The sequence below is a fragment of the Ureaplasma ceti genome, from assembly GCF_040369755.1.
Lineage (GTDB): Bacteria > Bacillota_I > Bacilli_A > Mycoplasmatales > Mycoplasmoidaceae > Ureaplasma > Ureaplasma ceti.
This window is the reverse complement of sequence record NZ_BAABQM010000003.1, coordinates 1-57,671: the sequence shown is the minus strand read 5'-3', so window position 1 is coordinate 57,671 and position 57,671 is coordinate 1. Positions and strand designations below refer to the sequence as shown.

Annotated in this window: 54 protein-coding genes, 2 tRNA genes and 1 rRNA gene (1 of these 57 running past the window's edge); 50 read left to right on the top strand and 7 right to left on the bottom strand. The window is 32.0% G+C overall.

The annotated features are described in order from the left end of the window. Positions 1-787 carry the 5' portion of a flavodoxin-dependent (E)-4-hydroxy-3-methylbut-2-enyl-diphosphate synthase gene (gene ispG / locus ABWU82_RS02570; RefSeq protein ID WP_353289938.1) on the bottom strand. 290 nt of this gene lie to the left of the window's left edge, so the window shows 787 of its 1,077 coding nt (coding positions 1-787); it begins with the start codon at positions 785-787; the stop codon falls past the left edge of the window. A 130-nt stretch (positions 788-917) separates the two neighbouring features. Here ispG and rpmG point away from each other — a divergent pair, with 130 nt between their 5' ends. The 8 genes from rpmG to ABWU82_RS02530 all read left to right on the top strand — a co-directional run bounded on the left by rpmG (position 918) and on the right by ABWU82_RS02530 (position 7,670). Then, complete coding sequence (rpmG, locus tag ABWU82_RS02565) at positions 918-1,082, top strand: 50S ribosomal protein L33 (RefSeq protein ID WP_353289937.1); 165 nt, start codon at positions 918-920, stop codon at positions 1,080-1,082. Positions 1,083-1,088: 6 nt separating this feature from the next. Then, positions 1,089-2,147: a M24 family metallopeptidase gene (locus ABWU82_RS02560; RefSeq protein ID WP_353289936.1), complete on the top strand. Its 1,059-nt coding sequence runs from the start codon at positions 1,089-1,091 to the stop codon at positions 2,145-2,147. Between the two features lie 15 nt (positions 2,148-2,162). After that, complete coding sequence (locus tag ABWU82_RS02555; RefSeq protein WP_353289935.1) at positions 2,163-2,561, top strand: cytidine deaminase family protein; 399 nt, start codon at positions 2,163-2,165, stop codon at positions 2,559-2,561. A gap of 19 nt (positions 2,562-2,580) precedes the next feature. After that, positions 2,581-4,233, top strand: a complete 1,653-nt coding sequence (locus ABWU82_RS02550; RefSeq protein ID WP_353289934.1) for a phospho-sugar mutase — start codon at positions 2,581-2,583, stop codon at positions 4,231-4,233. A gap of 3 nt (positions 4,234-4,236) precedes the next feature. Beyond that, the gene (locus ABWU82_RS02545; RefSeq protein WP_353289933.1) at positions 4,237-4,644 is read left to right on the top strand and encodes a hypothetical protein; all 408 of its coding nucleotides are present in this window, start codon (positions 4,237-4,239) and stop codon (positions 4,642-4,644) included. Positions 4,645-4,965: 321 nt separating this feature from the next. Then, entirely contained in the window at positions 4,966-6,423 is a 1,458-nt protein-coding gene (locus ABWU82_RS02540; protein WP_353289932.1) for a putative cysteine peptidase, read from the top strand. A gap of 45 nt (positions 6,424-6,468) precedes the next feature. Next, positions 6,469-7,014, top strand: coding sequence for a hypothetical protein (locus ABWU82_RS02535; RefSeq protein ID WP_353289931.1), 546 nt, complete (start codon positions 6,469-6,471; stop codon positions 7,012-7,014). A gap of 80 nt (positions 7,015-7,094) precedes the next feature. Then, the gene (locus ABWU82_RS02530) at positions 7,095-7,670 is read left to right on the top strand and encodes a hypothetical protein (RefSeq protein ID WP_353289930.1); all 576 of its coding nucleotides are present in this window, start codon (positions 7,095-7,097) and stop codon (positions 7,668-7,670) included. A 133-nt stretch (positions 7,671-7,803) separates the two neighbouring features. On the opposite strand, the gene rlmH is transcribed toward ABWU82_RS02530, so the two are convergent. Further along, on the bottom strand, positions 7,804-8,286 hold the full coding sequence (gene rlmH, locus ABWU82_RS02525; protein ID WP_353289929.1) for a 23S rRNA (pseudouridine(1915)-N(3))-methyltransferase RlmH: 483 nt from the start codon (positions 8,284-8,286) through the stop codon (positions 7,804-7,806). 66 nt (positions 8,287-8,352) lie between these two features. On the opposite strand from rlmH, the gene ABWU82_RS02520 reads away from it, so the two are divergent. From ABWU82_RS02520 to ABWU82_RS02435, 18 genes are all read left to right on the top strand, one after another. Then, positions 8,353-9,120, top strand: coding sequence for a triose-phosphate isomerase family protein (locus ABWU82_RS02520; protein ID WP_353289928.1), 768 nt, complete (start codon positions 8,353-8,355; stop codon positions 9,118-9,120). Positions 9,121-9,143: 23 nt separating this feature from the next. After that, entirely contained in the window at positions 9,144-10,652 is a 1,509-nt protein-coding gene (gene gpmI / locus ABWU82_RS02515) for a 2,3-bisphosphoglycerate-independent phosphoglycerate mutase (protein WP_353289927.1), read from the top strand. Positions 10,653-10,799: 147 nt separating this feature from the next. Continuing rightward, the gene (locus ABWU82_RS02510; protein ID WP_353289926.1) at positions 10,800-11,900 is read left to right on the top strand and encodes a hypothetical protein; all 1,101 of its coding nucleotides are present in this window, start codon (positions 10,800-10,802) and stop codon (positions 11,898-11,900) included. A 73-nt stretch (positions 11,901-11,973) separates the two neighbouring features. Next, a complete protein-coding gene (gene eno, locus ABWU82_RS02505) occupies positions 11,974-13,287 on the top strand; it encodes a phosphopyruvate hydratase (protein WP_353289925.1) in 1,314 nt (437 codons plus the stop codon). Continuing rightward, positions 13,287-14,186, top strand: coding sequence for a 6-phosphofructokinase (locus tag ABWU82_RS02500; RefSeq protein ID WP_353289924.1), 900 nt, complete (start codon positions 13,287-13,289; stop codon positions 14,184-14,186). The genes eno and ABWU82_RS02500 overlap by 1 nt, the downstream gene beginning before the upstream one ends. A gap of 14 nt (positions 14,187-14,200) precedes the next feature. Beyond that, the gene (gene pyk, locus ABWU82_RS02495) at positions 14,201-15,616 is read left to right on the top strand and encodes a pyruvate kinase (RefSeq protein WP_353289923.1); all 1,416 of its coding nucleotides are present in this window, start codon (positions 14,201-14,203) and stop codon (positions 15,614-15,616) included. Between the two features lie 130 nt (positions 15,617-15,746). After that, a complete protein-coding gene (rpoB, locus tag ABWU82_RS02490) occupies positions 15,747-19,976 on the top strand; it encodes a DNA-directed RNA polymerase subunit beta (protein ID WP_353289922.1) in 4,230 nt (1,409 codons plus the stop codon). Between the two features lie 22 nt (positions 19,977-19,998). Further along, on the top strand, positions 19,999-23,859 hold the full coding sequence (gene rpoC, locus ABWU82_RS02485; RefSeq protein WP_353289921.1) for a DNA-directed RNA polymerase subunit beta': 3,861 nt from the start codon (positions 19,999-20,001) through the stop codon (positions 23,857-23,859). 180 nt (positions 23,860-24,039) lie between these two features. After that, complete coding sequence (rplM, locus tag ABWU82_RS02480) at positions 24,040-24,483, top strand: 50S ribosomal protein L13 (RefSeq protein ID WP_353289920.1); 444 nt, start codon at positions 24,040-24,042, stop codon at positions 24,481-24,483. 24 nt (positions 24,484-24,507) lie between these two features. Continuing rightward, a complete protein-coding gene (rpsI, locus tag ABWU82_RS02475; RefSeq protein ID WP_353289919.1) occupies positions 24,508-24,903 on the top strand; it encodes a 30S ribosomal protein S9 in 396 nt (131 codons plus the stop codon). 593 nt (positions 24,904-25,496) lie between these two features. Next, positions 25,497-25,573: transfer RNA gene (locus ABWU82_RS02470), tRNA-Ile, on the top strand. Positions 25,574-25,579: 6 nt separating this feature from the next. Continuing rightward, positions 25,580-25,655, top strand: a tRNA-Ala gene (locus ABWU82_RS02465). A gap of 102 nt (positions 25,656-25,757) precedes the next feature. Next, positions 25,758-27,101: a DEAD/DEAH box helicase gene (locus ABWU82_RS02460; RefSeq protein ID WP_353289918.1), complete on the top strand. Its 1,344-nt coding sequence runs from the start codon at positions 25,758-25,760 to the stop codon at positions 27,099-27,101. 109 nt (positions 27,102-27,210) lie between these two features. Continuing rightward, entirely contained in the window at positions 27,211-27,480 is a 270-nt protein-coding gene (gene rpsO, locus ABWU82_RS02455; protein WP_353289917.1) for a 30S ribosomal protein S15, read from the top strand. A 47-nt stretch (positions 27,481-27,527) separates the two neighbouring features. Further along, positions 27,528-29,231, top strand: a complete 1,704-nt coding sequence (locus ABWU82_RS02450) for a hypothetical protein (protein ID WP_353289916.1) — start codon at positions 27,528-27,530, stop codon at positions 29,229-29,231. A 104-nt stretch (positions 29,232-29,335) separates the two neighbouring features. Next, a complete protein-coding gene (locus ABWU82_RS02445) occupies positions 29,336-29,815 on the top strand; it encodes a hypothetical protein (RefSeq protein ID WP_353289915.1) in 480 nt (159 codons plus the stop codon). 10 nt (positions 29,816-29,825) lie between these two features. Further along, on the top strand, positions 29,826-30,545 hold the full coding sequence (locus tag ABWU82_RS02440; RefSeq protein WP_353289914.1) for a glycosyltransferase family protein: 720 nt from the start codon (positions 29,826-29,828) through the stop codon (positions 30,543-30,545). A 27-nt stretch (positions 30,546-30,572) separates the two neighbouring features. Then, on the top strand, positions 30,573-31,289 hold the full coding sequence (locus ABWU82_RS02435) for a YebC/PmpR family DNA-binding transcriptional regulator (protein ID WP_353289913.1): 717 nt from the start codon (positions 30,573-30,575) through the stop codon (positions 31,287-31,289). A 219-nt stretch (positions 31,290-31,508) separates the two neighbouring features. On the opposite strand, the gene rpmB is transcribed toward ABWU82_RS02435, so the two are convergent. Then, positions 31,509-31,706, bottom strand: a complete 198-nt coding sequence (gene rpmB, locus ABWU82_RS02430; protein ID WP_353289912.1) for a 50S ribosomal protein L28 — start codon at positions 31,704-31,706, stop codon at positions 31,509-31,511. A gap of 162 nt (positions 31,707-31,868) precedes the next feature. On the opposite strand from rpmB, the gene ABWU82_RS02425 reads away from it, so the two are divergent. Genes ABWU82_RS02425 through rnc form a run of 4 tightly spaced genes read left to right on the top strand, consistent with a single transcriptional unit; the run spans position 31,869 to position 35,649 of the window. Further along, positions 31,869-32,132: a hypothetical protein gene (locus tag ABWU82_RS02425; RefSeq protein WP_353289911.1), complete on the top strand. Its 264-nt coding sequence runs from the start codon at positions 31,869-31,871 to the stop codon at positions 32,130-32,132. 25 nt (positions 32,133-32,157) lie between these two features. Continuing rightward, entirely contained in the window at positions 32,158-33,894 is a 1,737-nt protein-coding gene (locus tag ABWU82_RS02420) for a DAK2 domain-containing protein (protein ID WP_353289910.1), read from the top strand. A gap of 25 nt (positions 33,895-33,919) precedes the next feature. Next, entirely contained in the window at positions 33,920-34,930 is a 1,011-nt protein-coding gene (gene plsX / locus ABWU82_RS02415; RefSeq protein WP_353289909.1) for a phosphate acyltransferase PlsX, read from the top strand. 14 nt (positions 34,931-34,944) lie between these two features. Next, entirely contained in the window at positions 34,945-35,649 is a 705-nt protein-coding gene (gene rnc / locus ABWU82_RS02410; protein ID WP_353289908.1) for a ribonuclease III, read from the top strand. Between the two features lie 53 nt (positions 35,650-35,702). Here the strand turns inward: rnc and ABWU82_RS02405 are convergent, their stop codons facing one another. Beyond that, positions 35,703-36,356 carry a hypothetical protein gene (locus tag ABWU82_RS02405; RefSeq protein ID WP_353289907.1) on the bottom strand — a complete coding sequence of 218 codons (654 nt, stop codon included), beginning with the start codon at positions 36,354-36,356 and terminating at the stop codon, positions 35,703-35,705. 105 nt (positions 36,357-36,461) lie between these two features. Between ABWU82_RS02405 and truB the strand changes: the two genes are divergently transcribed. The 4 genes from truB to ruvB all read left to right on the top strand — a co-directional run bounded on the left by truB (position 36,462) and on the right by ruvB (position 39,577). Continuing rightward, a complete protein-coding gene (truB, locus tag ABWU82_RS02400; RefSeq protein WP_353289906.1) occupies positions 36,462-37,136 on the top strand; it encodes a tRNA pseudouridine(55) synthase TruB in 675 nt (224 codons plus the stop codon). Then, positions 37,117-37,983 carry a riboflavin biosynthesis protein RibF gene (gene ribF, locus ABWU82_RS02395; protein WP_353289905.1) on the top strand — a complete coding sequence of 289 codons (867 nt, stop codon included), beginning with the start codon at positions 37,117-37,119 and terminating at the stop codon, positions 37,981-37,983. Before truB ends, ribF begins: the two co-directional genes overlap by 20 nt. An 81-nt stretch (positions 37,984-38,064) precedes the next feature. Then, positions 38,065-38,667 (top strand): Holliday junction ATP-dependent DNA helicase RuvA, encoded by a 603-nt coding sequence (locus ABWU82_RS02390; protein ID WP_353289904.1) that lies wholly within the window; start codon positions 38,065-38,067, stop codon positions 38,665-38,667. Next, on the top strand, positions 38,639-39,577 hold the full coding sequence (gene ruvB, locus ABWU82_RS02385; RefSeq protein WP_353289903.1) for a Holliday junction branch migration DNA helicase RuvB: 939 nt from the start codon (positions 38,639-38,641) through the stop codon (positions 39,575-39,577). Before ABWU82_RS02390 ends, ruvB begins: the two co-directional genes overlap by 29 nt. Here ruvB and dinB read toward each other — a convergent pair. Together dinB and ABWU82_RS02375 are read right to left on the bottom strand one after the other, a co-directional pair. Further along, positions 39,560-40,603, bottom strand: coding sequence for a DNA polymerase IV (gene dinB / locus ABWU82_RS02380; protein WP_353289902.1), 1,044 nt, complete (start codon positions 40,601-40,603; stop codon positions 39,560-39,562). The two genes, ruvB and dinB, sit on opposite strands and share 18 nt — an antisense overlap. Then, complete coding sequence (locus tag ABWU82_RS02375; RefSeq protein ID WP_353289901.1) at positions 40,594-41,337, bottom strand: TlyA family RNA methyltransferase; 744 nt, start codon at positions 41,335-41,337, stop codon at positions 40,594-40,596. The genes dinB and ABWU82_RS02375 overlap by 10 nt, the downstream gene beginning before the upstream one ends. A 68-nt stretch (positions 41,338-41,405) precedes the next feature. On the opposite strand from ABWU82_RS02375, the gene ABWU82_RS02370 reads away from it, so the two are divergent. The 5 genes from ABWU82_RS02370 to ABWU82_RS02350 all read left to right on the top strand — a co-directional run bounded on the left by ABWU82_RS02370 (position 41,406) and on the right by ABWU82_RS02350 (position 46,170). Then, complete coding sequence (locus tag ABWU82_RS02370; RefSeq protein WP_353289900.1) at positions 41,406-42,788, top strand: hypothetical protein; 1,383 nt, start codon at positions 41,406-41,408, stop codon at positions 42,786-42,788. Between the two features lie 82 nt (positions 42,789-42,870). Continuing rightward, on the top strand, positions 42,871-43,674 hold the full coding sequence (locus ABWU82_RS02365) for a tRNA 2-thiocytidine biosynthesis TtcA family protein (protein ID WP_353289899.1): 804 nt from the start codon (positions 42,871-42,873) through the stop codon (positions 43,672-43,674). Positions 43,675-43,799: 125 nt separating this feature from the next. Further along, positions 43,800-45,032, top strand: a complete 1,233-nt coding sequence (locus ABWU82_RS02360; protein ID WP_353289898.1) for a phosphoglycerate kinase — start codon at positions 43,800-43,802, stop codon at positions 45,030-45,032. 47 nt (positions 45,033-45,079) lie between these two features. Continuing rightward, positions 45,080-45,787 carry a purine-nucleoside phosphorylase gene (gene deoD, locus ABWU82_RS02355; protein WP_353289897.1) on the top strand — a complete coding sequence of 236 codons (708 nt, stop codon included), beginning with the start codon at positions 45,080-45,082 and terminating at the stop codon, positions 45,785-45,787. 68 nt (positions 45,788-45,855) lie between these two features. Further along, positions 45,856-46,170, top strand: a complete 315-nt coding sequence (locus tag ABWU82_RS02350) for an HU family DNA-binding protein (RefSeq protein WP_353289896.1) — start codon at positions 45,856-45,858, stop codon at positions 46,168-46,170. 34 nt (positions 46,171-46,204) lie between these two features. Here ABWU82_RS02350 and ABWU82_RS02345 read toward each other — a convergent pair whose 3' ends face one another. Beyond that, positions 46,205-46,678 (bottom strand): Holliday junction resolvase RecU, encoded by a 474-nt coding sequence (locus ABWU82_RS02345; protein WP_353289895.1) that lies wholly within the window; start codon positions 46,676-46,678, stop codon positions 46,205-46,207. A gap of 137 nt (positions 46,679-46,815) precedes the next feature. Between ABWU82_RS02345 and efp the strand changes: the two genes are divergently transcribed. From efp to ABWU82_RS02290, 11 genes are all read left to right on the top strand, one after another. Then, positions 46,816-47,382 carry an elongation factor P gene (gene efp / locus ABWU82_RS02340; RefSeq protein ID WP_353289894.1) on the top strand — a complete coding sequence of 189 codons (567 nt, stop codon included), beginning with the start codon at positions 46,816-46,818 and terminating at the stop codon, positions 47,380-47,382. A gap of 2 nt (positions 47,383-47,384) precedes the next feature. Further along, positions 47,385-47,705 carry a hypothetical protein gene (locus ABWU82_RS02335; protein WP_353289893.1) on the top strand — a complete coding sequence of 107 codons (321 nt, stop codon included), beginning with the start codon at positions 47,385-47,387 and terminating at the stop codon, positions 47,703-47,705. After that, the gene (locus ABWU82_RS02330) at positions 47,698-48,129 is read left to right on the top strand and encodes a transcription antitermination factor NusB (RefSeq protein WP_353289892.1); all 432 of its coding nucleotides are present in this window, start codon (positions 47,698-47,700) and stop codon (positions 48,127-48,129) included. Before ABWU82_RS02335 ends, ABWU82_RS02330 begins: the two co-directional genes overlap by 8 nt. Next, positions 48,129-48,866 (top strand): RsmE family RNA methyltransferase, encoded by a 738-nt coding sequence (locus ABWU82_RS02325; protein ID WP_353289891.1) that lies wholly within the window; start codon positions 48,129-48,131, stop codon positions 48,864-48,866. The genes ABWU82_RS02330 and ABWU82_RS02325 overlap by 1 nt, the downstream gene beginning before the upstream one ends. A 1-nt stretch (position 48,867) precedes the next feature. Continuing rightward, positions 48,868-49,464 (top strand): hypothetical protein, encoded by a 597-nt coding sequence (locus ABWU82_RS02320; protein WP_353289890.1) that lies wholly within the window; start codon positions 48,868-48,870, stop codon positions 49,462-49,464. Further along, positions 49,451-50,770, top strand: coding sequence for a tRNA (N(6)-L-threonylcarbamoyladenosine(37)-C(2))-methylthiotransferase MtaB (mtaB, locus tag ABWU82_RS02315; protein WP_353289889.1), 1,320 nt, complete (start codon positions 49,451-49,453; stop codon positions 50,768-50,770). The genes ABWU82_RS02320 and mtaB overlap by 14 nt, the downstream gene beginning before the upstream one ends. A gap of 373 nt (positions 50,771-51,143) precedes the next feature. Further along, positions 51,144-53,414 carry a hypothetical protein gene (locus ABWU82_RS02310; RefSeq protein WP_353289888.1) on the top strand — a complete coding sequence of 757 codons (2,271 nt, stop codon included), beginning with the start codon at positions 51,144-51,146 and terminating at the stop codon, positions 53,412-53,414. Positions 53,415-53,462: 48 nt separating this feature from the next. Then, entirely contained in the window at positions 53,463-54,632 is a 1,170-nt protein-coding gene (locus ABWU82_RS02305; protein WP_353289887.1) for an iron chelate uptake ABC transporter family permease subunit, read from the top strand. Between the two features lie 4 nt (positions 54,633-54,636). Next, positions 54,637-55,986: an iron ABC transporter permease gene (locus tag ABWU82_RS02300; RefSeq protein WP_353289886.1), complete on the top strand. Its 1,350-nt coding sequence runs from the start codon at positions 54,637-54,639 to the stop codon at positions 55,984-55,986. 3 nt (positions 55,987-55,989) lie between these two features. Next, positions 55,990-57,366, top strand: coding sequence for an ABC transporter ATP-binding protein (locus tag ABWU82_RS02295; protein WP_353289885.1), 1,377 nt, complete (start codon positions 55,990-55,992; stop codon positions 57,364-57,366). Between the two features lie 217 nt (positions 57,367-57,583). Continuing rightward, positions 57,584-57,671 (top strand): 16S ribosomal RNA (locus tag ABWU82_RS02290); the annotation flags it as partial.

Sequence of the window (57,671 nt, the reverse complement as noted above, 5' to 3'; positions counted from 1 at the left end):
CAATGTCCACCATATCATTTCTAATTTTTAGGCTGTTCAACAATTTCTTAGCAACTTCTACTTCTTTTACAGGATCATCGGTTAAAGAAATCCGAATAGTGTCACCAATACCATCTAGTAATAATGGAGTTAAACCTACAACAGACTTTATTGTACCGTCTAATAAAACACCAGCTTCAGTCACACCTAAGTGTAATGGATAGTCAAAGGTTTCACTAGCTAATTTGTAGGCTGCAATCATTAACAATGGATCACTTGCTTTTAAAGAAACAACAATGTTGTCGAATCCTTCACTGTTTAATAAGTTAATGTAGCGTTCGGCAGCTTTGACCATACCGACAGCACTTACTCCATATTCTTTTAGAATATCTTGGGGTAAAGAACCACTATTAACACCAACTCTAATAACAGTGTTATGTTCTAACGCTTTTTCGACAATTAACTTTAGTTTCTTAGGGTCGTCTAAATTACCGGGATTTAAACGAATTTTGGGAATTCCGGCTTCAATAGCCTGAATAGCAAATTCAAAATTAAAATGAATGTCGGCCACTAAAGTTAGTGGACTTCTTTTTTGAAGTTCGATTAAAGCATCGGCATCGGCTTTATCGAAGACTGCAACTCTTACATAATCACAGCCGTTATCTTTTAAACGAACGATTTGATTTAAGGTATTTTCAATTTCGTGTGTTTTTGTAGTAGTCATAGATTGGACTAGAACCCGGTTTTGTCCACCCAGTACTATATCACCAAAACGCACTTGTTTTGTGTTTTTTCTAGTTATTTTCATTACAAATCCGAAATATCTTACATATTTGTTATAATTATAAAAGTATTTTAAGAATTTTTAAGTAACATTCTTATATAATCAAAAATACATACTTTTTATACATGCATAACGATAGTAGAGGTGAAATTACATGGCAATTAAAAGAGGAATTAGAATGCAATGTTCTGAATGCAAGAACATTAACTATTTGACTAAGAAAAATGCAAAAAACAATCCAGATAAATTAAGTTTAAGTAAATACTGCAACAATTGTCAAAAAGCTACTGTCCACAACGAAATTAAAGCTAAGAAATAATCAATAATGAACAAAAGAGAATTACTAGCTGAATTTTTAACTAAATCAGGTGTGGATGGCTGTGCATTTTTAAGTGACGTTAATCGTTACTGATACACAGGCTTTATGTCAACGGCTGGCTATATCTTTGTGAATAAAAACGGTCGTTCAATTATGTTAATTGACGGCCGTTATTTTTTCGCAGCTAAAGACGCCGTAAAAAATATTGATGAAGTAAGACTATTGGACGGTAACTTACTTGGCAAAATTGAAGAAATTCTAAAAGAATTAGAAATTACTTCATTAGCATTATCTGCAGAATACACAAACCTTGAACAATTAATTATGTTCAAGAAAATTAATGGATTGAAGATTTCAGATTTCAAATCTGGTTTACTAAGACAAGTAAAAGAAGAATCTGAATTAGACAGTCTTAGAAAAGCGGCTGATATTGCTGCTTTAACTATTGAATGAATTAAAACACAAAACATTGTCGGTTTAACAGAAAAACAAGTAGCGACAATGATTACCATTCATATGTTGGAAATGGGTGCTGAAAAGAACTCATTTGAACCGATTGTTGCCAGTGGGGTGAACGGTGCAGTGCCTCACCACCATTGTTCTGACAAGAAAATTGAAGATGGAGACATGGTAACAACCGATATTGGATGTATTGTTGACGGTTATTGTTCAGATATTACTAGAACTTTTGTCGCTGGCGATATTACAAAAGCTAATCCAAAAATGATTGAAATTTACAATGTAGTCTTAAAAGCTCAAAAATTAGGAATTGAAAAATCTGAAATGGGCTTAACTGGGGCTGACATTGATAAAATCGTTCGTGATGTTATTGATGAAGCGGGTTACGGTGAATACTTCACACACTCAACTGGTCACGGTGTGGGTATTGAAGTACACGAATTCCCTTGAATTTCAAAAAATTACAATGGCGAAATTAAAGATTTTTCTGTCTTCACAATTGAACCAGGAATTTATGTTCCAGGTTTAGGTGGAGTTAGAATCGAAGATACTATTTGCTTAGTAAACAACAAAGTAGAAGTATTAACAAGAAAAGCAGAAAAATAAGAGGCTAAACAAATTATGAATAAACATCAGTCAATGTTTTTACAACTAAAAGAATTACAAAAAAATTCTGTTGCTACTTTTTCTAATTATAAAGTAGCAGCAATTATAGAAACAGATGCTGGTGAATTCAAAGGGGTTAATGTTGAACCTAGTGTGATGAACTTAGGCGTATGCGCCGAAAGAAACGCACTATTTTCAGCATTAACTTTTGGTTCTAAGGTACTTAAAAATGTCTATCTATTAACAGACTCTGTTGGTAGTTTTGGCTCTCCTTGTGGGGCGTGTAGACAATTACTATTAGACTATGCCAATGAAGACACTAACATCATTATGTTTAATCTTGATGGTGAATATCAAGAAGTGAAACTTTACGATTTAGTACCAATGATGTGGACTAAATCAGAATTAAATTAGGATAGAGGAGAAACAATCAATGAATAAGATTTTTGATTTATGGAAAAATCATCATAGAGTTTCTAAAGAATTAAAACAAGAAATGGAATTGATGAACGAAGAAGAAGTAAGTGTGGCTTTCAATGAAGCTGAATTAGGTTTTGGTACTGCAGGATACAGAGCTAAAATGGGTCCTGGTAACCACTACTTAAACGAATTAACTTACCAACAATTAACGGAAGGTTATGCAAGATTTTTAGTAAATAAATTTGGTAGCAAAGCTAAAGCATTAGTTGTCCACGACAACAGAAGAAACGCTAAATTATTTACTAATATCGCTGCTAATACGTTAACTTCATACGGTATTGAAGTATTTTTAACTGAAAATAACGAATTATTACCGACTCCAATTGCATCTTACTTGATTCCTCATCTAGGTTGCCACGGAGCAATTAACATTACTGCTTCACACAACCCAAAAGAATATAATGGATTTAAATGTTACGACGAAACTGGTTGTCAAATGCTACCAGAAGACTCTAAAAAAGTGATCGAATTTATGCCCACTTGAGCAGAAATTTTAGATAAAAATATCGTCGCTGAACCTTCATTAATCCATGAACTAGACTCAAGTTTAATTGAAAAATACTTTGTAGAAGTACAAGAATATTTAGACATTAAACCAACTGATAAACCAATCAAAGTGGTTTACACTTCAATGCACGGTACTGCCTCAAAATATATGCCCGACTTCATTAGAAGTTTAGGTCATGAATGTATCGTCGTTGAATCACAAACATATCCTGATGAAAACTTCACTAATACACCAATTTGTAATCCTGAAGACCCTCGTGCTTTAGAACAAGCTGTTAACCTAGCAAACCAAGAAAATGTTAATTTAATTTTTGCGACTGACCCTGATGCTGATAGATTAGGCGTTGCTGTTAAAAAAGACGGTCAATGAATCTTCTTAAATGGTAACCAAGCTGGTATCATTGAAACTTACTACAGAATTAAACCATTATCTGAAAAGTATTCTGGTACTCCAGTTGTTATTAGTACTTACATTTCTACTAACCTAATTGATAGAATTGCAAAGGCTTACAACGGTAAAGTCATTAGAACAGCTACTGGTTTTAAATGAGTAGGCGACCAAATTAATAAATTAACTAAGAATGATGTTTATGTTAATGGTTTTGAAGAAGCTATTGGAGCTTTACCAACCGCTTTAAACAGAGATAAAGACTCATTCCAAACTGCAGCTTTAATTTTAAAAATCGTGTCTGAATATGCAGAAAAAGGCATGGATTTAATCGATATTTTAGAAAAAGAAATCTACCCAACTTACGGACACTGATATGGAGTGACAACTTCATTAATCATCCCAGGTTTAGACTGAAAAGTAAAAGCAACAAAGATGATGAACCAATTAAAAACGTTTGATCAACCACAAATCTTGAACCGTAAAGTGACAAAAGTGGTTTACAACGAAGCTGGTAGTTGCTTAGAATATCATTTTGAAAATGATTCATGAGTAAAATTTAGATTATCAGGTACTGAACCGAAATTTAAAATTTACACAAACTTATACGATGACAATTCTTTAGGGGTTTATGACCCAAACATTTCTTTACAATTAGAACAAGAATCTAAAGCAATTGTGCAATTTATTTCTAACTTCTTAGGAATCTAAGATATGACTAAAAAAGACGCTGTTTTATCGATTTTATATAGATTGATTAAATATACAAAGTTGATTAGCGCCATTTCATGTTTATCACTTGTAGCGATTGTCTTATTCCCAATTTTTTATACAATTAGAGATCATGTCAAACCTGCTGAAGGGTTATACATTGCTTTCTGTGTGATTTGAGTGTTAACTTATGTCACTTGTATTGCGATTGGCGCCTTCTTTTACATTAGGCATATCCAAAACATGGAACTAATTTTAAAGAATTACTTAAAGACACTAACGATTATCACGATTGTGTTCCCATATTTTGTCAGTGTATTCTTATACTTTAGAATTAAACATTTAACCGAAAAAGTGAATAACAATGTGATTGTGGTAGAACCACAACAACCAGACATTAAACATGAATAATAAAAGCTAGCGCTTTTTATGAAGTGCAAAAATAAGATACTCTTTCAAGAAATAAGGAGTATCTTTTTTGTTGCTTTAGTTGTTTTATTTGAGAGATTTTACGGTTTGAAAATGTCTTAAATAAGGATTAAATATTAATATGTTAATTTGCTTATACTATTAACAATTCATTTATAAAAATAGCAATAAAATTATTTTGTAAACTAGATGTTTACTGTACTTGACTAATATAATATTTGTCATTTATAAATTAAAGATTCATATTTATTTGTGAATATCTATCTTATAAATAACATAAAAATAAGGAATATTTAAAATATTATGAAAAATAAAACCAAAATTATTTTAGGTTCTCTAGGTATGTTAGCGATTACTACTCTAGGGACGATAAGTGTTTTAAATTGTACAAATCATGTAACTGTACAAAAAAATAAAATTAAAGAATTATCTAACGTAATTAGAGCGGAAAATAAAGATAATTATAATTTTTTAGTAAAAAGTGCTATTTTAAACATTAATAGAATTACTAATAAGAAAAATCTAGTTCTTTTCACTAAAGTAATTAATGATATTCATAAACGAAAATTACTGTTAATAGATTTTGTTGAAGCTACAACAATTATTGATTTAAAAACAAGTTTAACCTTAGAAATTAAATTTAAAGGACTTCCATTTTTTTGTAAAAATGAAAATTTAATTTATGGTGGTCGTTTAGGTATTTTAAAAATTTTAGAAAATAACAGATATTCTACTATTGATTCTAAAATTACTAAAATATATAATACACAAGACTTATTAAAGAATGCATTAGAAATTAGAAATGATATTAAGCCTTCTATTATTCTCAATGAATACCAAAAAAGAAAAAATATTATTGATGGTGAACTTAATAAAAGTTTAATGTTGCCTACAAATTTAACTTGTGCTCCATTTGTTCCCTCTAATCATTCTCATATTTACTACAATAGATATGGTAAATTTAATATTACTTATCAAGTACCTTACTCTTGATGATTTGCTTCTAGAGATTCTTGACAAGATGTTGGTTATGTTGATACGCATTACTTGGGCTACAACTATACAGAAGGATTATGCGAATATGTTGCTTTGGCCAATATAATGCTTTACGAACAATTATTTATAGATTCTTCTTTATTCACTAATTCAGAGTTTAATAAATATTTTAATGAAAATACAAATCCAAATTCAATTGAAAATACAAGTCCATATTTTAAACAATATGCTAAATCTAACCCTAGTAAAGGGCTTGTTTATGATTTATGAAAAAATGCGAATTATTCTTTAAATTTAACTAATGGTGGATGGCTAAAGGAATCGTTATTGAAATTTTTAAGACAGGAAGATAATTCAGAAGCAATACATACATGAGAATGTAATTATAAATATGGCGGATATTGAAGAGCTTGAAATAGTGTTACTCACGGTATACCTTGCATTTTAGGTTCAGCACCATATAGTGCTCAATCACCGCATGGTTGACCATATCATGCATATACTGTATATGGTTATGATAATCCGACTAACTGTTTTTTGGTGACAATGGACTTTGGACAACCAGATGCAACTTCAGTTTTATACAGCTATTATGTAGGAGCTTTAGGTTCTTATTGAGTAGAACTGCACCCTAAAAACAACTTTAATTCTCCTTCAAAAAATCTAAAAAAAGTATTTTATTGAAATGGAAATTGGTATACAGGACCAGGAATTAATAACATTATTTTAAAAGAAGGAATTGCATATGATGATGCTGAAAATTAAATTAAATAAAAACTATAATAAGCATTTGTCATATAAAAATAAATTATGAAAATAAATAAAAAAACCAAATATTGATTGATTGGCGGAATTGCCGCAGCAGCTACAATGATTACAATTCCTTTGTTAACTACTTCTTGTAGCATGGTCGGTGATTTAGCCCCAGCTGAATATGGTCCTTATAAAACAATTCCGACCACTATGACTGCTGATGTATTAGTACATAAATTTAAAAATCAAACGGTGGAAGCAAAATATGTGCCGTGTGTACAATATTGAAGCTTTGAGTATTCTTTAGCACACGAAAAAACTTTAAAAGGCATTTTATTGGGTTATATTAATGATAATTTAGGCTTTAAATCTTCAAGAAAAAACCATTTTTATTGAAGTCCAAGTTGGTTAAAAAACTTAAAATTGGAAATAGCACCAATTAAGGAAAAACAAGAGTATAAATTAACATTATCATTAATGTCTGGGCCTAATTTAAGTATCACAACCGCTCATGATCCACTATATCTTGTAGGATTTCAAAATAACGAAGTTTCTAGCGAAACTCAGAATCAGAATAACCAGTATTTAAGTTTATACAAATAAATACAAATTAATAATATTATTTCAAACCAAGTAATTGCTCATCATTTTAAAAATAGTCAAATATATCAGGAAAATTTGCTGTGCAACTAACTAAAAGAACAAAATATTGATTAATTGGTGGAACAGCAGCTGCTGTCACAATGATTACGATCCCTTTATTAACTACGTCTTGTGGGATGACACAAGATTTACCGCCCTGAAGATTGGGTCCGTGAAAGAATGTTCCAAGTAACATTACGGCTGATAAAATTGTGCAACAATTTTCTAATAAAAATATAAAAATACAAGCTGTGGATACTGTTTCAAACTGAAGTTTTGCGTACTCTTTAAATAATCAGAAAACATTAGCAGATTGCTTGCAAGAGTACATTAATTTTCAGTTATATACTTTTAATGAACACAATAAAACCTTTCAATGGACGATGAGTTGACAAAAAAATTTAGAAATTAAATTAACGCCAATTAAAGAAAAACAAGAGTATAAATTAACGTTATCATTGATGTCTGGACCTCATTTAAAAGTCACAACTGCTAAAGATTACTTATATATAACAGGTTTTCAAAATAACAAGGTTTCAAACCAAAATAACTTAGAAAAAGTGAAATATTTTAGTTTATATGTTCAGTCATCATTAACGAAAAATATCCTTCATTAATAAAAATGAATATAAAAAAGAACGCCCCACGAAATAAAGGGGCGTCCTTTTTACATGTATAGATATCTAAATTCTGAAATCATAATTTCAGATTAATCATTAACTGGTTTTAACGTTTCAATCGGTCCTTCTTTTATTTGTGATACTTTTGGTTGTTTAAAATTTTAAATCCACGATAAATTTGTTCAAGTAAGATTACCCGCATTAATTGGTGAGGGAATGTCATTTTACTAAAACTAATTTTTTCGTCACATAATTGGTAGAAACGGTCATCTAAACCGTTACTACCACCGATTACAAAGACTAAATTAACTTTAGATGAACCAATTCACTTATCTAATTTATGAGCAAATTCTACACTTTCATATTGTTTACCATCGATAAATAATCCAATAGTATAGCTAGAAGAAAAATCAATTTTTTCTACAAAACGTTTGTATTCTTTGTCTTTAATTTTATCGATAGCACCTTGAGATAAATTTTTAGGCTCAGGCTCTTCTTTTAATTCAATAATTTCTAATTTAAAAAATTGTTGGATTCTTTTAGAATAATCAGCAATGGCTTTTTTTAAGTAGTCTTCTTTAATGTTTCCAACGCACGCAATTTTAATTGTCATATACTAAACCTCGCTACTTTTTTAAATTATAATTAAATAAAATTTTCTAAAGGAATTATTGTAATTATGAAGAAATATTTAATCGCAAATTTTAAAACTCATAAATCTAACAAAGAAATTACTGAATACTTTTCTGGGCTAAACGGTTTTTTAAGTGAACACGCCTCTGTTAAAGATAATTTAGACATTGTTTTAATGATCAATCACTTACACTTATTACACGCTAAATCATTAGCACAAGAATTTGAAGTGGGTAGTCAATCTGGCGACGCAAACGGTCACGGTTCTTTTACTTCTAGTGTTTCAATTCAAGAAATTTCAGAAGAAGATGTGAGATACATTATTTTAGGTCACGCCGAAGAATTAGCCTTCTTTCATGAACACGCTAAATCAATTAACAACAAAATTCGTATGGCATTAGACAACCACATGAAAGTAGTGTTATGTTTTGGTGAATCGGTAAGAGATGAATTTGAAGATACTGTTGCTCACTTAGAAAAACAATTAAAAGAATTGTTAGAAGGTTTAACTTCAGAACAAGTGAAACAAATTGTGTTAGCTTACGAACCAAGATGAGCTATCGGCACTGCTGAAGCTATTGGCCAAGATATAGCTAACGAAATTATTTACGCAATGAAAAAATTTATTGCTCGTGAATACGAAGCTAAAGTACAAATTTTATACGGTGGTAGCGTAAAACTAGAAACTCTTGAAGGCTTTATGGTAGCACCACATATTGATGGTGTCTTAATTGGTCGTGAATCATTGGATTTAAATAAATTCCAAAACATGATTAAAGTAGCTAACGGATCAATGTTAGAAATTAAAAAATAATAGAAGAATGTGTGGATAACTACATGAAAAAAACAGTATTAGTGATTTTAGATGGCTTTGGTTTAGGTGAAGATAATTTAGAAACCAACGCTATTGCAAAAGCTAAGACTCCATTTTTAGATGCTGTCAAAGAAAAATACCATTACGCAAAGTTATTAGCTTCTGAAGAAGCGGTAGGAATTGCTAAAGGTCAATTTGGTAACTCTGAAATTGGACATATGACAATTGGAGCTGGACAAGTCATTTATGGTGTAGGCGAATACGCTACCAAATTAATTGATGACAACCAGTTTGAAGAATATTTACTACAACAAGCTTGAGTTCAACAAGTCTTAAAGGAAAAAGACACTAAAGTCTTACATCTTTGCGGATTATATTCTTCTGGTGGCGTTCACTCGAATAAAAAACATTTAGATGCGATAATTCAATTATTTGAAAAATACGGTGTCAGAATGTCGTTAAATTTATTCTCTGATGGTCGAGATACGAGTAAGTTCGTCTTTTATGATGATGTAAAAGAATTGTTAAGTTGAATTAAACCAACTACATGAATTTCTTCAGTTTCTGGTAGATACTTCGGTATGGACCGCGACCAAAGATGAGAAAGAACTAATTTGGCGTTTGATGCAATTACAGATAAATTAAATCAAACACAAACGGTTTTAGAATACATTCAAGCACAATACAATTCTGGTAAAGATGACGAATTCATCGAACCAGCTTCTTTCCATAAAGATGGTTACCAAATTCAAACTGGTGATACATTATGTTTCTTCAATTTTAGAGCAGATAGAATGAGACAAATGTTCCATAAGTTTAAAGAAACTAATTTATACGACAAACAATTATGTCAGTTTGAAGATTTAAACGTAATTAGCATTTGTGAATACAGCAACACAACACCAGACCACGTTATGTTTGAAAAAGTGATTGTACAAAATACATTAGGTAGTGTTTTAATTGATCACAAGGTAAAACAACTGAGAGTTGCTGAAACAGAAAAATTTGCTCATGTGACATTCTTCTTTGATGGCGGTAGAGAAATAGTTAACGATTTGCAAAAGCATATTTTAGTACCTTCTCCAGCTGTTAGTACATACGATTTGCAACCAGCTATGTCAGCAGAATTAATCACAGACACAATCATTAAGTCAGTAGATGAATTTGAAGTTTGCGTAGTAAACTACGCTAATGCTGATATGGTTGGACATACAGGCAACTTCGAAGCAACAGTAGAAGCGATTGAAGTATTAGATAAAGAACTGGCAAAATTGTATAATACAATAGTGGAAAAATACGACGGTAATATGCTAATTACTGCAGACCATGGGAATGCCGACTGTATGTCTCGTGATCACGTCGTTGTAAAAACACATACTGTAGCTCCAGTGCCATTTATTGTAATGTCTAACGGTTTTGATTTAGTCGAAACAAATGGTTCTTTACAAGATGTTACACCAACAATTTTATACATGTTGGGCATTGAGAGACCTACAACAATGACGGGAAGGGTTTTAGTAAAAAAGAAATAAGTTATGACATCCAAAATATTAGATTCGACAATCGAATACAAACAGAAATTACGCGAAAGGTTTAAACTAAGAGATTACGCCACATCACTAGCTCACCTTTCTTTATTGTTTACCATCATTGCTATTTGTTGAATTTTCATTAACTTTATGATTCCAGCTAATGGGGCCATTAGTTTTAATGATTATGTTAACAGTACAGGATTCTACGCTGTTAAATACAGCTCCGATTTTAGCAGTTATTCTATTAGCTTAACTTCATCAGGAATCGGTATTATTATTTGATCATTTATTTGCTTAATCGTGTACGCCTTAACCGGTGCTTCACACGCTTTAAGAGGCAAATATAATCGTCAATTAACAAAAGAAACTGGCGAAAAGAAGAGTATGAAAGAAAGAGCTCCCGGTTTAGTGGTAATGGTAACTTTCTTATTCTTCTTAAGTGTGACTTTTATTTTATTTGTGTTTATGTTAGTAATTCCTAACGTGGCGGAAATTGCTAAAATGCACCATGCACAACAAGAAATTCAAACTGCTTTAGCAGCTAGTTCTGATAGTAATGTGCAACCCTTAATTGATTTATGTAATAAGTACAAAATTGCACATACAGACAATACTTACGGGGTTTTAAGAAGTGCTTTAACTAGCTACAACCCTTTAAAAACTGTGTGATTCACACCGTTCTATAATTGAGAACCAACACAATTTGCAGTAAGAAAAACTTCAATCGATGCTGGTATTGTGTTATTCTCATTAGCTTTAATCTTCTTAACATTAGCTTGATTAATTTCATTAAAAATGAAGAAAAACTTAAAGAAAGTTAGTGCTGAAGAAAAAGTTTCAATGAAAGACTTGATTGCACAATATAAAGCTGCAAAACAAGAAAGAAAAGTCTTGAAACAAAACAAGAAAGAATTATTAGCTAAAGAAAACGAATTGTTAAAGAACCTTTATGAAATTGATAAAGATTTAAACACTAATAATTCTGATAACTTAACACCAATCCAAAAAATTAACCAACAAGAATTGGAAGAAAAGTTAGCTAAGAACAACGAATTAAAGAAGCAATTAGAAGAATTAGCCCAAAGAAAAGCAGAGTTAAAGAAACAAAGCATCAGCAACAGTAAAATTAAATCTGCTTTAAATAAAGCACAAGAAAATAACTCAAGAGTTCAAAGAAACAAAAAGCAAGAAATTGCTGTTCCAGACCAAGAGTTAGAAGAAATTTTCAAAAGTTTAGATATTGATTAAAGAAATGAGACTATGGTTTATAAAATTAAACTATAGTCTTTTTTTATTAAACATTATTTAAGGAGGAAAAAAGATGTTCGAAAATAAATTACAAACAGTAATTAAACAAGTAAAAGCTTACCAAATTTATGACTCAAGAGGCTACCCCACTGTAGCGTGCGAAGTGCAATTAACTAGTGGTCATAAAGGTTTAGCTTGTGTCCCATCAGGGGCTTCTACTGGCGAAAAAGAAGCTGTAGAATTAAGAGACCAACAAACTGCTTGAATGGGTAAAGGGGTTAACCAAGCTGTTGCAAACGTAAACCAAATTATTGCACCTAAATTAATTGGCTTTGACCCTTTTAAACAAAACGAAATTGACCAATTAATGATTGAATTGGACGGAACAGATAATAAAGCTCGCTTAGGAGCAAACGCAATTTTAGCTGTATCATTAGCGGTCTGCAGAGCAGCAGCTAGTGCTTGCGGTGTAGAACTTTACAAATACTTAAGAACTAATTTATATAACCTAACAACAAATGCATACGACGCAGTTTTACCATTAACTAATGTTATTAACGGTGGTCAACACGCTAACAACAACTTGGACTTCCAAGAATTTATGTTAGTACCATTAAAACCAACTTCTTGAAACGAAACTTTAAAAATTACTTCTGAATGTTTCTTAAGTTTACAAAAAATCTTAAAAGACAACCATAAATCTATCGCTAAGGGTGATGAAGGCGGTTTCAGTATTGATTTTGATAATCTAGATGAAGTCTTTGAATTATTATTACAAGCAATTCAAAAAGCTAATTACATCCCTGGTGTAGATGTAGGTATTGCTTTAGATGTTGCTGCTAGCGAATTCTACGATAACGGTGTTTACAATTTACATTACGGTAACGAATTGAAAAAATTAAGTTCTGACGAATTAATCGTTATTTATGATGAATTATTAAAGAAATACCCAATTATCTCTATTGAAGATCCATTTGATGAAAATGACTGAGCTGCTTACAGTAAATTTACTGAATTATACGGTCACAAAATTCAAGTAGTCGGCGATGATATTTACTGTACAAACAAATTGTTGTTGCAAAAAGGTATTGACTTAAAAGCAAGTAATGCTATTTTAATTAAATTAAATCAAATCGGTACTTTAACTGAATGTTTAGAAACAATTAAACTAGCACACGACAATGGCTTGAGAACTGTTATTTCTCACCGTTCAGGTGAAACTGAAGATACATTTATTGCGGATTTAGCAATTGCTGTAAACGCTCAACAAATCAAAACTGGTAGCATGTCAAGAAGTGAAAGATTGGCTAAATATAACAGAATTACTTACATTAATGAATTGGATGAAACACTAGTTATTCCAAACTGAGAAGAATTATTAAAATAATGAAAATTGGAATTTTAACTTCAGGTGGCGATGCCCCTGGCATGAACGCGTGCATTGTTGCATTAGTACAAAATTTAAAATTACAAAACCACGAAATCTTTTTTGTTAATCGTGGTTTTCAAGGGTTATTAGATAATGATATTGAATTAGCTAACCTTAAAGACCAATATTTGGCTCCGTATTATTTTTTGGCTGGTAGCTTAATTTGTTCTAGTCGTGCATTAACATTCGCTCAAGATGTAGATATGGCGGTTGCAAACGTGCGTCAACATCAATTAGATTTGATTATTGTAATTGGTGGTAGCGGTAGCTATTTAGGTGCTAAATTGCTAGCAGAAAAACAAGTGGCTACTTTATTTATTCCAGCAAGTATCGATAATGATGTCGATATGTCTGACACTTCATTAGGTTTTAGCTCCGCTTGCCAAGAAGTGGTAAATGACTACGTAAAGATGATGAGCACCACTGTTACTCATAAAGGTATTTGCTTTATGGAAGTGATGGGTAGATATTGTAAAGATTTAGCAGAAACTAGTGGATTAGCAGTAAATGCAGACTTAACTATCACTAGCGGTATGAGTCACATCGATTATGCTCAAGTTGCACAAGATTTAATTAAAATTTATCAAACCAAAGGTAGTGCAATGGTTGTGGTATCAGAACACACTGTTTCTGAAGAAAACCAAAACTATTTATTACATACGTTAGAACAAGAATTGCACCTTAAACCGAGATGGTTTGTCTTAGGACACCTACAACGGGGAGCTACTCCTAACTATATTGATTTAAAGTTAGCCAATGAGTTAGCACAAAAAGCAGCACAAGCTATTAATAATCTACAAATAAACATAGCAGTAGTTGTGGACAATCACAAAATTACAATTAAACCAATTTTATAAAGTGAGGTGAAAAAATGAATTTATTCAACAAAACTAAATTAGTAATTACATTAGGTCCTAGCACCGATAAATTATGAACTTATAATCGTGAAACTTTAACTATTCAAGATTACGCTCAAGCAAAAGCAAACTTTTTAGCAATGAGTGAAGAAGGGGTAAATGTTATGAGATTTAACTTATCTCACGAAACGTTACCGGTTCACGAACAAAGATTAAATTTAATTAGAGAAATGAACCGCTATGCGGTTACTCCAGTAGCTGTTTTATTTGACACTAAAGGCCCAGAAATCCGGGTAAACCAAATTCAAACGACTAATTTAGAAATGAACTTAATTAAGTTTAATGATGAAGTAACCATTACATGTTTTAATCCTGACACATTAGGAAACGGTAAACAATTTAATGTTTCAGACTCAACTAAAACTTATAACATGGCCCAAGACTTAAAACTAAAGCAAAAAATTTATTTAGATGATGGTAAGTTAGTTTTAGAAGTTAAAAAATTAGATGTAAATCAAGGGATCATCAAAGCGGTTTCTTTATCACAAGATTATTACATTAAATCAAACAAGAGAATTAATTTAGTAGGTACTAATTACTCATTACCATTTATGAGTGATTACGACAGAAAATGTATTGAATGAACCGCTCAAGTCAATGCAGAATTTTTAGCTCTATCATTTGTATCTAAAGTAAGCGAAGTGGAAGAAGTCAAACAATTATTAAAAGCGACTAATCCAGATTGCACAACTAAAGTGATTGCTAAAATTGAATCTTATGAAGCAATTACTAATTTAGAAGAGATTGTGCAAGCTACCGATGGCATCATGGTTGCTAGAGGCGATCTAGCTTTAGAAATTGGGTTTGAACACGTTCCTTACTACGAAGAACAAATTTTATATTTAACAAATAAATATAATAAGTTTGCAATCGTAGCAACCCAAATGTTAGATTCAATGGAAACTAATAATTTACCAACGAGAGCAGAAGTAACTGACTGTTATTTTGCTGTCAAACTATTAGCGGATGCCACAATGACATCTGGTGAAACAGCTTCTTCTCAAGACCCAATGAATGTCATTAAAACAATGAAATTCTTGACTAATACAGCAGAAACTTATAACCGGGCACATACCCAAAAAATTTATACAGATTTTAAAATTCCTGCATTCTATGAACCGTTAATGAATAAGTTATTCCAACTAATTAAGAACCAAGAAATGGTTATTTTGAAAAATTTCTCTGATAAAGAATTGCAAATTATTAGTAAATTAAATTGCAATTGTCGTTTCTTAATTTTAGATAAGCTAGAAAACTTAAAATTAAACCAAAATCTCTACCGGGACGTAACTTTAGTGAACGAAGAGGTTTGAAAAAAACATAAAAATTTTGACAAAAATATTGCAATTATTGATCAAAAAGCGATCTAGTGTGGTATAGAAAAATTCGAGAAAAAAACGCGTATGTTGTATAATTAATAAAGTATTATTTATATGCGCGTTTTTTTGCGTCTAAATGACTAAAAATACGTTAAAAATTCTCTATAAATTCGAGGTTAAAATGAAAAAAAATAATCAGTTTGAAAATCACAAATACTCTAGCAAAGTAATGCGTCGTGATTACTCAAAAATTAAAACCAATTTTGAATCACCAGATTTATTAGCAACTCAAAGAGACTCATTTGCAAGATTCTTAGAAGAAGACTTAAAGTCAGTTGTAACAAGCATCTTCCCAATCGATTCTCCTCAACAAAAATACCAAATTAGAGTTAATGATATTAAACTAGGTGAACCACACCGTACTGAAGAAGAATGTCGTGACGAATCTAAGACTTACGATGCTTCATTACACGTTGACTTAGAATTGGTTAATAACGAAACAGGTGAAGTAAAGAAAGCCAAAGTAACTAAAGACGGCGTAAAAGGGATTTTCTTCGGTAACATTCCTTTAATGACTGATAAAGGTACTTTCGTAATTAACGGTATCGAAAAATTTGTTATTGCACAAATTATTAGATCGCCTGGAATGTACGTTTTAAACAAATCACAAATTAAATTAAATAACTCAAGAAAAAAAGTATTGCAAGGTAACATTTGCGAACTTTTACCATACAAAGGAACATTAATGTTAATCAACGTTCCCGAAAGTAAAGCTGCTGATAGTGATAAAGTAGTACAAATTACTGCAAGAAACGCATCTGGTGAATCAGCTGCTGTATTCTTAACTACATCATTATTAAAAGCCTACGGTTTAACTAATAACGAAATTAGAGAAATTTATAGCGAAGAACCTAACATTCTTGCCACATTAGAAAATGAAAAATACAACGCTAATGACGTATTAGACTTCCCTGACATCATCAACATTCGTAGTGAATTACAAGAAGAAAGACACAACGGCGAAGTCAGAGAATTTATTCTTAATAAAGGTGCTCCAATTGAAAGAAAACTTAGAAGATTATTATTGGAATACATCGAATTAGAAGAAGAAAATCAACAATTAAAAGAAGAAGAAAACACAGAACAATTAACTATTAATAATGAATTAATCAGTAATTTATTAGACAAAATTGTGACTGAAAAAGCCGCTAAAGATGTGGCTAACGAATTAGGCTTAAACAGTAAAACTTTAGAAAACCAAGTTTCTGAAGCAAACATGTGTTTCCAAGCTTTAGTAGTAATCCACTTATTCAACCAACGTTACTACGATTTAAGTTCAGCTGGTAGATACAAATTCGACCGTAAATTACGTTTAACTGAACGTTTATACCAAAGAGTATTAGCTGAAGACTTATACGATATTAACGGTAAGAAGTTATTAAGCAAAGGTGACTTATTAGGTAAAGAACAAATCGATATCATTAAAGCTCACTCAAAAGCTAAGACTTTAAAGAACTTCCACGAATTAACTATTAAAAACGCTTTCACAGATTTCGAAGAAATTAGTGATGCAGAAAAATTACAATCTTCAGTTTTAAGCTACGAAAGAATTTTAGTTCGTGCTGATAACGAAAAAGAAGATTCAGTAACATCAATCGTTGGTTTAGGTGCTGCTGAACGTACTAACACATTAACAATTTCAGATATCGTTGCATCTATTTCATACGCATACAACTTAATGTCTGACATTGGTGACTTCGATGACATTGACCACTTAGGTAACAAACGTCTAAAATTAATTCACGAACAATTAAAGAACCGTTTACAAGTGGGAATGTTAAGAATCGAAAAGAGTATCCGTGAAAAATTAGCAATTGCTGACGGTAACAACAACGAAACAACAGACGAAGACGGTCAAAAGAAAATGTCAATTACAGTGAAATCTGTAATTAACACAAAACCATTCCAAATTATCTTAAAAGACTTCTTCAACTCATACCAATTAATTCAATTTATTGACCAACAAAACCCATTATCAGAATTAACTAACAAACGTAGAATTAGTGCCATGGGTCCTGGTGGTATTTCAAGAGAAGACCCTAACTTAGACATCCGTGACGTTCACTACTCACACTATGGTAGAATCTGTCCAATTGAAACTCCTGAAGGTATGAACATTGGGTTAATTATGTCATTAGCTTCATTCAGTAGAGTAGATGAAAATGGTTTCATCATGACTCCTTACAGAGTAGTTAAAAATGAAGTTGTAACAGACGAAATTAAATGATTAACTCCATTACAAGATGACGAATACATCATCGGTGAATCTAACGTTGAATTAGACGAAAATAACAAGATCTTAAACGAAAGAGTTATTGCTAGATACCGTGGTTCATCTGACTTATACGAACCTAAGAGATTAGACTTTATTGATGTATTACCTAAACAAGTAGTATCAGTTGCTGCTTCATCAATTCCATTCTTAGAAAACGATGACGCCAACCGTGCTTTAATGGGTGCGAACATGCAACGTCAAGCTGTTCCATTAGTAAAACCTTACGCTCCTTGAGTTGGTACTGGTAGTGAATACAAAATCGCTCACGACTCAGGTATGGCATATGTTGCAAAAACTTCAGGTACAGTTACAGCTGTTGATGGTAAACAAATTACTGTAACAGACGAAGATGGCAACAAACAAACAAGAAAATTAATTAAATTTAGAAAATCAAACCAAAACACATGTATTAACCAAACTCCTATCGTGGAACTTGGTCAAAAAATTGCTAAAGGTGATACTTTATCAAATGGTCCAGCTATGCAAAACGGTGAATTAGCGTTAGGTAGAAACATGTTAGTAGGTTTCACAACTTGAAACGGTTTCAACTTTGAAGACGCCATCATTTTATCTAAACGTTTAGTACAAGATGATGTTTATACTTCAATCCATGTTGACGAATACACATTACAATGTTTAGTTACTAAAAACGGTGACGAAGAAATTACACGTGATATGCCAAACGTGTCTGATAACGCAAAACGTTTCTTAGACCAAGACGGTATTATTATGGTTGGTGCTGAAGTTAAAGAAGGCGACGTATTAGTAGGTAAAATTACTCCACGTGGTCAAGTTGACTTATCACCTGAAGAAAAATTACTTCAAGCAATCTTTGGTGACAAAACTAAGAACTTCAAAGATTCTTCATTAAAAGTTCCACACGGTGGTGAAGGTATTGTTGCTGCTGTTAAACGTTTCAACAACACTGATGAAGAAAACAGTGATTTAGGTGATGACGTAATTGAAGTTGTAAAAGTTTACATCGTTCAAAAACGTAAAATCCAAGTTGGTGACAAGATGGCCGGTCGTCACGGTAACAAAGGTATTGTTTCAAACATTGTTCCAGTAGAAGATATGCCATTCTTAGAAGATGGTACGCCATTAGACGTATTATTAAACCCATTAGGGGTACCAAGTCGTATGAACATTGGTCAAATTCTAGAAATTCACTTAGGTTTATCTGCAAGAGAACTAGGTAAAAAAGAATTATTAAGAATTGCTTTTGAAAAATTAGGTCACGAAGAATTAGTAGCTCGTTACGGTTTAAGAGAATGTGTTGCTGAAAAGTTATACGCAAGAATCTTAAAATTAGTAGCTGAAGCTGACGTGAAAACTTACGAAGCTCTAATTGAAAAAGTTAATACATTCGACTTAATCATTGCGTTAAACGATTTAGGTTTAACATTTGCTGATATTGGTTACAAAGTAGCTACTCCAGTATTTGAAGGGGTAAACCACGGTAACTTAGAAGACATCATGAGAGAAGCTGGTATTGACCCAATCCAAACTAAGGGTAAATTCAAACTTCGTGATGGTAAAACTGGTGAATACTTCGACGGTGACATCTCTGTTGGGGTAATGTACATGTTAAAACTAGACCACATGGTTGACGACAAGATCCACGCTAGATCTGTAGGTCCTTACAGTAAGATTACTCAACAACCACTTGGTGGTAAATCACAAAACGGTGGTCAAAGATTTGGGGAAATGGAAGTTTGAGCATTAGAAGCTTATGGTGCAGCTCACAACTTACACGAAATCTTAACTATTAAATCTGACGACGTTCGTGGACGTAACTTAACTTACAGCTCAATCATTAAAGGTAACGAAATCCCTTCAGGTGGTACTCCTGAATCATTCAAATTGTTAACAAAACAATTACAAGGTTTAGGTCTATACTTAGAAGTTATCGACTCAGACGATAAAGAAACTGACATCAATGATTACATTAGTCATGAATCAGAAGATGACAAAAAATTCGAAGAAATTAGTCATGAAACTGAAATGGAAATCATCAGCAGCACTAGACCAAGTGATGACGATGACGATGATGACGATATCGACGAAGAAATTTAATAAGGAGTTTCTATAATACACTATGCAAAATAATCAAAAGCAATCAAACATTAAAGCGTTAAAGATTGGGATTGCTTCTCCAGAAAGAATCCGTGGATGATCTCATGGTGAAGTAACTAAATCTGAAACTATTAACTATAAATCTTTAAAACCTGAATCAGGTGGGTTATTTGATGAAGCCATTTTTGGTCCAGTTAAAGATTACGAATGTGCTTGTGGAAAGTACAAAAAAGTCAAATTCAAAGGTAAAAAATGTGAAAAATGTGGTGTTGACATCACTGACTCAATCGTTCGTAGAGAAAGAATGGGACACATTGAATTAGCTAGTCCGGTTGCTCATATTTGAATGACTAAAGAACTTCCTAACCCTTCAAAAATTTCTTTATTATTAGATATCTCATATAAAGAAGTAGAACAAGTTGTGTACTTTGTAAACTACATCATCTTAGATGAAGGTCACTACGAATACAACGGGGAAAAATTATTCCGTCTAAAAGAAATCGTAGACTTATCAAGTGCAAAACACAACGCTAAAACAAGAACTAAATTACGTAGAATCTTGAAAGATATTCAAGACGAAATCGTTAAAGAACACGGTCGTGAACACTTTGATTACAAACGTGCTGTAACTTACGACTTAACATTAGCTGAAAAGAACTTACCATTCTCAATCCAAGAAGTATTTAAATTTATTACTAAATATACTGGTATTAAATTCGGGGTTGGTGCAGCTGCAATTCAAGAATTACTTAAGAACATTGATCTTGACAAAGAATACGACAAGATTAAAGCTGACTTAAAAGAATACAACGATGTAAGTAATGCTAAAGCAAGAAAATTATTAAGCCGTTTAGAAACTGTTAAATGATTAAAAGAATCAGGTAACAAACCTGAATGAATGGTAATGAACGTTGTGCCAGTAACTCCACCTGACACTCGTCCAATCATTCAATTAGATGGTGGTAGATTCACAACTAGTGATATCAACAACTTCTATAGAAAAATTATTATCAGAAACGACCGTTTGAAAAAATTATCAAACGAATACGCACCTGATATCTTAATGAACAACGAACGTCGTATGTTACAAGAAGCTGTTGACGCTTTATTTGATAACTCATCACGTAAAAAACCAGTAGTTGGTCGTGACCGTAGACCTTTAAAATCATTAAGTAACCACTTAAAAGGTAAACAAGGTTTATTCAGACAAAACTTATTAGGTAAACGTGTAGACTACTCTGGTCGTTCAGTAATTGTTATTGGTCCAGAACTTAAGATGTACGAAGTTGGTATTCCAGTCTTAATGATTCTTAAGTTATTCAAACCATTCATTATTCACGAATTAATTAAGAAATACGACGACGAAGGTAACGAAGTAACTCCTTACGTAACATCAATCAGACAAGCTGAAAACATGATTACTCGTCAAGAAGACGTTATCTGACCAATCGTTCAAAAAGTAATTAAAACTCGTCCAGTACTTTTAAACCGTGCGCCGACATTACACCGTTTAGGTATTCAAGCGTTCGAAGTTAAAATGACTGACGGAAAAGCTATTAGATTACACCCATTAGTAACAACTGCGTTCAACGCCGACTTCGACGGGGACCAAATGGCTGTTCACGTACCATTAGGAAAAGAAGCGATTGCTGAAGCTAGATCAATTATGTTAGCTTCATGACATATTCTTGGTCCAAAAGATGGTAAACCAATTATTACACCTACACAAGATATGGTTTTAGGTAACTACTACATTACTCGTGAAATTAAAGGTGTTAAAGGTGAAGGATTAATCTTCAATGACCAAGCTGAAGTAAAACGTGCTTTAGCTACTCACAAATTAGACATCCACGCTTTAATTGGTATTTCAACTAAAGCTTACCCAGCTAAAGAATTCATCCACGATGGTATCTTAATTACAACTCCTGGTAAAATTATCTTCAACGAAACTTTACCAACAAACTTCCCATACGTTAACGATGCAAAATTCTTAAATGGTCCTACTGCTGAAATGATTGCAACTAGAGGTCAAAACGTTAGAGAAATGATTCAAAACCATACTCCTAACAAACCATTCGGTAAAAAAGCCTTATCATCAATCATTAACAACTTATACATTAAGTACAGTGATGAACCAGCAATGGTTCCAGAAATCATGGACAAGATTAAATCATTAGGTTTCTACTACTCAATGATTTCTGCAACATCAATCTCAGCATTCGACGTACCGATGTACGATAAGAAGTACGAATACTTCGAAAAAGCTGACAAAAAAGTTTTAGATATTAAACACTACGCTGAAAAAGGTTGATTAAACGACGACGAACGTTATACAAAAGTCGTTGAATTATGAAGTAAAGTTAAAGACAAAGTTACAACCGATATTGCTGAATTAGTTAACTCTAAAGAATACGAAAGTAACTCAATCGTTATCATGGCCGACTCTGGTGCCCGTGGTAACATCTCAAACTTTACCCAATTAGCTGGTATGCGGGGCTTAATGTCTAAGTCATATAACTATGACCAAAAACGTAAATCAAAAGTTATTAAAGATACAATTGAAATTCCAATTAAACACTCATTCATTGAAGGTTTAACTGTATCTGAATACTTCAACTCTTCATACGGTGCTCGTAAAGGTATGACCGATACAGCCATGAAGACATCTAAATCTGGTTACATGACTCGTAAGTTAGTTGACTCAACTCAAGAAGTAATTATTACTGATGTGGACTGTCACGCAACTCGTGGTCTAAAAGTAGAAGCAATCGTGGATACTAAAGACCAAACAACTATCGAACCATTAGTAGATAGAATTGTTGGTAGACGTGTTGTCTTCGACTTATACGACGAAAAAGGCGTATTAATTATTAAAGCTGGTGACTTAATTACACCACAAGTAGCTAAGATTATTGAAGCTAACCACAGAGAAGTTGAAGTGAGATCACCACTTCACTGTCAAAGTGAAAACGGAATTTGTCAACACTGTTTCGGTCTTGACTTATCTACAAATAAAGAAATTAAACGTGGTACAACAATTGGGGTAATTGCTGCGCAATCAATTGGTGAACCTGGTACACAATTAACCATGCGTACATTCCATACTGGTGGGGTAGCCGGTGGTTCAAACATTACTCAAGGTTTCGAACGTTTAAAACAATTATTCGACTGTATTCCACCAAAACCATGAGAAAAATCTACAATTTGTGAAATTAACGGTTCAGTAACAAGTATTGATTACGATGCTAAACCAAACACAATCGTAGTTATCGTGGCAAACGAACTTGAAGAAATCGAATACGACTTACCATTAGATGCTAAGTTAAGAGTAGAACAAGGCGACAAAGTTTGTCCAGGTTCTAAGATTAGTGAAGGTTCAATCGATGTTAACGAATTATTAAAAGTTGCTGGTATTGATAAAGTTAGAGACTACTTAATTAAAGAAGTTCAAAAAGTTTACCGTACTCAAGGTATTGAAATTTCTGACAAGTACATCGAAGTTATCGTACGTCAATTAACAACTAAAGTTAAAGTTGTTAACCCTGGTGACTCAGATCTATTCATCGGTGAAATCATTAGTATCAACGAATTCAGAAGAATCGCTCAAGAATTATTATCACAAGGTAAAGTTCCACCAATGATTCTTAACCAAGTCTTTGGTTTAGACAACGCTCCTGCAATGTCAGGTTCATTCTTATCAGCGGCTTCATTCCAAGACACTAAGAAGACATTAACTGACGCTGCTGCTAGAGCTCAAGTTGACTACTTAGCTGGTCTAAAAGAAAACGTTATCTTAGGTAACTTAATCCCAGCTGGTACTGGTTTAGAAGACTCAGAAACAATCCTTGCTGAAGGATTAGAAATGATGAGTAAAGAATACTAATTTCTTACAAATTAGTTCTTAATATCACAAACTAACAAAAAAGAAGAAAGTTTTTGCACTTTCTTCTTTTTTTAATCCCTGAAATACTTTTGCAAGATTAATAAAAAATTATATAATTAATAAGTTACATCATTTCCACATAAGAATTTTAATATCTTATGAAAAGGAGAAAACTCAAATATGCAAAAAAGCTCAATGCTTAAAAGAGAAGCAGCTATTGCAGCTCGTAAATGATATGTAGTAGATGCTACTGATTTAGTATTAGGACGTTTATCAGTACAAGTAGCTGATATTTTACGTGGTAAAAACAAACCAAACTTTACTCCAAACGTTGATGGTGGAGATTACGTTATCGTAGTTAACGCTAAAAACATTAAATTAACTGGTAACAAAGCACAACGTGAAATCTGATACAACAACTCACACTACATTGGTGGGTTAAGAGCAAGAACTGGTAAAGAAATGATCGAAAATTATTCAGAAGAATTAATCAGAAGATCAATTAAAGGTATGTTACCTAAGAACAGATTATCTAGACAAATTTTAACTAAATTATTTGTTTACGAAGGTGCAGAACACAAACATCAAGCTCAACAACCAATCGCATTGGAATTAAAGAAATAATTAGGAAGAAGGAACTTATAAATTATGGACAAAAAAGCAGAATTTAAAGGTTTAGGAAGAAGAAAAAGCTCTGTAGCTAAAGTTAAATTACAACCAGGTACTGGTAAAATTTTAGTTAACAAGAAAAGCCCTACTGAATATTTCCCAAACGAATTAGTTATTCAAGACATGATGTTACCTTTAACAGTGACTGAAACTGAAAAAGCATACGATGTATTCGTAATGGTTGAAGGTGGCGGATTCACTGGTCAAGCTGGTGCTATTAGATTAGGTATTGCTCGTGCATTAATCGAAGTTAATGCTGAATACAAAAAAGTATTAAGATCACACGGTTTAGTTACTAGAGACGCTAGAGTTAAAGAACGTAAAAAATTCGGTTTATACGGTGCTCGTAGAGCTCCTCAATTTACAAAACGTTAATACAAGCAACAAAATATTACATATTGAGTCAAAAAATCCGCAATTCCACGCGGATTTTTTTTATTGGTTTTTTAGTTCTGAAATAATTTATACATTTAAGAGACTGATTAACGTTGTTTTATAAGGAATTCTTAGTATTTAAAGATTAATTGAATTAGCAAGTTACTAAAAAATAAAAGAAATTACTGTAAGTTAATAATCAAACAATAAATTTTTATGGGAATATGTTCTTACCAACAAGAAACAGAAGAAAAAAATAAGTGGAATTTTGTTATATTTGGCTATTTTGTAGAAAAAAATAAAAAAGTTTTAGAAAAAAAGAAAATCTTTTTTAGGTATAATAATCTTGTTTATTAGGAAAAAACGTATGTTTTTGGGCCAAAATAGCCCTTTTTTCTAGTAAAAATAGCCAATTTATAAAAAAAATTAAATATTTTATAAAAAAATTAAAAAAATACTTGCATTTTACTTAGCAAATGTACTATAATATTTAGGTGAGTTAGTTAAAGATTCACAAAATTAAAAAAAATTAAAAATAAGTGTTGACAAATTTAAAAAAATATTATATACTTATTAGGTAAGTTAAATTAAATGGAAGTATAGCTCAGTTGGTTAGAGCACACCCCTGATAAGGGTGAGGTCGGTGGTTCGAGCCCACTTACTTCCACCATCTTATGGGGACTTAGCTCAGTTGATAGAGCATCTGATTTGCACTCAGAAGGTCGTGGGTTTGACTCCCATAGTCTCCACCATTTTATAAATAAGTCCTACAATAGTAGGACTTTTTTCTTTACCTATGGACTTTTTTGAAGTTAATAGATAAAGAAAATTTTTAACAAGAGAAAGGTAATAATATGAACAGCAGACATTTTAAAGTTTGAATTGAAAAAACTTTGCAAGACCAAAATATTGTCAAAGCAACAGAAATCCAACAAAGAACTTTACCATTAACTTTAAAGCATCATAATGTTATCGGTGTAGCTCCAACAGGAACAGGAAAAACTTTAGCGTTTTTATTACCAATCCTTAACGAGTTAAACTTTGAAAAAGGAATTCAAAGCGTAATCGTTTGTCCAACTAGAGAATTAGCAAGACAAATTAAAAGCAAAATCGATGACTTTAAAAAACAAAACTCAAATTTAAAGGCCGTGTTATGAATCGGTGGGGAAGACATTGACAAATTAATTAGTCAAGCTTCAAAGAATAACAATTACCAAATCGTGGTAACAACACCAAGTAGATTCATTGAAATGGTTGAAAAAGTACCGACACTAAACTTTAAAGATTTAAGATCGATCGTGTTAGACGAAGCGGACATGTTGTTAGATCTTGGGTTCTTCCCTGAAATTGACCAAATGTTCCAAAGATTCAAAAGTATTGATGGCTTACAAAAAATGGCTTTCAGTGCCACTTTACACGAATTATTAAGAAACAATTTATCAAAGTATTTTGAAGGTGCTAAAATTATCGCAACGCAAGATTCAATCTACGCAAACGAAAAAATTAAACACTATTTAATTAAAAATACTGATAAATTTCACGCTTTATCTGTAATTGCGAACCAAATTGAACCATATTTATGTTTAGTTTTTACTAATACTAAAAAACAAGCTGACGAAATTTACAAGTACTTCTTAGAACAAAACCGTTCTGTAATTAACTTACACGGTGGTTTACAAACTAGAGAAAGAAAAAACAACTTAAAAGATATTCAAAACCTAAAATACCAATACGTAATTGCAACCGACTTGGCAAGTAGAGGTTTAGATATTGAAGGTGCCAGTCACGTTATTTCATGAAACTTAGCTGATGATCCAGAATGATACGTGCATAGAGCTGGTCGTGCTGGTAGAAGTAAATACGAAGGTATTTCATACGTATTGTACGATGAACAAGATAATGAAAAGTTGGTCACTTTAACTAAAAAAGGTATTAAGTTTGAAAACTTACAAATCAAAAATAATAAATTAGTTAAAGCTAAAATTAGACTTTACAAAAAACCAATCATCAACCAAGAACAAGAAGATGAAATTAAACAGTTAGTAAAAAATACGAAAAAAACAGTCAAACCTGGTTACAAGAAGAAACTAAAACAAGATATTGCGAAAATTAAACAAAAGCATAAGAGAAAACATATCGAAGCTTCTGTGAAACAACAAAGAATTAAGAAGTACAAACAAGAAAACGCTAAAAAGTAGAATTTTCTTGTAGAATTAAAACCGTTATTTGTTTGACATTGTTGCGATTGTTCCCACATCCAGCTTTGTTAAACGTATAAGAAATCAATTTATTACGGGAGAAAAAATCATGGCTATTTCAAAACAATTAAAATCTGAATTAGTTAACAAATTCGGTGGTTCAGCAACTAACACTGGTAAAACAGAAGTTCAAATTGCTATTTTAACTGCTGAAATCGACGCTTTAACTGCTCACTTAATCGCTAACAAGAAAGATAAAATTTCTAAATCAGGGCTATACTCAAAAGTAGCAAAACGTAGAAACTTATTAGCTTACTTAAAAGCAAGTGACATTGAACGTTACAGAGCTATCGTAAAAGAATTAAACTTACGTGGCTAATTATTATTTTCAAATCAATAATATATATAAATTAGAAAGTTAAATTAATGGGTAAAACAGTCATTATTTCCAATAAGACATACAACAATATGTCTGAAGTTGGTCTTAATTATTGTCATGACGATGGTAACGTCTATACAGCTGATAGACTTTACGGAACTATTAACGAAACATTAAACTATCAAATCAAAGCCAAGAATCGTATTCTTGGTTTTCTTGTATCGTTCTTATTCCAAACGACTGACTATAAAAAGAACAAAAAACTTTCAAATATTAAAATGAGCAAGGGAGATATCTTACTAACCTTATTCTTCTGAGCTTGTATTATCGCTTTAATCTGTTGTATTATCTGAGGAATTGCTATTCCAATTATCAACTCTTCAGTACAATCAATTAAATTAGCAGAAGGAACATTTACGGGTAGTGTTCTCGCTAACAATCATGTAGTAGGATTTGTATTTAACGGTAAATTAGCAGCCGCCACAATTAACCAATTGATGGAAGCTGTAAACAAAAATGGTGATTTAACTGCTAGTGGCGCTGCTGCTGGAGTAAAATCATTACCTTGAGCACAAGCTTACTTAGAACAATGATGAGTAAACCATGCTACTACAGGCTACAGTAAAGATGCTTTAGGTATGGTTGAATTCTTAAAGAACCAAGTTTTAGGTCAAATGGGTAAAGCAACAGCAACTGTTGTTTTATTGGACAAAAACTTACAAGTCTTCATGTACTTCAACATTGTTGCTAAAACGTTAGATCCAAAACAAGGTGTTCCTGTATTTGATACAGCGAAAATGATGTTTAACGGATTAAACCAAGGCAACCCTTACTATGGTTTAGAAGCTACAAGCTTTAGCTTAACTTCTAACCAAGCTACTCAAGCTTTATTAGTACCAAGAATTTGAATCGCATGATTCTCATCTGGTAAAGTAATCGTACCTTTAATTTTCACATTACTTTTAATCATTATCGTTGCAATGTACAGACACTTAATTAAAAAAGTACGTCCTCGTATGAACGCAATGGGTATTGCTGATTATGTAATGGCAAAAGTAGTCTTCTCTAAGAGATTAAGACTATTATTAAGAAAACCAGTTCCAATGGTTGAAGGTGTGAAAGAATTAAATCACAGATTCTTATTCGCTGCTCCTGAATTAGGAGTTGGTGGTATCTACTTCAACTTAAGATTACTAAACTACATGTATGCAACATTCAGAGAAATGAACGTTGTATTAGTGTTCCCATTCGGGGATAACGATGCTGGTATCGCTGAATTACAAAAAATCGTTGCACAAGACTTCCAAAACTTAGATTTAACAATCGTTGATGATGAATTAGCGGCTAAATTTAGTTCATTGGACAGCAGTGGTAACTTCTTCAGATTTGGTGGCAAAGCTATGAACCAAGATGTTACAGAAATTTCTGTGGTTGATGCTCAAACTCCAAAAGACATGGCAAGAACAATTTACTCAAGTGAATTGGCTGTTAGACTAAGAATCAAAGATGAATCAAGAGTTAACAGAATTAGAAGAGCCAGTCTAAAAGAAGGTTTAAAATTCGGTGGCGTAAACCACAATTTAAACGAAAACGAAAAAGCTGAAATTACTAAAAAAGTTCAAGAACAAGTGGCTCAATCAGACAGCGACTTTATTCAAAAACAATTAGCAATGATTCAACAAATGAAAAATGATTCAGTGTTAGGTCACATTACAAACACATTTAAAAACAATAAACCAAGCGAAAAATAATTTAATTTTGAAAGAATTATTAAATAAATAATTTTATAATAAAGCGAACTAGTTCTATTCAGGGACTAGTTCGTTTTTTTGTTATAAAAATTTATATAATTTAAATGAGTATTTATATTTTTAAAATGTGAAGTAAATTAATTAATTATTGTAAAAAGTATCAACAACAAGCAAAACATGAATTTGGTCTAAAAATGATGCGTAACAGTATGTCACGTCAGAATAACCAAAAAACCAAAAAACTATATCATAATCAGCATTTATTAGATGTGAAAGTGAAATGGTTACGTAGTGATCTAGAAATTCAAGAAAATTTAACTTGTTGTCTAGAACTAGATTACAAACAATGTTTTTTAATTACGAATAAGTGTCAATTTAATACTTTAAATTATTTGATTGATTTAGATGTTGTTATTGTGGATTTGTCGTGAAAGGTGACTCATACTTACAAGTCTATGGCGCCTAACACCCAACTACAACAATTAGATCGTGTCAGTCATATTTTTGTGTTAACGAAAAATTCGGTAAACGTTTTAAATATACAAATCGGTGACATTATGCAACCTATGTCTAGGGTTAACTAACGGATTTTTTATGTCTAATCATAGCTACACTAACTCATATTCATCAACAAGAATTATTATTTCTCAAGAATTACTAGTTTTGTACTTAGTGCAAAACAATGATATCAAAACTATTATTCAGAATGCATCAGCCATTGAACAAGAAGCAATGCATGATGTTTTAGTTTTGCTGTCAGATAGTCAATCTGAATTAATGTCAGAACTACAATCCCACAACATTAAATATCAAGCTTTTAGTACAACAGATTTAACACTGAAACTAAAAGCTGGGTTTGAATATGGTCTTAATAATGGCTATAAGTATATGGTGGAATTTGATGATGATGGTCAATATGACTGAACTGAAATTGTGAAGCTCTACCAAAAAAGTACCGAAACTAATTGCGACATTGTTATAGGTAATCGTACTAAAAACAGATTATTCAACATGAGTAAAGGTGATACCAAAATCACCAACGCATTACAAACTAAAGCGAATGCAATGATTGAAGACGCATTTTGTTTTTTACGTTTATTTAATGACAGCGCAGTTAATGTGTACTTATCAGAAGGTTTTACAAGTTATGATCCAGCTTCATATGTTTTTTTAAGTAAAAAAGCGAATTTGAAGTTTGGACACGTTAATGTAGTGTGCCAAACAGGCACTAACTCATGACAAAACGCAAGAATTAATAATCCAATTTATGTCACTAAGCAATATACTAAAATTTTATTTGGTAACGTTAAGTAAGCCAAACATCATTAAGGAGGAAATATTATGCCACGTAAACACCTAATTGCGTCAGGGATTAATAAAAAACAACAACAACAATCAAAAATCTGAATGAAATGTGCTAGAGAAATTAAAGCCGCTGTTAAAGTTGGTGGCCCAAACCCAGAAGCTAACCCAAGATTAAAAGCTGCTATTGTAAGAGCTTTACAAAACAACTTAAGTAGAGACTCAATCCAAAGAAACATTTCAGGTGCAGACAAAGATGCTGCAAGCTTAAAAGAAGTAACTTACGAAGGACGTGGTCCAAAAGGTTTAGCAATTATTGTTAAAGCTTTAACTGACAACGAACAAAGAACAATTAGTGCTGTAAGAGGATACTTCTCAAAACTTCATGGAGAAATTTCTAAACCTAACAGTGCAATGATTTTATTTGATGAACACGGTCAAATTATTATTGAAAAAACTGCTGATTTAACAGAAGATAAAATTTTAGAAACAGTGTTAGATTTTGATGTAGTAGATTTAAGACAAGATGAAACTGCTTTCGAATTATTAGTAACTCCAGAAACATTCTTTGATGCTAAACAAGCTTTAGAAGATGCTGGTATTGCTATCGCTGAAGCTGATGTAAAATTAATTCCTAACTCAACTGTAGACATCACAGAAGAAGAAAACGAAAAATTAGAAAGATTCATTGAACAATGTGAAGATGATGACGATGTTCAATGAGTTGTGACAAACTTAGGCGACATTTTAGACTAATAATATTAGTTAATTGAAAACTACGCTAAAATCCCCGTAAGAATGGTTCTTGCGGGGATTTTTTTAACATTCTTTAATTAGATTATGTTTAGATGGGCTGGTTTAATCAATAAAACATAAAAAAACTTGCAACCGTAAGGTTACAAGTCCTGATTCGTAGTATGTAGATCTTCAACTATAAAACAAAACCCATAGAAATATGGGTCCATTTAGATTAAATTATGCTAATTGGTTGTTTTTCTTTAAAGTTTTTAAAGTTCTAGCTGAAACTTTGACAGTAGCTACTTGTCCATCAGCTGTTTTTACAGTAACTTTTTGTAAGTTAACGTTTCAAACTCTACGAGAGTGGTTCATAGCGTGTGAACGTTTGTTTCCTACTAATGGACCTTTACCAGTTAATTGGTCTTTTCTTGACATAAAAACTCTCCTTTCTGGCAGTTGATACAAGATTATATGCATATAAATTTGTAACTAAAAAATTATATCATATAGATAATAAAAGTTCTAAAATATCGATATTTCTATAAAATTAGTATAATTAGATAGTTTATATCAATATCAAAAAATGGAGTTAGAAAGATGAAAGCAACTCGTTTTAACAATAGTATTATTATTAATTTAATTACAACAACCGCCAATACTGTACCTGGAGTTAGTAAGGTTGAAGTAAATGAAGAAGGTATTGATTTAGAAAGCAATGTGATAACAGTCGAGGCTTGATTATCTGATAACGTCTTAAACGTCAAATCAGCCGCACAAGACTTACAAAAAACAATCTATTATAATTTGTCACAACAATTAGATAACTTAGATTTGTCAATCAATATTCAAATTCACATTTAATGATGATAGAAAGGGTAATTTAATCATGATTACTTTGCAACAATTTATCGATATGATCAACGGTGGAGCAAAAGTCTTAGACATTGAATATGACTACATTAACGACTTAAACGTATTCCCTGTGCCTGATGGAGACACTGGTTCAAATATGAAAACCACTGTAAATGGTGCAATCGAAGCGGTTAGCAATGCAAAGATTACTGACTTTAAACATTTAGCAGATGTATTTGCAAGAGGGTTATTAATGAATGCGAGAGGTAACTCAGGTGTTATCTTTAGCCAAATTATTCGTGGATTTGTAAGCAATTTCACTCCAAGTATGAAAGAAATCACACCAGCGATTTTAAAAGAATCTTTACAATTAGCTAAAGATAAAGCTTACAACGCGGTAGCCAACCCAATTGAAGGGACTATCTTAACAGTTATTAGATGTATGGCAGAAAACGCCAACAGTGAAGAAAATGAAACAGTAGAAGACAACATTACTTTAATGCAACGTGTAGTTGAAGCGGGTAACATTGCTTTAGATAACACACCCAACATGTTAAAAGAATTAAAAGAAGTTGGTGTAGTGGACTCTGGTGGTTATGGTTTAATGTGCTTCTTCAAAGGGATGTTAGCAGTATTAGAAAACAACTTAAATGAAGTCGTGAAAAAATGCCAAGAACACGTAAAAGATAAATCTGTGAACTTGGATGACGACTCATTTAAATTCTTTGATAATACAAGAGAAGAAGAAGGTTTCGGTTACTGTAGTGAAATTATTATGACAATTGGTTCTAACATTAACCCTAACTTAGAAACTAAAAAAGCACCATTTGTCTTAGAAGCGTTCCGTAAAGAATTATCAAGAATCGGTAACTCATTAGTATGTGTGCAAGATGGCGATTTAGTAAAAGTTCATGTTCACACCATGAAACCATACCGTTTATTACAAATTGGACAAAAATATGGTGAATTCGAAAAAGTAAAATTCGAAAACATGACTAACCAATACTACGCAAAACAAGAAAAATTTGCGAGTCAAACTGACACTGCTAAAAAAGTTAAACCGGTCGTAAGTGCAGCTAAAGTGAAAAAATTAAAAGAAGGCATTTCTTTAATTGCTACTGTACCAACGAAAAAAATTGCAAGATTATATAAAAATAACTACGGGTTATCAACAACTATTACAACTGAAGAAAATGCGCCATCAATTCAAGACTTTATTGATGCATTGTACAAAGCTGAATGTAAATCAGCCTTCATTGTTACTGATGACTCTAACTTAGTTATGGCAGCCACTGAAGCAGCCAACCAAGTGGCTAAAGATATTATGGTAAAAGTTTTACCAGCTAAGAACACATTTGAATCATTAGTGATTGTGACTACTTTTGATAAAGATGCAAGTTACAAAACTAACTACAAAGATATGACCAAGATTTTAAAGAAAACTATTTCTGGTGTAGTTTCAACATCAATTAGAGATGTAAACTACAGTCATATCCAAGTTAAAACTGGCGAAAAGATTGGTATTGTAGACAAGAAGATTATGGTCTCAGACACTAATGAATTAAAGGTGTTAAAAGATACATTAGATATCTTAATTAAGAAAGCTAAAGGTTCAGACAACCTTGATATTTGTTACTTAATTTATGGGGCTAATGCTTCCTTGTCAACAATTAGACAATTTGAAAAATACGCTAGTGAAAACTACGGTCTATATTGTGAAGTCCAAAATGGTGGTCAAAAAGTTTATGACTACTACTTGGGAGTACAATAATAGAATTTAGAAACTAGGAGATGCTATGAGATTAGGTGTTGATGTAATGGGTTTTGAGAATGATATTTCTCAAGCCATTAAAGCGTGTCGAACTTTTCAAAAAAAATATAAAGATGTACAAATCTGCTTAGTGGGTGACGAAAACCAAATCCAACCACATTTATTAGCTAATGACGAGTTTGAAATTGTTCATACTGACCAATTTGTGACTCAAGAAGATACAATTTTATCTGCTAGAAGAAAACCAAAATCTTCAATGCAAGTGTTAGCGAATTTGTTAAAAGAAGATAAAGTAGACGGCTTATTAAGCGCGGGTTCTACCCCTATCTTTGTGTTTACGATGTATTCTACGATTGGAATGCTACCTGGTGTGGATAAACCTGGTTTTATGCCAACAATTCCAACTAGTGACGGTCAAGCATTTAACTTATTGGACGTTGGTGCATCCATTAACGTGGAACCTTTAGATTTGGTAAGATTTGCGATCATGGGGAATGCCTTTGCTAAACAAAGAGTGAAGGAACCAGTTATTGGTTTATTAAATATTGGAACCGAAGAACATAAAGGTCACAAATATTTACAAGAAACCAGTCAATTATTAAGAAAGACTAATTTAAACTATAAAGGGTTTGTCGAATCTAAAGAACTTTTAAATAGAGTAGCTGATGTAGTGGTGACTGACGGTTTTACAGGCAACATCACTTTAAAAGCGTGTGAAGGGGCTGCAAAAGCCGTAAGTAATATTTTTAAAACAGAATATAAAAAACCAAAAAATATTTTGGCAACATTATTCTCTTTAGGAATTATCAAAAAAGCTACTCGTACTTTTGATTACAAAGATCATGCTGGTGCTTTTGTCTTAGGTCTTAATAAAATTTGTGTGAAAACGCACGGTTCAGCCGATGAACGGCAATTTTACAGTTCTTTAAGAATGTTATATGACTGTTTAAAAAATAATGTTTTAGAAAACATTAAAGCTGATTTAAACGCTTTTAACGAAACTTTAAATTTAGTTTCTGATGATGTTCATAATTAAGGAAGTATACGATTATGTCAAACAAAGAACACGAAGTTTTTAATAAAGAGAAGTTAAACACCATTTTTAAGAAATACAGCATTAATCCTAAAAAGTATTCTAGATACCAAACGGCGTTAACTCACAGTTCGTACAAAAACGAACATAATTTAAATAACGATTACGAAAGATACGAATTCTTAGGCGACTCAGCGGTGTCATGAGTCATCACTAACTATTTGTTTGATAAAGAAAATTTAGCTGAAGGGGAAATGTCTATCATTAAAGCTAAATTAGTGTCTACCAAATCGTTAGCAAAAGCGACTCGAATGTTAGGTTTAGACGAACTTATCTTATTAGGTAACGGGATGAAAAATAAAGCCTTGACTGATAAGGTTTTAGAAGACGTTTTCGAAGCTTTTATTGGAGCGGTAGCCAAAGATGTGGGTATTAAAAAAGCTCAACTAATCATTAAAGACACCGTGATTAAAATGTACAATCATGGTGAAATTAACACGTCAAAACCATACAAAACGTTAATTCAAGAATATTTAGGTCGTTCTGAAAATAAAGAAATTAGATACATTCCGTTAAACGAAAAGAACGAAACTCCAAGAAGAGTAAGACTAGAATTTAACGGTATTACTTATGCCGAAGGTTTCGGAAATACATTAAAAGAAGCTGAAGAAAACGCAGCATTCAACTGCTACAGCTTAGTTGCAAACAAACAACATCATTAACAAGAAAAAAATGTGGTTGTCTCTTAAGTGAGACGCCACATTTTTTGTTGTACTTATTTACTGTATGCAGGGACGTGTTGTCCTGAAGTAATGATGAAGTAAAGAGCGATTGGTAAAACAATAACTCCGACGATACCAATTCAAATTCTGACACCAGTCGCAAAGGCTTTGCTGTCTACATATCTTTGTCAGTTTCAGTTAAACTTATTGTCTAAAGTATCAATTCTAAAGTTGGTACCAAAGTATTCGTTGAATCTTCTGACAAAAATTTGTTTTTGTTGTCTGATCCGGTCTTTTTTGTGTACAGGGAAGAAATAAATCATTGCCACTTTTCTTTTGATGATTTTGAATCATTTAGTTCTTCTGGCTTTTTTGAATTTATCTTCTAAACTTAACTTGCTGTAGATTAATTTCTTATCTAAGATAGTTTGTTCTTCGTCAGAAGAGCTAGCAGAACCATCTACAGTAATGTTATTAGTAGCGCTAACTTCAGAGACTGTAGCATCAGCTTGTTTTGCTTCTTGAGTTGCTTCAACAGTGTGCGGAATGCTGTGTTCTGAATCTTCTGCTAATTCGTTAGCAGAGTAACTACTAATAGGTTTGTCGTTAGTGCCCTGTTTATTGTTTAAAATTTGATCTAAGAAATCAGTGTCAAATTCTTCGACAATTTCTGATTCGCTTTTCTTACTTTTAGATTTATCTTTCATACTTAACTCTTTCACGATTGTGTTTTTAAAATATTTGATTAATATCTGATAGTATGGAAAAACTACTATAATAGTTTATACTTTAATAAGTATAAGCGATAAATTATGAATAAACAACAAACAAAAAATATTATTTTGATAAATAAACCACTCCACTGAACCTCTAATGATGTGGTCAGAAAAGTGAAGAATACTTTAAACGCAAAGAAGGTGGGCCATGCGGGCACGTTAGATCCATTAGCTAGTGGTTTATTGATTTTAGGTATCGGATCTGGTACAAAACAGCTAAATGATTTAATCACAAACGATAAAGAATATGTAGCAACTGTGCATTTCAACTACTACACTGATACGTACGACAACGAAGGCCAAGTGTTAGCGTACCAAAATAAAGAAGTTACTATTTGTGATATTTTACCTGTTTTAGAAAACATGAAAAACATGGAATACTGACAAGTACCACCTAAATACAGTGCAATTAAAATTAATGGCCAAAAAGCTTATGACTTAGCACGTAGCAATAAAGAAGTGGTTATCGAACCCCGTCTAGTACACCTGTATGATTATGAAATTTTAAGCTTTATTGATAAAGAATTAGTCATTCGTTTACATGTGTCTAAAGGCTTTTATGTCAGAAGCTTTGCTCATGATTTGGGTGAAAGAATTAACAACTACGCGAATTTAGCGGGTTTAGTTAGAACGAAAATTGGCGAATTCGACTTACAAAACGCCTGAAGTCTTGAAGAATTAAAAACAAAATATGATTCTGAATTGGAATAAAGACAATCTTTCAAACTTACAAAATTGCACAATCGATAATTTAGTAATTGGATTTTTTGATGGCATCCACAAGGGTCACCAAAAAATCTTTCAAAATTTAACGGGCAAGACCTGCGTATTAACCTTTACAGACATGGTTTGAAAAGCCCCCTTTTTATATCCGTTAGAAGAACGAATTCAGCAGTTAGAGCAATTGTTTTATCCGGAACACATCTTAATTTTTGATGTCATGCAACACAACTTAACTGCTCAAGAATTTATTGAACAGTACTTACAACCATTAAAGATTAACCAAATTGTGGTAGGAGCTGATTTTAAGTTTGGCAAAGACCAAAAAGGTGTAGAGTTTTTACAACAATTTTATTGTGTCAAAGTGGTGAGTCGTGATGACGAATACGCTTCATCAACAATTAAGAAATATTTAATGCAAGCCGAATTACAAAAAGCTAATGAGATGTTAGTAATCCCTTATTACCGTGTAGGACAAGTTATTCATAACTTCCAAATTAGCCGAGCTTTAAATTATCCCACTGCTAATTTGCGAATCAATGATAAATTAGTAACTTTACCTGATGGGGTTTACATTACTCAAACTCGTTTGCAAGAAAGTCAATATAATTCCACGACTTTTATTGGCATCCCTAAAACGTTTGAAAATATTACTACAAAGCACTTTGAATCCTTCCTTATTGATTATGTTGGACCTGAATTTTATGATGAAACCATTCGTGTAACTTTTTTTGAATGGATTGATCCAGTGAAAAAATATCCTTCTGTAGCAGAACTAAAATCCGGGATCCAAAAGCAAGTGCAACAAACCAACGAATACTTTAAATCAAGACACTAAAATTACTTTCTCGTTTTTAAGAAAGTAATTTTTTTATTGACCTCATTACTTAACGGTGAAACAGAAAGTGAGGTTTTGCGTATGGTGAGAGGCTTTCACGGAACAGTTATTTATTCAACAGAAGATTCTGTATATTTTGTAAACAGCCATGATTGTTTAGAAATTTATAACAACCACCAACAAGAATGAAAACTGAACCAAAATTATTTTTTATACGTTTATGAACAAAAAGTCTTAAGTGGAAAAAGTGTAGAACATATTGTGAATTTTGGTTTTACGAAAATCACAGACTGCATTACTTTTAAGAACTTATTAGGATTGAGTGGCATCGGAGTTAAGACGGCGTATAAGCTACTTCAATACGGAATTGAGGATATCCAGCAATATGTTCAGATGCATGATGTATTCGATGTGATGGAACACTATAAGATATCAGAAAAAGTTGCTAACACCTTGGTTGATCATTTTATTAAAAATGACTGTTCAACTATAAAAAATCCTAATGATATGAAAAAGATTAATGACGCAATTTATTATTTACAAGAGTTAGGATATTCGAAACAATTATCAACAAAAGTGGTTTGAAACAGAAGAAACGAAGTTTTACAAAAAAATTTCAGTCAAATTTTTTCAACCTTAATTGGAGATATTAAAAATGAACGTTGCAAATTTAAGACCGAATAGTTTTGAAGAATTTGTAGGTAAAGATGAAATTAAAGAATCTTTAAAGATTTACATTAATGCCGCCCTTCAGCAAAAGAAAACGTTAGACCATTTATTGTTTTATGGCTATGCTGGTAACGGGAAAACGTCGTTAGCAGGAATCGTTGCTAAAGAATTAAATAAGAAAATTCATTACATTCAAGGCCCAACTATCAAACACCCTAGTGATGTCTTAGACATTATTTCGATGTTGGAAGAAGGCGACATTATTTTTGTTGATGAAATTCATAATGTAGAACACAAGTGTTTAGAATTGTTTTATTCGATTTTGGAAGACTTTGTCGTGGACATTAAAATCGGTAAAGATTTAAACAGTATGTACAATAGGTTACAAGTGCCTAAATTTACTTTTATTGCGTCCACAACTAATTTAGGAAAACTGCCAGAAGCATTTATTGAGCGGTTCCCAATTAAGTTTTATTTTGATACTTATAAAAACGAGGAAATTTTTTTAATCCTCAAGCGTTTAAATTTATTCAATAAAGAGTTATTAGAAGACTCGGAATTACAAACGTTGGCACATTCTTCTAAAGGTAATCCTAGAATCGCTATTAATTTGTATCGTAGATTTTTTGATTATCGCTTTTTATATCCAGACTGGTTAGCTGAAAAAATTTTAAATAGTATCGGTATTTTTAACGATGGTTTAGAAAAACTAGATTTAAATTATTTAAGAGTTATTTACAACAATTTTGGTAAACCTATAGGCATCAAAACAATTTCTCAATCTTTATCGGTGGACCAAAAAACTATTGAATCAAAAATTGAGCCGTTCTTATTAAAACGTGGTTATATTATGAAAAAAACCAATGGAAGAATTTTAACTTCCAAAGGTTTTGAAATTGTTTCGCCGCTATTGAACGAGATTTAATTTAGATAATGATAAACCAACTAATCTTAAAGGATCATCATTTCATAATTCAAATAACAAATCTTTAGCAACTTGGTAAATTGTTGATGAATCATTAAACTGGTGTTTTAAAGATTTAGATTTACTTTTAGTATCAAAGTTATCATATCTGATTTGAATTGTGACGGTTTGACAAACTAGTTTTTGACTTTGTAATTCTTGACTTAAATTACGAGCAATATTTCGATATATTTTTAATAAAACATCTAGTTCAAATTCTGAAGTGTGTAAAGTCAAACTTTTGCTGACACTTTTTGGTAAAGTTTCTTCAATTTGTAAGGTTTCGTCTACATTTTTGCCAGTAGCTAAGTCATAATATTGGTAATATTTACGACCTAAAAGTTTGACTAATTCGCTTAGTTTAGACGAATGAACAAAATCTCCGATAGTAAAAATTTGGAGATTTTTTAATTTTGGTAGTGTTTTTTTACCGATACCAATAAATTTTTCAATTTTTAATGGGTAAAGTTTCGTTTTAATTTCTTTTAAATGCAAACTAGAAATTCCATGTGGTTTCTTTAAATCCGTAGCGATTTTAGCTAAGAATTTAGATTCAGATATACCGATAGAAACTGACAAGCCTAATTTTTTTTGAATTTCTTGTTGAATCGTGATGGCTAAAAGTTGAGCGTTATTGTGAAATTTTGGCAGAATATTGGTAACGTCTAAAAAGCATTCATCAACAGATACGATTTCTAACGAGTCAGTAAAACTGTATTTTAAAAAAGTGAAGAATTGTTGTGAATGTTGGTGGTAACGTTCATGGTGTGGTTTTACGATAGCAATATCCGGGCAAAGTTTTCTTGCATCGTTTACATTCATAGCTGATTTAATACCATATTTACGCGCTTCGTAATTACAAGTAGAAATAACCGCATGTTTACCTTCTCCAGCAATAACGAAAGGGAGGTTTTTTAACATCGGTTCATAAATTTCTTCTACGGATGCAAAAAAGGCATCTAAATCAATATGAAAAATTACTTTCATTTTTTAAATCAAGCAACGAATTCTGTGTTTTCTAATTTATTACCTTTGATTGGTGATTCAACGATATCAATAAGTTTAAAACCATTTTCTAAAGCGTAAGTTGTGACATTATTGATGGCGATATCGTGATATTTTTTATTTTTCACACTAGCTTTACATTTGGAAATGATTTCTGGTGAAAGTTCAAATTGAGGTTTGATTAAAAAGATTAAATTTGTGTTTTCATCTGTAACTGACTTAATGTTAGCAAAGACGTGTTTCAAACTAATAAAACTAACATCACACACAATAATATCAATATGGTGTTCAAAGTTGATTTCATTTAAGTTCTTAACGTTAGTTTTTTCTAAATTAATTACCTTAGGGTTATTTACTAGACTTGAATCTAATTGGTTATAACCTACATCTACGGCATATACTTGTTTTGCACCGTGTTGTAAAGAACAATCAGTAAAGCCGCCTGTAGAAGCTCCAATATCTAGAACCACTTTATCTGTAAAGTCGACTCCAAAACTTTCGATACCTTTTTCAAGTTTTAGTCCAGCTCTAGAAACATATTTCATTTTTTCTTTGATTACAATGTTGTCTGTTTCTGCAACTAAAAAATTTGGCTTAGTAATTACTTTTTCGTTTACTAAAACGTTTCCATTTTCAATTAAAGATTTTGCTTGGCTTCTACTTCTAGCCAATTCTAATTTTGTTAATAAAATATCAATTCTTTCTTTATTTTCCATACTCATTCTCTATAAAACTTATCAATTTAATAATATATAATAACAATATTTTAATAAGGTGTTTTTTTATGAGCAAAAAAGATAGTAAAAAAGCAAAAAAAGTTGAAGATAATGCTTCAACAAGTCCTAACACGGCTTCTAATGCTTTTTTGAGACAAATGAAACAAAACATCCAACAAAAAATGAAAACAGATCAACGTAAAGACGTTGATTTAGAAGCAATTAAACAACAAGAAATTAAACAACAAGAAGAAGAAAAGGCGAAAGAAGTAGAAAAGAAAGGTGTTAAAGTTTCTAAACCTTACAACAAACGGGTTAAAGAAGAAGCATCTAACTGAAAAGAAATCCTTAAGAGAACAGCTTTAGGTGGCGTAAGTGCTGCTTGTTCTGTTGTACCTGGATCATCTTCTACTGTTTTAACTGCAAGAACTCCTCAATTACATGACAAGATGACTGAAAGCTTTGCTGCTTTATTCAAACCAAGAAGTGCAATTGATTGATGATGAAATTTCTTGTGAATGTTACCATTTTTAGTGGTGTTTATTTTAGTATTCGTATTAGCTTACTACATTTACTTTAAGATTCAACAATCTGGTTATGGCATCTCAATGGTGTTCTTATTTATTGGTATTTCAATATTTACTGCCCCATTGATTTACTTTATGACAAGTTCACGTCCTAAATTTGCTATTAATCGTCAAGAATTTTATGACCAAAGAGATGAAAACAAAAAACCTGGTATCGTGTGATTATTATTCGTATTAGGTTTCTTCTTAATTATTGGTATTGCGTTTGTAGCTAGATTTGCATGAGTACCAAACTCATTCCCAATTTCTGCGCCAGCATTAAATTCTGTAAGCAGTATTCAAGGTGTTGAAGGTATTGATTTGAAAACATATTCAGATTTATACAGTCACCAAATTAATACAGCATACGCATTCCAAATTTTATTTGCTTCATTCTTATGCGGTATTTGCATGTTAATTCCTGGATTATCTGGTAGCTTTATGCTTGGAGTTTTAGGAAGTAACGGTGATATTAATGCGGCAATTTGATACGGTTTCCATGGATACACAACACCGGGTGTTGAAGTATCAGCTAACTGAGCATGATCTACAATTATTATTTCATTTATCGGTTGCTTCTTGGGAATTGTAGCTTCATTATTCTTTATTAGATATATGAAGAGAACGTTTGAAAACGGTTACAAAGCCTTAGTATTAGGTATGTACTTCGCTTCAATGATTGCAATCTTTATTGCAATTTCAAACTCAAACTACTACATTTTAGGTCACAACAAAAATGTTTTAGGATGTTCATTAGGTTTATTATTTGCTTCATCAGTACCTGCATTCTTATGAATGGTCGTATGACAAAGATTAGGATTTGTAGACATGAAGTGATTAAGATTCGTTGGAACAAGTAAATTTAGAGTTAATTTAAAAAAATAATCTAAAATAGAGATATTAAGAAAAAGTAATTTCAAAATTACTTTTTCTTTTTTATCTAACCATAAAAACACAAGAGGAATTTATGAGAACTTTATTAGGTAATATTATTCAAGCTAACAAAATCTTCAAGATGATTGAAGATGGCGACAAAATTGCTGTCGGAGTATCTGGCGGCAAAGACTCAATGGGGCTATTATTTGCTTTAGCCTTATACAAGAGACGTTTAAAAGAACAATTAGGATGAAATATCGATGTAATTGGTATTCACTTAAAAATGAACTTATGCGCAATTGACTATGATCCAATTATTGCGTACTGAGAAAAAATGGGTATTAAATTTGTCATCCAACCAACACAAATGGGTGAAATTTTAAGAGACCATATGAAAAAAGGTAAGATTCAATGTTCATTATGTTCAAAAATGAAAAAAGCTATTTTAATTGAATCTGCAAAATCTTATGGCTGCAATAAAGTAGCTATGGGTCACCATGCAGATGATGCGATTGAAACTCTATTCATGAACATGATTAATGAAGGTAGAATTGCAACCTTCAAACCAAAAATGTACTTAAACAAAACTGAAATTACATTTATTAGACCGTTAATTTTAGCAAGAGAAAAAGACATTAAAAGAGCGACAAAAAAATTAGAAATGCCAATCGTACCTTGTGGCTGTCCAATGGAAGGTTTCACACAAAGAGATAGCATGAAAGAATTGTTGCAATCACAATTCTACGACAAACTAAAAACTAAGTCTTCATACGAAAACTTCTTTATTTCTTTAATGAATGGTAAGGAATGCAGCTTATGATTCATGGATGAAGACAAGAAAATCATTAATGAAGATTTAAGAGAAATGTGCAAAAACGATGGTAAAGTGGCTTAGTTTTGCCCCTTGTGCTAATCTATGTACTGAGAAATAAAAAACAAAATATAATATAAAGATATGAAAACTAAGATTTCATAATCAATAATTTTCGTAACTAAAAATTTAAAATCGGTAGGAAAAATATGCAATACAATAAAATTTTAGTAAACCAACTATACGTAGAAAACAAAGTTGTATTCTTACGTTTAGACTTAAACGTTCCTGTAATGAACGGAAAAATCACATCATTCAAAAGAATTGATGCAACTATCCCAACAATCGAATACTTACTTGAAAAAAACGCAAAAGTAGTTATTCTTTCACACATGGGTAGAGTGAAAAAATTAGAAGACGTTACTTCTGGAAAATTATCATTAGAAATCGTAGCTAGAGAATTAGCTAAGAAATTATATGGTAAAGCAAACCAAGTTTCATTCATTGGTGCTAACAAAGGTAAAGTTGTTGAAGAATCAATTTCTGAAATGAAATCACGTGATGTTATCGTTTTAGAAAACACTCGTTTCAACGACATTGACTTAGAAGGTAACAAAATTAACTTAGAATCAGGCAACGATGAAGAATTAGCAAAATACTGAGCTGGTTTATGTGATGCATTCGTAAACGATGCATTCGGTGCTGCTCACAGACAACATGCTTCAACTTTTGGTATTGGTAAATTCCAAAAGAACAACGCTATTGGTTTCTTAATGCAAAAAGAATTAGAAACTTTAAGTGAAGTTACTGACGAACCTAAAAAACCATTCGTAGTATTATTCGGTGGTGCTAAAGTTAGTGATAAATTAAAAGCTGTTAGATCAGTAATTGAAAAAGCTGACAAAGTTATTATCTCTGGTGGTATGGCTTACACATTCGCAGCTGCTAAAGGCTTCGATGTTGGTTTATCATTAGTTGAAAAAGACATGATTCCAACAGCTCAAGAATTAATGGCTGAATACGCTGATAAATTATCAATTTCATGCGACTTTGAATGTTCTCCACAATTCGAAAACATCGAACCAACTTACAGAACACAAGAAGAAGGTATGAAGGGATTAATGGGTCTTGATATCGGTCCTAAATCTATCGAATTATTCAAAAACGACATTGCAACAGCTCAAACTGTTTTATGAAATGGTCCTATGGGTGTTACTGAATTTAGTTACTACGAAAAAGGTACTAACGAAATTTGTAACGCAATCGCTGAAAGAACAGAACAAGGTGCGTTTACTGTAATCGGTGGTGGTGACTCAGCTGCTGCTGCAGAAAAATTAGGTAAACAAGATTCATTCAGCTTTATCTCTACAGGTGGTGGGGCTTCATTAACTCTAATCGAAGGATCAGATTTAATGGGTATCGCTTCAATCAACGATAGATAATAATTTTCAAAGTTTATAAATGTTAGGAATAGAAAGAGGTTGTTAAAATGACTCCACACAATAGAGCGAATTACGGAGAAATCGCAAAAGTAGTATTAATGCCTGGAGACCCCTTACGGGCAAAATGAATCGCTGAACATTTCTTAGAAGATGTTAAGTTAGTAAACGACGTGAGAGGTATGTACTGTTTCACAGGAACATACAAAGGAAAAGAAATTTCTGTTATGGCTCACGGAATGGGGATTCCTTCAATTGGTATTTACACTTACGAATTGTTCAAATTCTATGATGTAGATACAATCATCAGAATTGGATCTGCTGGTTCTTACGTTCCAGAAGTTCAAGTAAATGATGTAATTTTAGTAAGTGAAGCCTACAGTGATTCAACTTTCGCTGAAGGATTAGGAATTAAAGCTGATAAAGTTTTAAAAGCTAACCAAGAATTAAACGCTTTAATTGAAAAAACAGCAAATGAAGAAAACATTGCTTTAAAAGTTGGACGTTGCAATAGTGCTGATGTGTTCTATTCAGACGAAAAACTAGAAACTCTTGTCTCAAAAACTCAAGCTGTTTGTGTGGAAATGGAATCATTTGGCTTATTTGCAAACGCACAATTGCTAAACAAAAAAGCCGCTACATTATTAACATGTAGTGATTCATTAGTAACTGGTGAATCATTAGACGCAACTTCAAGACAAACAACATTTAAAAACATGGTAACTTTAGCTCTAGATTCAGCAATTAAGTTACTATAAAACACACATAAAAAAATTACTATATAATACAACTATATAGTTCTAAGAAAACATGAGGTACTACTCTAATGAGTAATATTGAAACAATCAAACCGATGACACGTGAAGAAATGGCTGAAAAAATTTCTTTAAAAACTGGCTACTCTAAAAAAGAAGTTAAAGAAATTATGACAGAATACGAAAACGTAATGTTATTAGACTTAGCTACAAACCACGAAACAAAAGTTGGTCCTATTGGAAAAATTAAAATTTCAGAACGTTCAGAACGTAAGGGTATTAACCCAGTTACAAAAGAACGTGTAATTCTTCCAGCTAAATTAGCACCAAAGTTTGTATTCAGTAAAGGTGTCAAAGAATTTGTTGCAAACAAAATTAAAAAATAGAAGTACACTTCTTTAACAAGAAAATAGAAACAGGTTAAACTGTTTCTATTTTTTTAATGAAATCTAGTCAACCTGGGAAATAGAGTTCTAATGGCTGACTGATTTGTTTTAATTCTGTTTCATAAATTCTTTTACTATGCGAATTATCTTGAAAGACAGCTCACAACCTTAAAAAACTTACTAAATAAAAATGCTCTGTTTTTTGGAAGAAAATAATTAAATAACTAAGACCTTGCATATGTTGTACCAATTGTAAATACTCTATCTGATGTGGTAATAATTGGTGATAACTAAAAAAATCTTGACTGGTCTGTTTAGCTTCTAAAGCGATAAATCGTCCTTGATACACACCGTAGTAATCAACATCACATTTACTTTCTAAATAACCAGTGACTTCAAGGTTATGAACTGACCGAATTCTAATAGGCACTGGTTGTTTTCGAAATAACGCAATCTTGTGATTTTCGTAATGTTTAATGCTGTTATTAATTATGGTTTCGAGATACATTCCTCGATTTTTACTAATCTTCATTTCATAGTAAAATAATGATGGTAATTTTTAATTTACTTCTATAAGTAATAAAATTCCCCTTATAATAATAGAAATATTGACTTAAAAAACGTTTTTAAATAAAAGAGGTAATTATGGCAACAATTTTTCAAGCAAAAGAATTACGTCCTGGACATACTTTTATCTACAAAGATAACTTATTCCAAGTAATCGAAAATTCATTCAACAAAACAGCAATGCGTGAAGGTATTGTTAAATGTAAAGTTAAAAACTTAAGAACAGGTGCAATCACTGTTGAAGTTTTAACTGGTGAAAAAGTAGAACAAGCTCCAATCGAAACTAGCAAAATGACTTTCAGCTACGACGATGGTAACAACTTTGTATTCATGAACAATGACACATTTGAACAAGTAGAAATCCCTAAAGCAAAATTAGAATGAGAAAAGAACTTCATCACTGATGGAACTGAAGTTTCAATCATGAGATATGAAGGTGAATTATTAGGTGCTTCATTACCTGATCAAGTTTCAATTCAAATTCAAGAAGCTGAAGAAGCAGTACAAGGTAACACAGTTCAAAACGTTACTAAAAAAGCTTGATTAGTAACTGGATGAGAAATTTTAGTACCACAATTCATTAAGAGTGGTGAAATGGTATTAATTAACACATCTGACGGTCGTTACGTTGGTAGAGCAAAATAATTATGGGTTCTAACGGACAACAAGTAATCTGCTCTAATAAATATGGTGAAATATTTATTAGTAGCGAAGATGTCAAGAATTATATGGTTAAATATTTGGATTTCATGATTGATGATGAAAGAATCCAAATTGATGTAATTGACATTATTTCACTATCTAACCAAAAATTTGTGTTTCAAATGATCATCAATTTATTGGATGATGAAACCATTGAATTAGCTAAAATCGATCATATTCGTGATTCATTGGATATTATTTTTAGAAACCACTTAGGCATCTCATTCGAAAGTATTAATATAGGAGTTAAACATTTACATGATTAAAGACAAAAACAACGAAGGCCAAACTTCAAATAAAAAAAGTGACTTAACTCCACAGTGAGAACGTAGAGTTAAGACTTTCAAATTTATTTATAGTTGTCTAATTAAAGATGATGATGCTCAAGTAGCGAAAGCTGAAGCATTCAACAAGTATGAATTTGACAGTGAGCAACTTTCTTTAATTGAATATTTTTTAGATAATAAACAAGAAATTATCAATAAATTAGAACATGAAATGCCTAGTAAATGAACTTTTGATCGTTTAAACTATGTAGATCAAGCCATTTTACTAGACGCATGTGCAGAAACTAAAACCTGATTAACTGACAAAGCAATTATTATTGACCAATCAGTAATTACTGCAAAAAAATACTCTGATAAAGATTCTTACAAATTTATCAACGCTATTTTAGAAAAGGTTTTATAGTGCAAAAAGTTTTTGCTAAAAGATTGAAAAACGATACTTTTAGCCTTTTTGAAGATGATGAAAATCACTTAATAAATGTTTTAAGAGTCAAATTAAATGATCAAGTTATTTGTATCTTTGAAGAAAAGAAATACTTAACTGAAATCATTCAATTTGACCCTTTATTAACTAGAATTGTTGAAGTTATTCCTAACGACGCTGAATTCAATAACTTAAGTTTAGATTTATTCCAAGCGGTCATTAAGCCTAAACATATGGAGTGAATTTTAGCCAAAGCCACAGAACTACAAGTGGATAATATTATTCCAGTAATGTTTAACCGTAGTCAAAAAACTAATTCAATTAAATTAGACAGAATGCAAACCATTGTTTATACAGCGGCTAAACAATCTAATCGTAATATTGTACCCACTGTCAGCGAAACGATAAGCTCTGCCGAAATGATCGCTGCAGCCCAACAATATGATTTGGTTGTAATTCCGTACGAAAACGAAAGTGGAATTCATATTGGTGAAGCTTTAAGACAAGAAGTGCAAAAGCTACAGAATGTTGCTGAGCCTAAAATTGCAGTTATTGTTGGTCCTGAAGGTGGCTTTAGTAACACCGAAATTGAGAGTTTAAAAACTCAACCCAATGTTGTTTTAGTTGGTTTATCCAAAACAATTTTAAGAAGTGATACAGCATCATTTTACGCTTTATCAGTTATTCTAGATTTCTTATTAGAACAAGGTTATTAATATGAAAGCCTTTCAAAACAAAAACCATACTTTGTTTGGTTTTGTCAATCTTATTGTTGCCTTCTTATCTTGTCTAATCGTGTATGTCCCAATGGGGTTGTACATTAGTAAATATCACGAAATCAGTGCAAGTAGTAATTTAAACACAGTCAAAGACTGGTTAAATTTAGCACAACCGGGCTACTTTAAAGGTGGCTCACTAGCATCAGCATTAATTATTACTTTTATCCTTTCTTTCCTCACAATTGGCGCTTGTTACTTATGATTTAAAAGTTTACAAAACCGTAGTAGTGAAGTAGACATTCCACAGCAAGCCTTTTCTGCTGCTAAATGAGTAGGTATCTTAACAGTAATCATGATTATTTGCTTACTGATTTCATTCTTTATTGGTTGATTAATGCCTGTTCAAACTGAACGCGACTCAATAGATATGGCTAAAACAATCGCTTTTAGAAGAATTGTTTTATACGCAGTGTTAGGTACTCTTTTTAGTGTTTCTAACATCTTGGTGTCTGTCGTGGGTATTAGTTACATCCAATTAAGAATCTCTCACGCCAATTTAATTTCAGGAGAATCTCATAGTCATGAAAATCACTAATTTTTCTTGCTTGAAAACCTTTTCAATTATCACTTTAGGTTGTAAAGTAAACACTTATGAATCTAACATTATCCAAAACGATTTGTTAGCGAACGGTTTAATCCAAGTACCGTTTGAAGAAAAAGCGGATTTATACGTAATTAACACATGTAGTGTTACAAACGCGGCAGACTCTAAATCAAGAAACATGATTAGAAGAGCAAGTAAAATGAATCCTGATGCAATCATCGTCGTTTGTGGTTGCTACTCACAAGTAGCAAGTAACGACTTGAAAAAAGATTTCGGTATTGACATTTTATTAGGTAACAAATACAAAAATAACATTGTTGACGTAATTAACGAATACGTTAAGAGTGAAGAACAAATCTTGGTTAAAGTTGACAACTTGTTATTAGAAAAAGACTACGAATCAAGTACGATTGACATTTACAAAGACAACACCAGAGCCTTTGTAAAAATTCAAGACGGTTGTAACTTCATGTGTAGTTACTGCATTATTCCCTTTACACGTGGTAGACAACGTTCAAAATCATTTGAAATTATCTTAAAAGAAATTCAAATTTTAGTGGAAAACGGTTACAAGGAAATTGTGTTAACAGGGGTTAACACAGCTGGTTACCAATTTGAAGATAAAGTCTTCTATGATTTACTAAAAGCTATTTATGAATTACCAGGTAATTTTAGAGTAAGAGTCTCATCTGTGGAACCGTTCCAAATTTCTGACGAAATTGTGAAATTAATCGCGGGTAACCCACACAGATTTGCACAACACTGACACATCTGTTTACAATCAGGTTCTGATGCTGTTTTAGAAAAAATGAACAGAAAGTACAAAACAGCGCAATTTAGAGAATTAATCCAAAAAATTAAAGCTATCAACCCAAGAACAGCTTTCTCAACTGACTACATTTGTGGTTTCCCAACTGAAACTGATGCAGACCACGAAACCTCATTAAATTTCTTAAGAGAAATCGGTTTCTTCAAAATTCACGTATTCCCTTACTCACAAAGATCTTACACTCCAGCCGCAAAGATGAAACAAGTCTTAGCAATTACTAAAACTAACAGAGTGCAAGATGTGATTAAATTATCAGAAGAATTATTAAACCAATATTTAAAAACGTTCATAGGTCAAGAAGTGGAAGTCTTATTTGAATCAGACCACTTCGGTGATGTTTACAAAGGTCACTGTAGCGAATATTTCTTAGTTGCTGCTAAATCTGACCACGACATCGTAAACCAAATTAAAAAAGTCAGAATTACAAAAGTCATCATGGGCGAAGCTCTTGGTGAAATCATCGAATAATTTATATAACTCAAAAATCTATCTCTTTAAAGGGGTAGATTTTTTCTTCTACTAAATTTAGCAGTTGGAGCACCAAAAAATCTACAATTTAAAGCGGTTAGTATTTTTTTAAAAGCAATACTAACCGCAAACATCAATACATAAAATAACCACATATCTCTCTAAAACACTAAATTTTAGAGTAGCCTCACATCAATTACAAATCGCTTATTTTTAGCGATTTTTTTCTATCTCAAAAAATGTTATACCATTTACACAAATTTTCAAGCGACAAGTATTAGTATTTAAGAGTTGATATTTATATTTGTAAAAAAATATCAACTTTAAAAAATTTTTTAAAAGTCTCACAAAAGTCAAGAATTAGATATTTATTATGAAAAAATCTTTATCGAATTTTATTAAAATCGGCTTACCTATTTTAGCCGTCGCTGGTATTGCTACAGCGTTACCAGTAGCATTAACTTCTTGTAGTAACCCAGATGCAAGTAGTTCATCTGCAACTTTCAATTTCCAAAATAATTTAAAAATTAATGGATCAAAAGATACTTCAAATATTTTCTCAGCTAATAAGCATAACAATGTAAATCTTGCTGACATGGCAGCTGTCGTTAATGCTAACGAATTAAATTACATGTACAATACATTAAACAGTTCTGCTATGAAACCATTCATGCAATGATTACATACTAAGAAAATTTTAGTCGTAGACGGCCAAATTCCTAACCCAAAATGAGTTAGAGTACCAACGGACGCTCCAAATAGTGATACAGCTAAAATTCAAGCTATCCAAAACGACTTCGTTTTAGATACACCAACAATTTACTCAACTTTATATTCAGCTCCAACTAACAGAGAATTACCTGGTTTCGGTATGCAAATGGCTTTACCTTCAAATCCAGATAATTTAAAAACTTTAGAACAATACTGAAAAGGTCAAATTGTTGCCACAACTCCTGGTAAAACTAGTGCACCGATTTTCCAAGCTATGGAAGCAAGTGCTGATATCGTGTTATATGTTTATCCTGGTACATCAACATGAATCACTCCAACATTGGCTGAACAAGCTTTAAAACCTTTATTAACAACTAACTCACAAAAGAACTACACTAAAGCTATTATTCCTGTAACTTTAGCTCAAGGTTTTGACTCATTAAACTCTCCTATCGGTATGCTTTACCTATTCTCTTCTTTAATTAATGGTCAAGCTTACAAACAAAGTGCTGACGGTGTTTGAACTGCAAACAGTTCAGAAAACTGAGCAAACTCATTATCAAGTTTATACATTGCTGAAAATGCTTCAAGCAAAGACCCAACAGTAAAAGCTGCAATTGATGCCATTAACGCTGTTAAACCATACTTCACAATTGAAGAAACATTTGGTTTAGACATGGCTAAATACGGTTACTGTGAAGAAGGCAAAAAAGCTGTCTTCCCATTTGCTGAAAAATACATTCACACATTAATGGATGAAACAAAAGGAAGTTCTAACCATAGAACATTATCTGCATACTTTAATGATACAAGTATGTTATTAGCTTTAGGTTTCACACCATACTACTCAACATACATTATTGACCCAGGTACAGCTCACGGTAATGCAAGATTAGAAGCTGGTATTATCATGCCAGGATATATTCAAAATATTTATCCAAATTTAATTTCTAAAAATAAAAATAATGTTGGTGATGGTCAAACTTTCCCATTATTACAATCAAGAACTGGTATTTGACAACACCACGTTGAACCAAATGTTGCTCAATTAAGAGCTGATAAAGTTGGTACTGTTTTAGCTGATGACTGATTAATGCCAAAAACAGCTACAATTTACAACAATGGTACTCCACAAGTTAACCACATTATTTACAACACTCAAGGTGACTATACAACAAACGGTCAAATCTTCTATACAAAGAACGATAAATCTGCACAACACAATACTGGTACAGCTATTACAAACCAATCTGTATCAAACTCTGGTTTTATGCCTAAGAATTTAATGAACTTACAATCATTTATCAGCGGTAAGAGTTACTGACAATGATGTTATGACAACTCAACAACTGGTATTTCAACAGACCGTGGTAATATTGCTGATGATGACTTCCAAGGTTTCCAATGATTCGCTAACCAATTAGAAGCTATTCAAGGTAACGAATTCCAAGTTCCTAAGACTTCATTCATGTTCCAAGATAAATTAAACGGTATCACTACTTCATTAGATGCAGCAACAATCGCTAAATATGCAGCTTATTCTTGAAACGTGGCATCAGTTCAAGCTCAAACTGTTGCAGCTTCTGCTCAACAACCGGTAACTGACTCACCAAAACAAAGTGATTCAAAATCACCAGTAACAGGTAACAAGGATAAAACAAAAGATCAAAACCCTGTTGTAAAAAAAGAAACTGTAAATAAACCAGGTTCTGAAACAAGCGGTAAAGGATCACACACTGATTCAACAGGAACAAAAGGACCAAAAGTAACAGGCGACCAAAGCAAAGGAAAACCTGTAAACGTTGATCAAGGTAAAAAAGATCCAAAGCCAAGCCAAGCAAAAGATGCACATGGCAAAACAGATTCTGGCGTATCTGGTTCAGCTGCAGGTGCAGCTAACAAAAATCAATCTCAAGCAAATGCAAGAGCTTAGTAGATAATTTAAATATCATCTAATTAGTAAATTGAATGAATTGTACTAATGGATAAAACACTAAATTCTAATAATTCTGACAAAAATTTAAATCATCACTTCTCTTCGCTTGAGTCAACCAGTAAAGAAAATAATTCTCTTGACCAATTAGAGTCATTAGAATTAGCTTCTGATGGTTCTCAGTCAGGGGCTAGTAAAACCCAAGTTTTACTAAACACAAAGCCAAAAGCTTTTAAAAATATCAATCGTAATGTAAAGCAAAATTGAATGATTACCATTTTCTATACTTTGTTTGCATTACTAACCATCTTATTTTTCTGCATAGCAGTTTATTACGATTTTGCTAACCACAAATGAAACTCAACTTATTTAGAATCTAACTTAATCATGCAATTTGAAATGACAATTGCTGGTGTTGGTATTGGAGTGGTTGGTGGTGCTTTACAAGCGACTACTAGAAATGACTTATCAGGTCCAACAACCTTAGGTTTCATGCCAGCTATTATTTTAGGTATTTATATTCCGATTTTGGCCAATGAAACTAGTCCTTCACCATTCTGAAGTTCAATTGGAGCTAAGTTCTTATTCTCAATTATTTTTGGTATGGTTTTATTACTAATTAACTTCTTGTTAACTAGACGTACTAAAAACTTAAAAAATAACTATGTTCCACTTTTAGTTGGTTTCGCTATTGGGGTTATTATTGCAGTTATTTGTACAATCGTCGATAACTATAACGTTGCTATTCAAACTAGTGGCTACACACCAAATGGTATTTGGGGTGGGGTTCAAAAAATTAGTTATCAAGTAGGATTTATCGAATACGGTGCACCATTAACTCTTATTCCCGCAATTATTATTGTTTGTTTGAGTAAATACTTAAACTTGGTGGAAAAAGACCCAACTTTAGCAAAATCTATGGGAGTTAATGTTGAATTAATTTACTGAGTAGTCGGAATCTTATCAGTGATCATTATTGCTGCAAACGTATTAATGGTCGGAAGTATTCTATTACTTGCCATCGTTGCTCCTCACGTTGCAAGAAAATTATTTAGAACAACTAACTATTTAGTTATCTTGCCTTTCTCAATCTTGGTTTGCATGATGTTACTAAACTTATCTAACCTTGTAACAGAAGCTGATACTACTATCGGTATCAACTTAGTGCCAATTTTATTCTGTGCTCCAGTATTCGTTGTTTTATTAAAGAAAAGATAATTTTATGACTGAAGAACAAAAAGAAACTTCAATCACAACAAACGATTGCACGAGCTTTAATGTTAGCAACCAAGATAACCAATTTTCCGAAAAACATTTTTCTGAAACTTATCAAAAACTCTTAACCGAAATTGAAGGTTTAGGTCTTGATTCTAAACCTGGTTCTCAAACTCAAGTCTCAAACTCAACTAACAATAATGAACTGACAACTAAATCAGTTTATGAATCATTATTAGAAGAAATCGATTCTATCGATGTCGCTTCAGAACAAGTTAAATTACAACAATTAGAAGATACTGAAACAACCGATCAAAAAATTGAGTTCACTCCTAGTGAATTATCAAAAAAAATTCTGACTGTTAATTTACAAAGAAAAAGATTTAATTTAAAAACGGCAATTATTTTTGCGTGTTTAATTGTTTTAACAATTGCTGTCTTCATGATTACTGTATGTATTTGACCTTCATTAGGTGAAGGTGAAACCGTTTCAAGTTTTAGTAACGGTTGATTATTACAAGAATCTAAACTACCAGGAATTATTGTAGCTGCCATTGGTTTATCATTAGGTGGTTACATCGTCCAACAAGTTACACAAAACAGATTAGCTGATACTAGTATTCTAGGTATCTCAACGGTCAATATCGTTTTATTAGTTATTGTCTACGTTGCAGGAGCCGGAACTACAATGGCTTTCCAAAACGCTCAACCTTGAGTGTTAATGTTGGTGTCAATTTGTACTGGTTTATTAATCTTTGCGTTGTCTTACAAAAAAAGACAAAACGTTTCTACTAAATTCGTTTTAGCCGGAATTATTATTAACTTCTTGTTTGTTGGTTTTGGTAACACTTTCATGAACCAAACTTACGCAAACAGTCCTATCTTCTTATTAGAACCTTACATGGATGGTCAATTACCATTACCATCATTAACACCATACGAATTCTATTCAGCTTTAGCAATGGTTTTATTTGCTTTCTGTTGAATGGTGATTGTGGCCAGAAGATTCTTTGTGTCTAACTCTAACTACATGATTGCTAAATCATTAGGGGTTAACCCAACTTCAATTTACTTCCAAGCTATTATTATTGCATCTATTTTTACTGCTTCAGCTTTCATCCTAGTTGGTAACATTACTTTCTTAGGAATTGCGACAGGTAACATTGCTTTCTTCTTGTTCAAGAAGAAACCGATTTCAGGTTTATTTGGCTCAGTTTTAGCTGGTGCATTATTCATGATGTTCTCTTACTTTGTTGGTAATAACTGTATTGGTACAACATTTGTTCCTCCATCTGAATTAATTCCACTAATTGTGGCACCGATCTTCATCTTATTAGCTTTAAAAAAAGGTAGATAATCTATGAAATTGAAATTCAATTTAAAAAAGAAACAAGAAGAAGTGGTTGCAGAAAACAATAGTAGCGATAAAAACTTTGTAGTTGAAGATATTGATATTTCTTATGGATTTAACAAAAGAATTATTAAAGATTTAACCTTCGAAGTGAATAAAGGAGATTTCTTATCAGTTCTTGGTCCAAACGGGGCTGGTAAATCAACTTTAATTAAAGCACTTTGTAGAATTCAACCTCCTTCAAAAGGATCAATCCTTTTTGAAGGCAAACTAGTTCGTAAAGAACATCCGATTAGTTTCTATCCACGTTTATTTGGAATGTATTTTAAAAAATACACTTCTTTCATGGAATCAGAACAAAAAATTCAAAAAAATATTAGTAAATGAACGCAAAAAATTGCTGCCATCGAAAGTAATGAACATTACAAACCAACTAATATTTTCCAAAAGTTTCAAGTGGCATTAACTTTTAATAAAGCCAAGAAACAAGAATGAATTGATTTTTATAAAGAAGAAAACATTGGTAAATTAAACAAGAAAATTTGTTATGCCGAATCAATGAAAAATATTACCGAAATCATTGATAAAGAAAAGAAGTATTTCAAAGAAAACCGTAATTTAAAAGCTTTTACGTCCACAGAATTAGCAAAACGTTTAGCTTATGTTCCCCAAATCTTAGATTTCCCAAGAGATATTAAAGTTTATGACTTCGTCAAATTAGGTAGATTCCCTCACCAAAAGTTAGGTATGAATCCGAAAAAAGAAAACGAAATTATCATGAACGCTTTAGACATTGTGGAAATGACTAATTTCTCTAACACTTATCTAGAAGACTTATCTGGTGGTCAACAACAAAGATGTCTAATCGCAATGGCGTTAGCCCAAGACACAGATACAATTGTCTTAGACGAACCTACAAACCACTTAGACATTAAATCACAATTAGAAATTGTCGATTTATTACACATGTTGAACCATAAGTATCACAAAACTATCATTTTAGTTATTCACGATTTAAACTACTCTATTAGATACGCTAACAAACTATTAGTCTTACAACATGGTGAAAAAGTAGCCTTTGGTAACGTTTACGATGTGATGACTGAAGACCTTGTTAAAAACTTCTTTGGGGTAAACTCAAAGATCAGTTTAAATGAAAGAGGCAAGAAGTATATCGAATACTCTTGGTTAGATAATGAATACGATAGTACTTTAGATTTAAAAGACCTAAAGAGCAAACTAGAAAGTACAGCATTATTAAGTAAACAAGCTAGAGAAAAATTGAGTGAAATTGATAGTTTATTATTAAAAGAACAATTAACTCAAGAAGAACATGATTTATTACGTAACAAGATTTTTAAAAAATTTAATTTATTAACCGAATAATTCATAAAGATAACAGAAAACTCTCAACCAAAATTGAGAGTTTTTTTGTACACTTTTTTACTATATATAAATAAGAAGAAAAAGAGTTTTTGCGAAAAGAAAAATATTTTAAAAAAAATTAAAAAAAATGTTGACTTTCTTTTTAAAAAGAGCTATACTTATACAGTTGTGTTAATCGCAACAGTTAGTTCTTTGAAAACTTAATAGAATCCGTCAATTTTTTGAGAGTTTGATCCTGGCTCAGGATTAACGCTGGCGGCATGCCTAATACATGCAAATCGAACGAAGCACTTGTGCTTAGTGGT